This window comes from Streptomyces sp. NPDC088254 (assembly GCF_044740925.1).
Lineage (GTDB): Bacteria > Actinomycetota > Actinomycetes > Streptomycetales > Streptomycetaceae > Streptomyces.
In genome coordinates, this window is the sequence record NZ_JBIURQ010000006.1 from 280,382 (window position 1) to 336,978 (window position 56,597).

The 56,597-nt window shown below is 71.6% G+C and carries 45 protein-coding genes and 4 pseudogenes (2 of these 49 running past the window's edge); 23 read left to right on the plus strand and 26 right to left on the minus strand.

The window, feature by feature from the left end; all coding sequences use genetic code 11:
- Nucleotides 1–540 carry the 5' portion of a recombinase family protein gene (locus ACIOC0_RS19665; RefSeq protein WP_402156581.1) on the minus strand. The gene continues 873 nt to the left of window position 1, outside the view, so only the first 540 of its 1,413 coding nucleotides appear in the window; it begins with the start codon at nucleotides 538–540; the stop codon falls past the left edge of the window.
- A gap of 3 nt (nucleotides 541–543) precedes the next feature.
- On the opposite strand from ACIOC0_RS19665, the gene ACIOC0_RS19670 reads away from it, so the two are divergent.
- The 4 genes from ACIOC0_RS19670 to ACIOC0_RS19685 all read left to right on the plus strand — a co-directional run bounded on the left by ACIOC0_RS19670 (nucleotide 544) and on the right by ACIOC0_RS19685 (nucleotide 4,114).
- Nucleotides 544–1,377 carry a radical SAM protein gene (locus ACIOC0_RS19670; protein ID WP_402156340.1) on the plus strand — a complete coding sequence of 278 codons (834 nt, stop codon included), beginning with the start codon at nucleotides 544–546 and terminating at the stop codon, nucleotides 1,375–1,377.
- A gap of 185 nt (nucleotides 1,378–1,562) precedes the next feature.
- Nucleotides 1,563–3,140, plus strand: a complete 1,578-nt coding sequence (locus ACIOC0_RS19675; protein WP_402156342.1) for an alpha/beta hydrolase — start codon at nucleotides 1,563–1,565, stop codon at nucleotides 3,138–3,140.
- Between the two features lie 54 nt (nucleotides 3,141–3,194).
- A complete protein-coding gene (locus tag ACIOC0_RS19680; RefSeq protein WP_402156343.1) occupies nucleotides 3,195–3,593 on the plus strand; it encodes a RidA family protein in 399 nt (132 codons plus the stop codon).
- 20 nt (nucleotides 3,594–3,613) lie between these two features.
- Nucleotides 3,614–4,114, plus strand: a complete 501-nt coding sequence (locus ACIOC0_RS19685) for a GNAT family N-acetyltransferase (protein ID WP_402156345.1) — start codon at nucleotides 3,614–3,616, stop codon at nucleotides 4,112–4,114.
- Between the two features lie 7 nt (nucleotides 4,115–4,121).
- Here ACIOC0_RS19685 and ACIOC0_RS19690 read toward each other — a convergent pair whose 3' ends face one another.
- Nucleotides 4,122–4,697, minus strand: a complete 576-nt coding sequence (locus ACIOC0_RS19690; protein WP_402156346.1) for an adenylosuccinate lyase — start codon at nucleotides 4,695–4,697, stop codon at nucleotides 4,122–4,124.
- A 424-nt stretch (nucleotides 4,698–5,121) separates the two neighbouring features.
- Between ACIOC0_RS19690 and ACIOC0_RS19695 the strand changes: the two genes are divergently transcribed.
- From ACIOC0_RS19695 to pssA, 9 genes are all read left to right on the plus strand, one after another.
- Complete coding sequence (locus ACIOC0_RS19695; RefSeq protein WP_402156347.1) at nucleotides 5,122–6,927, plus strand: 3-hydroxyacyl-CoA dehydrogenase family protein; 1,806 nt, start codon at nucleotides 5,122–5,124, stop codon at nucleotides 6,925–6,927.
- A 151-nt stretch (nucleotides 6,928–7,078) separates the two neighbouring features.
- Nucleotides 7,079–7,900 carry a TetR family transcriptional regulator gene (locus ACIOC0_RS19700; protein WP_402156348.1) on the plus strand — a complete coding sequence of 274 codons (822 nt, stop codon included), beginning with the start codon at nucleotides 7,079–7,081 and terminating at the stop codon, nucleotides 7,898–7,900.
- A 423-nt stretch (nucleotides 7,901–8,323) separates the two neighbouring features.
- Nucleotides 8,324–9,667, plus strand: coding sequence for a crotonyl-CoA carboxylase/reductase (ccrA, locus tag ACIOC0_RS19705; protein ID WP_130437795.1), 1,344 nt, complete (start codon nucleotides 8,324–8,326; stop codon nucleotides 9,665–9,667).
- An 8-nt stretch (nucleotides 9,668–9,675) separates the two neighbouring features.
- Complete coding sequence (locus tag ACIOC0_RS19710; protein ID WP_352249841.1) at nucleotides 9,676–11,703, plus strand: protein meaA; 2,028 nt, start codon at nucleotides 9,676–9,678, stop codon at nucleotides 11,701–11,703.
- Complete coding sequence (locus tag ACIOC0_RS19715) at nucleotides 11,700–12,662, plus strand: HpcH/HpaI aldolase/citrate lyase family protein (RefSeq protein WP_402156350.1); 963 nt, start codon at nucleotides 11,700–11,702, stop codon at nucleotides 12,660–12,662. Before ACIOC0_RS19710 ends, ACIOC0_RS19715 begins: the two co-directional genes overlap by 4 nt.
- A gap of 5 nt (nucleotides 12,663–12,667) precedes the next feature.
- The gene (locus ACIOC0_RS19720) at nucleotides 12,668–13,174 is read left to right on the plus strand and encodes a MaoC family dehydratase (RefSeq protein ID WP_130437798.1); all 507 of its coding nucleotides are present in this window, start codon (nucleotides 12,668–12,670) and stop codon (nucleotides 13,172–13,174) included.
- 3 nt (nucleotides 13,175–13,177) lie between these two features.
- On the plus strand, nucleotides 13,178–14,383 hold the full coding sequence (locus ACIOC0_RS19725; RefSeq protein WP_130437799.1) for an acyl-CoA dehydrogenase family protein: 1,206 nt from the start codon (nucleotides 13,178–13,180) through the stop codon (nucleotides 14,381–14,383).
- Between the two features lie 170 nt (nucleotides 14,384–14,553).
- Nucleotides 14,554–15,210 carry a phosphatidylserine decarboxylase gene (locus tag ACIOC0_RS19730; protein ID WP_130437800.1) on the plus strand — a complete coding sequence of 219 codons (657 nt, stop codon included), beginning with the start codon at nucleotides 14,554–14,556 and terminating at the stop codon, nucleotides 15,208–15,210.
- Nucleotides 15,211–15,232: 22 nt separating this feature from the next.
- Complete coding sequence (gene pssA, locus ACIOC0_RS19735; protein WP_130438297.1) at nucleotides 15,233–16,051, plus strand: CDP-diacylglycerol--serine O-phosphatidyltransferase; 819 nt, start codon at nucleotides 15,233–15,235, stop codon at nucleotides 16,049–16,051.
- 359 nt (nucleotides 16,052–16,410) lie between these two features.
- Here the strand turns inward: pssA and ACIOC0_RS19740 are convergent, their stop codons facing one another.
- Nucleotides 16,411–17,529 (minus strand): glycerate kinase, encoded by a 1,119-nt coding sequence (locus ACIOC0_RS19740; RefSeq protein ID WP_402156583.1) that lies wholly within the window; start codon nucleotides 17,527–17,529, stop codon nucleotides 16,411–16,413.
- Between the two features lie 212 nt (nucleotides 17,530–17,741).
- Here ACIOC0_RS19740 and ACIOC0_RS19745 point away from each other — a divergent pair, with 212 nt between their 5' ends.
- Nucleotides 17,742–18,818 (plus strand): ADP-ribosylglycohydrolase family protein, encoded by a 1,077-nt coding sequence (locus tag ACIOC0_RS19745; RefSeq protein ID WP_351092834.1) that lies wholly within the window; start codon nucleotides 17,742–17,744, stop codon nucleotides 18,816–18,818.
- Between the two features lie 50 nt (nucleotides 18,819–18,868).
- Complete coding sequence (locus tag ACIOC0_RS19750) at nucleotides 18,869–19,360, plus strand: NUDIX domain-containing protein (RefSeq protein WP_402156351.1); 492 nt, start codon at nucleotides 18,869–18,871, stop codon at nucleotides 19,358–19,360.
- 57 nt (nucleotides 19,361–19,417) lie between these two features.
- Here ACIOC0_RS19750 and ACIOC0_RS19755 read toward each other — a convergent pair.
- A pseudogene (locus tag ACIOC0_RS19755) lies at nucleotides 19,418–19,617 on the minus strand (DUF2191 domain-containing protein).
- 73 nt (nucleotides 19,618–19,690) lie between these two features.
- Here ACIOC0_RS19755 and ACIOC0_RS19760 point away from each other — a divergent pair.
- Entirely contained in the window at nucleotides 19,691–20,446 is a 756-nt protein-coding gene (locus ACIOC0_RS19760) for an SIR2 family NAD-dependent protein deacylase (protein ID WP_402156352.1), read from the plus strand.
- Here ACIOC0_RS19760 and ACIOC0_RS19765 read toward each other — a convergent pair.
- From ACIOC0_RS19765 to ACIOC0_RS19850, 18 genes are all read right to left on the minus strand, one after another.
- Nucleotides 20,432–20,914, minus strand: coding sequence for a methylated-DNA--[protein]-cysteine S-methyltransferase (locus tag ACIOC0_RS19765; RefSeq protein ID WP_402156354.1), 483 nt, complete (start codon nucleotides 20,912–20,914; stop codon nucleotides 20,432–20,434). The two genes, ACIOC0_RS19760 and ACIOC0_RS19765, sit on opposite strands and share 15 nt — an antisense overlap.
- 39 nt (nucleotides 20,915–20,953) lie before the next feature.
- Complete coding sequence (locus ACIOC0_RS19770; protein WP_402156356.1) at nucleotides 20,954–22,444, minus strand: AlkA N-terminal domain-containing protein; 1,491 nt, start codon at nucleotides 22,442–22,444, stop codon at nucleotides 20,954–20,956.
- Between the two features lie 99 nt (nucleotides 22,445–22,543).
- Nucleotides 22,544–24,019, minus strand: coding sequence for a hypothetical protein (locus tag ACIOC0_RS19775; RefSeq protein ID WP_402156357.1), 1,476 nt, complete (start codon nucleotides 24,017–24,019; stop codon nucleotides 22,544–22,546).
- 128 nt (nucleotides 24,020–24,147) lie between these two features.
- Nucleotides 24,148–25,560 (minus strand): dihydrolipoyl dehydrogenase, encoded by a 1,413-nt coding sequence (gene lpdA, locus ACIOC0_RS19780; RefSeq protein WP_402156358.1) that lies wholly within the window; start codon nucleotides 25,558–25,560, stop codon nucleotides 24,148–24,150.
- A gap of 75 nt (nucleotides 25,561–25,635) precedes the next feature.
- The gene (locus ACIOC0_RS19785; protein WP_402156360.1) at nucleotides 25,636–29,565 is read right to left on the minus strand and encodes a glycoside hydrolase family 2 TIM barrel-domain containing protein; all 3,930 of its coding nucleotides are present in this window, start codon (nucleotides 29,563–29,565) and stop codon (nucleotides 25,636–25,638) included.
- Between the two features lie 192 nt (nucleotides 29,566–29,757).
- The gene (locus tag ACIOC0_RS19790; protein ID WP_402156585.1) at nucleotides 29,758–33,882 is read right to left on the minus strand and encodes a molybdopterin-dependent oxidoreductase; all 4,125 of its coding nucleotides are present in this window, start codon (nucleotides 33,880–33,882) and stop codon (nucleotides 29,758–29,760) included.
- A 272-nt stretch (nucleotides 33,883–34,154) separates the two neighbouring features.
- Nucleotides 34,155–34,664, minus strand: a complete 510-nt coding sequence (locus tag ACIOC0_RS19795) for an O-acetyl-ADP-ribose deacetylase (protein WP_402156361.1) — start codon at nucleotides 34,662–34,664, stop codon at nucleotides 34,155–34,157.
- A 33-nt stretch (nucleotides 34,665–34,697) separates the two neighbouring features.
- Complete coding sequence (locus ACIOC0_RS19800; RefSeq protein ID WP_402156587.1) at nucleotides 34,698–36,110, minus strand: phytoene desaturase family protein; 1,413 nt, start codon at nucleotides 36,108–36,110, stop codon at nucleotides 34,698–34,700.
- Nucleotides 36,111–36,230: 120 nt separating this feature from the next.
- Nucleotides 36,231–37,103, minus strand: coding sequence for an inositol monophosphatase family protein (locus ACIOC0_RS19805; RefSeq protein ID WP_130437810.1), 873 nt, complete (start codon nucleotides 37,101–37,103; stop codon nucleotides 36,231–36,233).
- Nucleotides 37,104–37,222: 119 nt separating this feature from the next.
- The gene (locus ACIOC0_RS19810) at nucleotides 37,223–39,049 is read right to left on the minus strand and encodes a gamma-glutamyltransferase family protein (protein WP_402156362.1); all 1,827 of its coding nucleotides are present in this window, start codon (nucleotides 39,047–39,049) and stop codon (nucleotides 37,223–37,225) included.
- 563 nt (nucleotides 39,050–39,612) lie between these two features.
- Nucleotides 39,613–40,395 (minus strand): TSUP family transporter, encoded by a 783-nt coding sequence (locus tag ACIOC0_RS19815; protein WP_402156364.1) that lies wholly within the window; start codon nucleotides 40,393–40,395, stop codon nucleotides 39,613–39,615.
- A 284-nt stretch (nucleotides 40,396–40,679) separates the two neighbouring features.
- A complete protein-coding gene (locus tag ACIOC0_RS19820; RefSeq protein WP_402156365.1) occupies nucleotides 40,680–41,807 on the minus strand; it encodes an MsnO8 family LLM class oxidoreductase in 1,128 nt (375 codons plus the stop codon).
- Between the two features lie 16 nt (nucleotides 41,808–41,823).
- Nucleotides 41,824–42,951, minus strand: coding sequence for an LLM class flavin-dependent oxidoreductase (locus tag ACIOC0_RS19825; RefSeq protein WP_402156367.1), 1,128 nt, complete (start codon nucleotides 42,949–42,951; stop codon nucleotides 41,824–41,826).
- Nucleotides 42,948–44,375, minus strand: coding sequence for an NtaA/DmoA family FMN-dependent monooxygenase (locus ACIOC0_RS19830; protein ID WP_402156369.1), 1,428 nt, complete (start codon nucleotides 44,373–44,375; stop codon nucleotides 42,948–42,950). Before ACIOC0_RS19830 ends, ACIOC0_RS19825 begins: the two co-directional genes overlap by 4 nt.
- A gap of 21 nt (nucleotides 44,376–44,396) precedes the next feature.
- Nucleotides 44,397–45,599, minus strand: coding sequence for an LLM class flavin-dependent oxidoreductase (locus ACIOC0_RS19835; RefSeq protein WP_402156371.1), 1,203 nt, complete (start codon nucleotides 45,597–45,599; stop codon nucleotides 44,397–44,399).
- 74 nt (nucleotides 45,600–45,673) lie between these two features.
- The gene (locus ACIOC0_RS19840; protein ID WP_402156373.1) at nucleotides 45,674–45,808 is read right to left on the minus strand and encodes a putative leader peptide; all 135 of its coding nucleotides are present in this window, start codon (nucleotides 45,806–45,808) and stop codon (nucleotides 45,674–45,676) included.
- A 79-nt stretch (nucleotides 45,809–45,887) separates the two neighbouring features.
- Nucleotides 45,888–46,838: a glutathione S-transferase C-terminal domain-containing protein gene (locus ACIOC0_RS19845; RefSeq protein WP_402156374.1), complete on the minus strand. Its 951-nt coding sequence runs from the start codon at nucleotides 46,836–46,838 to the stop codon at nucleotides 45,888–45,890.
- A gap of 376 nt (nucleotides 46,839–47,214) precedes the next feature.
- Nucleotides 47,215–48,093, minus strand: coding sequence for a LysR family transcriptional regulator (locus tag ACIOC0_RS19850; RefSeq protein WP_402156376.1), 879 nt, complete (start codon nucleotides 48,091–48,093; stop codon nucleotides 47,215–47,217).
- Between the two features lie 96 nt (nucleotides 48,094–48,189).
- Between ACIOC0_RS19850 and ACIOC0_RS19855 the strand changes: the two genes are divergently transcribed.
- The 7 genes and pseudogenes from ACIOC0_RS19855 to ssuE (ACIOC0_RS19885) all read left to right on the plus strand — a co-directional run bounded on the left by ACIOC0_RS19855 (nucleotide 48,190) and on the right by ssuE (ACIOC0_RS19885) (nucleotide 53,190).
- Nucleotides 48,190–48,351: a hypothetical protein gene (locus ACIOC0_RS19855; protein WP_402156377.1), complete on the plus strand. Its 162-nt coding sequence runs from the start codon at nucleotides 48,190–48,192 to the stop codon at nucleotides 48,349–48,351.
- Nucleotides 48,352–48,540: 189 nt separating this feature from the next.
- Nucleotides 48,541–49,329 (plus strand): alpha/beta hydrolase, encoded by a 789-nt coding sequence (locus ACIOC0_RS19860; RefSeq protein WP_402156378.1) that lies wholly within the window; start codon nucleotides 48,541–48,543, stop codon nucleotides 49,327–49,329.
- Entirely contained in the window at nucleotides 49,326–50,027 is a 702-nt protein-coding gene (locus tag ACIOC0_RS19865; protein ID WP_402156380.1) for a sulfurtransferase, read from the plus strand. The genes ACIOC0_RS19860 and ACIOC0_RS19865 overlap by 4 nt, the downstream gene beginning before the upstream one ends.
- Nucleotides 49,955–50,134: pseudogene (locus tag ACIOC0_RS19870) on the plus strand (sulfurtransferase); the annotation flags it as partial. The gene ACIOC0_RS19865 and the pseudogene ACIOC0_RS19870, both read left to right, overlap by 73 nt.
- 50 nt (nucleotides 50,135–50,184) lie before the next feature.
- Nucleotides 50,185–51,030, plus strand: a complete 846-nt coding sequence (locus ACIOC0_RS19875) for a hypothetical protein (protein WP_402156381.1) — start codon at nucleotides 50,185–50,187, stop codon at nucleotides 51,028–51,030.
- A 152-nt stretch (nucleotides 51,031–51,182) separates the two neighbouring features.
- A pseudogene (locus ACIOC0_RS19880) lies at nucleotides 51,183–52,602 on the plus strand (FAD-binding oxidoreductase).
- 34 nt (nucleotides 52,603–52,636) lie between these two features.
- Nucleotides 52,637–53,190: pseudogene (ssuE, locus tag ACIOC0_RS19885) on the plus strand (NADPH-dependent FMN reductase).
- A gap of 2 nt (nucleotides 53,191–53,192) precedes the next feature.
- Here ssuE (ACIOC0_RS19885) and ACIOC0_RS19890 read toward each other — a convergent pair.
- The 4 genes from ACIOC0_RS19890 to ACIOC0_RS19905 form a co-directional block, all read right to left on the minus strand.
- Nucleotides 53,193–54,395 carry an LLM class flavin-dependent oxidoreductase gene (locus ACIOC0_RS19890; protein ID WP_402156383.1) on the minus strand — a complete coding sequence of 401 codons (1,203 nt, stop codon included), beginning with the start codon at nucleotides 54,393–54,395 and terminating at the stop codon, nucleotides 53,193–53,195.
- Between the two features lie 38 nt (nucleotides 54,396–54,433).
- Nucleotides 54,434–55,000 carry an NADPH-dependent FMN reductase gene (ssuE, locus tag ACIOC0_RS19895; RefSeq protein WP_402156385.1) on the minus strand — a complete coding sequence of 189 codons (567 nt, stop codon included), beginning with the start codon at nucleotides 54,998–55,000 and terminating at the stop codon, nucleotides 54,434–54,436.
- An 86-nt stretch (nucleotides 55,001–55,086) separates the two neighbouring features.
- A complete protein-coding gene (locus tag ACIOC0_RS19900) occupies nucleotides 55,087–56,070 on the minus strand; it encodes an ABC transporter substrate-binding protein (RefSeq protein ID WP_402156387.1) in 984 nt (327 codons plus the stop codon).
- A gap of 39 nt (nucleotides 56,071–56,109) precedes the next feature.
- A protein-coding gene (locus ACIOC0_RS19905; RefSeq protein WP_402156388.1) for an amino acid ABC transporter ATP-binding protein crosses the window boundary here: on the minus strand, nucleotides 56,110–56,597 show its 3' portion. The gene runs 319 nt beyond the window's last position; only the last 488 of its 807 coding nucleotides appear in the window; the start codon falls outside the window, past its right edge; it ends in the stop codon at nucleotides 56,110–56,112.

Genomic DNA, 56,597 nt, shown 5'->3' on the forward strand with positions numbered 1-56,597 from the left:
CTCGGCGGCCTCGTCTTCGACGAGCTCCGCGCCGTCTGCGGTGTAACCGAAGCAGCGCGGCCCGGTCGGAGGCAGGCCGCGCTCGACGCGCTGGCGCATCTCCCGCTGCTCTCGCTCCGACATCTGCTCGACCTCGAACGTGTCGACCTCGCCGAGGAGGCCGGCGAGGAGACGGCCAGCGGCCGTCGTGAGGTCCAACTCGGGTCCCTTGACGCACAGCACGGACACCTCGTGCTTGCGGAGAATCTCGATTCCCTCGGCCCGTTCGCGCCGGTTCCGCCAGAGTCGGCCGAGCATGTAGACGATGATGACGTCGACTTCGCCGCGCTGTACGGCAGCCATGAGCAGCTCGTACTGGGGGCGGTGCTTGCCGTGGGTGGCCGACTTGTCGTTGTCCCGGAAGCGGCGCCCCTGGAGGGGGATTCCGCGCCGTTCGGCCAACTCTGCGGTGTCCTCGCCTTGACGGATGACACCGTCTTCGTCGCCTTCATCCGCCTTGCTGATGCGCTCGTATGACGCACCCTTACTAAACGGGGTCATAAATTGAAGTATAGGTGCGTCTACTGCTTCGCCCGCAAGACGCACAGCTATCTGGACCTGGACACCGGCATCGGCTTCGACACCCAGATCGTCGTCAAGGTGAACGCGCCCGAACTGCTGCGCCGGCAGCTGGCCTCGCCCCGCTGGCAGGGCGAGCACGTGGCGATGGGCACCAACGTCGACTGCTACCAGCGCGCCGAGGGCCGCTACCGGCTGATGCCGGGCATCCTCTCCGCGCTGCGCGAGCGGGCCAACCCCTTCTCGATCCTGACCAAGGGCACGCTGATCCTGCGCGACCTCGACCTGCTGCGGCAGGCGGCCGAGGTGACCGACGTCGGCGTCTCCGTGTCGGTCGGCTTCGTCGACACCGAGCTGTGGCGCACCGTCGAGCCGGGCACGCCCGCGCCGGAACGGCGGCTGGACGTCGTACGCACCCTCAGCGAGCACGGCATCGGCTGCGGGGTGCTGATGGCGCCGGTCATCCCCTTCCTCGGCGACGAGCCGGCCCAACTGCGGTCCACGGTAAGGGCGATCGCGGAGGCCGGCGCGACCTCCGTCACCCCGCTGGCCCTGCATCTGCGCCCCGGCGCCCGCGAGTGGTTCATGGCCTGGCTCGGGCAGCACCACCCGCACCTGGTGCGCCGCTACGAGCGGCTGTACGCGGAAGGGGCCTACGCGCCGAAGTGGTACCAGCGCCGGATCACCCGTCAGGTCCACGACCTGGCCGAGGAGTACGGGATCGGGCCCACGCGCGCGGGGATGCCGCGCCGGATCCGGCCGCCCGAGCCGGTCGAGGAGCCGGAGCCGTCCGGCCCCACCCAACTCACCCTGATCTGAGCCTCTTCGGACCGATCCCGAACGAATCCGGAACCGATCACTTCGAACTGAGTGCGTTCGAGGGCATCCGGCGACCCGATCGGGTCAAGAATCGCCGGAACGGGCTCCAGTGATCCCTCTTTCCGGGACGATGCGCCGAGGGCCGTGACCCACGCGGTCCCTCGACCTCCGTCCTGGGAGGACCCATGAGAAAACGCGCAGCCGTGCTGTGCGGAGCCGCCGCCGTCGTGGCCGGGACGATCACCGCCGCGCCCGCCGACGCGAGCCCCACGCACCCCGTGCGCACCGCCCCGGCGACCCGGATCGCCTGGAAGGCCTGCGGCACCGCCGACTCCCCGACACTGCAGTGCGCTTCCCTGAAAGTGCCGCTCGACCACGCGAGGCCCCACGGCGAGAAGATCACGATCGCCCTGTCCCGCGTCCCGCACACCGCGAAGAAGTACCAGGGACCGCTGCTGGTCAACCCCGGCGGCCCCGGCGGCAGCGGGCTGGCCCTCGCCGGGTTCGTCGCGTCGTCGCTGCCGAAGGCGGTGGCCGCCCAGTACGACGTCATCGGCTTCGACCCGCGCGGGGTGGGCAAGAGCACGCCCGCGCTGAACTGCGCGCCGGGCCACTTCAAGCCGGTCCGCCCGGACTCGCTGCCGGCGACCGCAGCGGTGGAGCGGGCGAATCTGCGGCGCGCCGAGGGCTTCGCCGCGGCCTGCGGGAAGAAGTACGCCCGCCTGCTGCCGTACATCGACACCCTCAGCGCCGTACGGGACATGGACGCCGTCCGCGACGCCCTCGGCGCGCCGAAGCTGAACTACTTCGGCTACTCGTACGGCACTTACCTGGGCGCGGTCTACGCCAAGCTCTACCCCCAGCGGGTGCGGCGGCTGGTCCTCGACTCGATCGTCGACCCCACCGGCGTGTGGTACGAGGACAACCTGGCGCAGGACCACGCCTTCAACGACCGCCACCGCGCCCTGATGGCCTGGATCGCGAAGCACGACGCCACGTACAAGCTGGGCACGGACCCCGCGAGGATCGAGGCGAAGTGGTACGCGATGCGGGCGGCGCTGGCGAAGCGGGCGGCCGGCGGCAAGGTGGGCGCCGCGGAGCTGGAGGACACCTTCCTGCCCGGCGGCTACTACAACGGCTACTGGCCCAACCTCGCCGCGGCGTTCGCCGCATACGTCAACGGCAAGGAGACCGGCCCGCTGGTCAAGGCGTACGAGACCTTCGCCGCGGTGGACGCCTCGGGCGACAACGGCTACAGCGTCTACACCGCGGTGCAGTGCCGTGACGCGAACTGGCCGCGCCACTGGAGCCGGTGGAGCGCGGACAACTGGGCGGCGTACCGGAAGTCGCCGTTCATGACCTGGAACAACGCCTGGTACAACGCGCCGTGCGCGTTCTGGCCGACCCGCTCGCTGGGGCCGGTGAACATCATGAACGGCGAGCTGCCGCCGGTCCTGCTGTTCCAGGCGACGGACGACGCGGCCACGCCGTACGAGGGCGGCGCGACGGTCCACGCGCTGCTGCGCGGGTCCAGCCTCGTCGTCGAGCGGGGCGGCGGCAACCACGGCATCACGCTGAGCGGGAACGCCTGCCTGGACAAGCACCTCGCGGCCTATCTCACCGACGGCACCGTGCCGCGCGGCGTCGGCGGGGTGGACGCGGTGTGCGCGGCGCAGCCCGACCCGACGCCCGTGACCGCGAAGGCCGCTTCGGGCACGGCCCGCGGTTCCACCCTGCACGTGCTGCTCGGCTTCCGCGGCTGACCACCCGCCCACCCCGTCGGGGGCGCTGTCAGGCCCATGGTCCAGGATGACGCCATGAGCGATCTGACACGGATTCACGCCCCCGACGGGGTGGCTGCGGCCGCGCAGTACTCGCACGTGGTGCTGGGCACGGGCCGGTTCGTGGCGGTCTCCGGCCAGCTCCCCCTCGACGAGGACGGCCGCCTGGTCGGCGAGGGCGACCCGGCAGCCCAGGCCCGCCAGGTCTTCGAGAACCTGCGGCGCTGCCTGGCCGCCGTCGGCGCGGACTTCGACGACGTCGTCAAACTCACCTACTTCGTCACGGACATGGCGCACCTGCCGGCGATCCGCGCGGCCCGCGCCGCGCACATACCCGACGACCGGCTCCCGGCCTCGTCGGCCGTGCAGGTCGCCGCGCTGGTGCGCCCCGGGTTCCTGATGGAGATCGAGGCCTACGCGGTGGTGTCCGAGTGACCTCCGCGGTGGTTCGCCCGATGGCGCTCGACGACTGTGAGCGGGTCTCCGAGATCCGGATCCGGGGCTGGCAGAGCGCCTACCGGGGGTTGATGCCGCAGTCCCACCTCGACGCGCTCGACGTGGGCGAGGATGCCGAGCGGCGGCGCACCTGGTTCGCGCAGGCGGACGGCAGTGTGCGCAACCTGGTCGCCGAGCGGGACGGACGCGTCGTCGGCTGGGCCGCCTACGGGCCGTACCGGGACGGCGAAGTACGCACGGACGACGGCGAGTTGTACGCGATCTACGTCGACCCCGAGCACCACGGCGAGGGTCTGGGCCGGGCGCTGCTGGAGGCGTCCCTGCGGGGGTGCGCCGCCGACGGGCGCCGGCTGGTGCGGCTGTGGGTCCTCAAGGGGAACTTCCTCGCCCGCCGCTTCTACGAACGGGCGGGCTTCCACGCTGACGGCGCCGAGGAGCCCTTCGAGGTGGACGGCGTCGAGGTCCCGGAAGTCCGGTACACCAAGCCGTTGACACGGTGACCGCGCCTCAGCGTTGCCGGGGGATGCGGGCCAGGGCGCCGGCCGCCGCCGCCGCGAGGGCCGGGTGGGCCAGGGCGTCGTTGAGGACGGGGCGGGCTCGCGTGTCGCCGAGGGCGCCCAGTCCCTCCACGCACGCGAGGGCGACCCGGCGGTAGGGGTCGTGCGGGCGGAGCCGGCGTTCCAGGGTGGTGATCAGCGCGGGCACGGACTCGGGGGCGCGCAACTCCACCAACAGCCTGACCGGTTGCAGTGCGTAGGCGATCCGTAACTCGTTGGTGGCGAGGGTGGCCGCCGCGCGGGCGGTGCGGGGGTCGCCGAGGCGGGCCAGCGCGTGCGCGGCGCCCGCGCAGCGCGGCGGATCGCGGTGGTTGAGCAGCAGGACGAGCGCCTCGAAAGCCCGCCGGTCGCCCGCGATCCCCAGCCGGAACGCGGCCAGTTCCCTAGCCCACAGCGGCTGCCCGGCGGCCGTGAGCACCGCGGCGAGCTCGTCGTGGTCACCGGTGCGCACGAGCCGTTCGAAGGCGGCATCGCCTCCCGACTCCTGCCGTAAGCGTTCCGTGAGCGATCGCAACTCCCCGTCCATGAAGGCGAGCTTAGGACCATCGGGCGGCCGCGTCGGGACGTATGTCACAAAGTCGAGGTCTGGCGCGCTCGTTACCCGGCGGTTAAGCTCAGACGAGCGAGTTACCCACTCGCACAACCTGCTCGCGGTGGCCTGGTGACGCAGCCGCCAAGAGAGCAGTCGGTTCGGTACACAGGTACCTCAGGCGTGACCCGGCTCCGGGACAGGGCCGGTCGGTCATCACCGTTCCCTCGGGCGTGTGCGCGCCCCGAGCGACGGCCCCGGGCGTGTGCGCAGTGCCCTGACAGGCGCTGACAGCCCGGCAACACCCGCATCCAGCACCTCTGTTCACGCACCGGTGCGCCACGGCCCGGCTCTCGGCAGGGCTTCCCCGGCGCACCCGGTCGCGCTTCTCAGTCGTCACCCTCTTCTCTGGAGTCCCGCGATGGCCACTCCCCTGTCCCACACCTCTCAGCCCTCCCTCCGCACGATCGCCGTGGTCGGTCTCGGCACCATGGGCGCCGGCATCACCGAAGTCCTCGCCAAGGCGGGCCGCGAGGTGATCGGCATCGACGTCGACGAGACCCAGACGGCACGCTGTGTCGCCGCCCTGGAGTCCGCCACCGCCCGCGCCGTCGAACGCGGCCGGCTGACCGAGCAGGAGCGCGCCGACGCCCTGGCCCGCCTCCGCACCTCCACCGACCTGCGCGACGCGGCCGACGCCGACCTGGTCATCGAGGTGGCGCCGGAGTCGTACGAGGTCAAGCAGCAGATCTTCCGCGAGCTGGACGGGATCGTGCGGCCCGAGACGATCCTCGCCACCGGCACCAACGCGCTGTCCGTCACCCGCCTCGCCGCCGACTCCGCCCGCCCCGAGCGCGTCCTCGGCCTGCACTTCTTCAACCCCGCCCCGGCGATGAAGCTCGTCGAGGTCGTCTCCTCCGTGCTGACCGCGCCGGCCGCCGTCACCGCCGTCACCGACCTCGCCCTGGACCTGGGCAAGGAGCCCGTCGCGGTCGGCGACCGCCCCGGCTTCGTCGCCGACGGGCTGCTGTTCGGCTACCTCAACCAGGCCGCCGCGATGTACGAGGCGCGGTACGCCTCCCGTGAGGACATCGACGCCGCGATGCGGCTGGGCTGCGGTCTGCCGATGGGCCCGCTCGCCCTGCTGGACCTGATCGGCGTCGACACCGCGCGCACGGTCCTGGATGCCATGTACGCCGCCTCCCACGACCGGCTGCACGCCCCCGCGCCCATCCTCAAGCAGCTCAGCGAGGCCGGTCTGACCGGCCGCAAGGCGGGCCGCGGCTTCTACACCTACGAGGCCCCGGGCAGTGCGACCGTCGTCGCCGACGCCCTCACGCCGGTGACCGGCGGCACCGGGACCCCCGGCCGTGCGGTGCGCTCCGTCGGCGTCGCCGGGTCCGGCACGATGGCCTCCGGCATCGCCGAGGTGTTCGCCAAGGCGGGCTTCGACGTCGTCCTCGCCGCCCGCAGCGAGGAGAAGGCGCAGGTCGCCAAGGCGCGGATCGGCAAGTCGCTGTCCCGTTCCGTCGACAAGGGCAGGATGACGGCCGAGGCCGCCGCGCAGACCCTGGAGCGCGTCACCCCGGCCGGTTCCTACGACGCCTTCGCCGACGTCGACCTGGCGGTCGAGGCGATCGCCGAGGACCTGGAGATCAAGCGGCAGCTGTTCGCGACGCTGGACAAGGTGTGCAGGCCGGGCGCCGTCCTCGCCACGACGACGTCGTCGCTGCCGGTGGTCGCCCTGGCCCGAGCCACCTCGCGTCCGCAGGACGTGATCGGCATGCACTTCTTCAACCCCGCGCCGGCGATGAAGCTGGTCGAGGTGGTCCGCACGGTGCTGACCGGCGAGGACGTCCACGCCACGGTGCACGAGGTGTGCGGCCGCATCAGGAAGCACGCCGTGGACTGCGGCGACCGGGCCGGGTTCATCGTGAACGCCCTGCTGTTCCCGTACCTCAACAACGCGATCAAGATGGTCGAGGAGCACTACGCGACCCTGGACGACATCGACGCCGCGATGAAGCTGGGCGGCGGCTACCCGATGGGCCCGTTCGAACTGCTCGACGTGGTCGGTCTGGACGTCTCCCTGGCCATCGAGAAGGTGCTGCACCACGAGTTCCGCGACCCGGGGCTGGCCCCGGCGCCGTTGCTGGAGCACCTGGTGGCCGCGGGCTGCCTCGGCCGCAAGACCGGCCGCGGCTTCCGCGAACATGCCCGCCGCTGACGGCGCCGGGGACCGGCCGCGGGCCGGAGAGGACTGGGGCGGGCTGCTGGATCCGGCGGCCCCCCTCCCGCCCGCCCCGGCCTGGGCGGGGGGAGCCCGCCGGCCTGGCGGACCGGCGCACCGAGCTGCGCGCATGCAGTACGTTCAGGACATGCCCCAGCCCGCCAAGTCCTCACGTCCCTCAGCTCCGACCGAAGTGTCGGACAGCCCCGCGGGCAGCCGCGCGGCGGCCCAGCGGCTCAAGATGCGCCGGGAACTCGCGGCCGCGGCCATGGAGTTGTTCGCGACGAAGGGGTACGAGGCGACCACCGTCGACGAGATCGCGGCCCGGGCCGGCGTCGCCCGCCGCACGTTCTTCCGCCACTTCCGCTCCAAGGAAGAGGCGATCTTCCCGGACCACGACGACACCCTGATCCGCGCCGAGGCGGTGCTGAACGCGGCGCCCGCGCACGAGCATCCGCTGGACACGGTGTGCCGGGGCATCAAGGAGGTCATGAAGATGTACGCGGCGCGGCCGGAGATCTCGGTCGCCCGCTACAAGCTCACCCGCGAGGTGCCCACCCTGCGCGAGGCGGAGATCGCGTCGGTGGCCCGCTACGAGCGCCTCTTCACCCGCTACCTCCTCGGGCACTTCGACGAGCACGCGCACGACGACGACGCCAACGACGACCCGCTGCTGGCGGAGGTTGCCGCGTCGGCCGTGGTCACCGCGCACAACCACGTGCTGCGGCGCTGGCTGAGAGCCGGCGGCCAGGGGGAGGTGGAGGCGCAGCTCGACCACGCCTTCGCGATCGTCCGCAAGACGTTCGGGACGGGCATCGGGGCCGGGCGCGTGGGCGCCGGGGCCGGCGCCTCGGCCCCGGCGTCGGCGGCGGTGTCCGCGCACGGTGAGGTGCTGGTGACGGTGGCGCGTACGGACGCGCCGCTGGACGAGGTGATGCGGACCATCGAGCAGGCGCTCAAGGAGCGCTGAACAGCCCTCACGAGCCCTGCGGCACTGTGATGACGGCCACCCGACCGGGTGGCCGTTTTGGCATGTCAGAGGCCGTTTTCACGCGGATTCACGAGCCCGTTCGATCGATCATCGCTCATTTGTGACGTAAAGATTTCAGCTGAGTGGAAGTTCTGGCACTCAGTGCCTTGCGAGGTGACACGCGGTGTCATACGTTGAAGGAGTCCGGGCGGCCGGCGTGCAGAGACCTTTCGTACGTCGGCTGTCCCCGCAAGCCCACGGTTTGCGCGCCCGGACGCCTGCGTCACAGGCACCCTCCCGCGCCACAAAGCGCTGCCGAACAGCACCACCGAGCCGAACCGACGGCACCCCCTCATCCCTCAGCAGCACCGACGTAACCATCGGCGCCCCTCCCTCAGGGCGCTCACCGCCGGAGGCAACACCGTGACCGTGAAGGACATCCTGGCCGCGATCCAGTCGCCCGACTCCACGTCGGCGGACTTCGCCGCCCTGCAGCTCCCCGAGTCGTACCGCGCGATCACCGTGCACAAGGACGAGACCGAGATGTTCGCGGGCCTCGAGACCCGCGACAAGGACCCTCGCAAGTCGATCCACCTCGACGAGGTGCCGCTGCCGGAGCTCGGCCCCGGCGAGGCCCTGGTGGCCGTCATGGCCTCCTCGGTCAACTACAACTCCGTGTGGACGTCGATCTTCGAACCGCTGTCGACGTTCGGCTTCCTGGAGCGCTACGGCCGCACCAACGAGCTGGCCAAGCGCCACGACCTGCCGTACCACATCATCGGCTCCGACCTCGCGGGCGTCGTCCTGCGCACCGGCCCCGGCGTCAACGCCTGGAAGCCCGGCGACGAGGTCGTCGCGCACTGCCTCTCCGTGGAGCTGGAGTCCTCGGACGGCCACAACGACACGATGCTCGACCCGGAGCAGCGCATCTGGGGCTTCGAGACCAACTTCGGCGGCCTCGCGGAGATCGCGCTCGTCAAGTCCAACCAGCTGATGCCCAAGCCGGACCACCTCAGCTGGGAGGAGGCCGCCGCCCCGGGCCTGGTCAACTCGACCGCCTACCGCCAGCTGGTCTCCCGCAACGGCGCCGGCATGAAGCAGGGCGACAACGTCCTGATCTGGGGCGCGAGCGGCGGCCTCGGCAGCTACGCCACCCAGTTCGCGCTGGCCGGCGGCGCCAACCCGATCTGCGTCGTCTCCAGCGAGCAGAAGGCCGACATCTGCCGGTCCATGGGCGCCGACGCGATCATCGACCGCAACGCCGAGGGCTACAAGTTCTGGAAGGACGAGCAGACCCAGGACCCCAAGGAGTGGAAGCGCTTCGGCAAGCGCATCCGCGAGCTCACCGGCGGCGAGGACATCGACATCGTCTTCGAGCACCCCGGCCGCGAGACATTCGGCGCGAGCGTCTTCGTCACCCGCAAGGGCGGCACCATCACCACCTGCGCCTCGACCTCGGGCTACATGCACGAGTACGACAACCGCTACCTGTGGATGTCCCTGAAGCGCATCATCGGGTCGCACTTCGCCAACTACCGCGAGGCCTGGGAGGCCAACCGGCTGATCGCCAAGGGCAAGATCCACCCGACGCTGTCGAAGGTGTACTCCCTCGAGGACACCGGCCAGGCGGCCTACGACGTGCACCGCAACCTCCACCAGGGCAAGGTCGGCGTGCTCGCGCTGGCCCCCGAGGAGGGTCTGGGCGTGCGCGACCACGAGAAGCGCGCCAAGCACATCGACGCCATCAACCGCTTCCGGAACATCTGAGGTCGTCCATGAGTGAGCGTCAGAAGGACCGGCCGTGGCTCATGCGCACGTACGCCGGTCACTCCACGGCCGAGGCGTCCAACGAGCTGTACCGACGCAACCTCGCCAAGGGTCAGACGGGTCTGTCGGTCGCCTTCGACCTGCCGACCCAGACCGGCTACGACTCCGACCACATCCTCGCCCGCGGCGAGGTCGGCCGGGTCGGCGTGCCGGTCGCGCACCTCGGTGACATGCGCCGGCTGTTCCAGGACATCCCCCTGGAGCAGATGAACACCTCGATGACGATCAACGCCACGGCCATGTGGCTGCTGGCGCTCTACCAGGTCGTCGCCGAGGAGCAGGGTGCGGACATCACCCGGCTCCAGGGCACGACCCAGAACGACATCGTCAAGGAGTACCTGTCCCGGGGGACCCATGTGTTCCCCCCGGGGCCGAGCCTCCGGCTGACGACGGACATGATCGCGTACACGGTCTCCCACATGCCGAAGTGGAACCCGATCAACATCTGCAGCTACCACCTGCAGGAGGCCGGGGCCACGCCGGTCCAGGAGATCGCGTACGCGATGTCCACCGCCGTCGCCGTCCTGGACGCCGTGCGCGACAGCGGTCAGGTGCCGCAGGAGCGCATGGGCGACGTCGTCGGGCGGATCTCGTTCTTCGTCAACGCGGGCGTCCGCTTCGTCGAGGAGATGTGCAAGATGCGCGCCTTCGGCCGCATCTGGGACAAGATCACGCTGGAGCGGTACGGCATCCAGGATCCCAAGCACCGCCGCTTCCGCTACGGCGTCCAGGTCAACTCCCTCGGTCTGACCGAGGCGCAGCCGGAGAACAACGTCCAGCGGATCGTGCTGGAGATGCTGGCGGTGACGCTGTCCAAGGACGCCCGCGCGCGTGCCGTGCAGCTGCCCGCCTGGAACGAGGCGCTGGGGCTGCCCCGGCCCTGGGACCAGCAGTGGTCGCTGCGCATCCAGCAGGTGCTGGCGCACGAGAGCGACCTGCTGGAGTACGAGGACATCTTCGAGGGCTCGCACGTCGTCGAGGCGAAGGTGGCGAAGCTGGTCGAGGAGTCCCTCGCGGAGATCGAGCGGATCCAGGAGATGGGCGGCGCGATGGCCGCCGTCGAGTCGGGCTACCTCAAGTCGCAGCTCGTCTCCTCGCACGCCGAGCGCCGGGCCCGGATCGAGTCGGGCCAGGAGAAGATCGTCGGCGTCAACATCTTCGAGACGACCGAGCCGAACCCGCTGACCGCCGACCTGGACACCGCGATCCAGACGGTCGACCCCGCGGTCGAGGCCCGGGTCATCGCCTCACTGCGGAACTGGCGCGACACCCGTTACCAGCCCCCCTTCAACCACCCGCGCCCGTGCAAGGCGCTGGAGAAGCTGAAGGAGGCCGCCAAGGGCACCGCCAACCTCATGGAGGCCACCCTGGAGTGCGCCCGCGCCGGCGTCACCACCGGCGAGTGGGCCGGGGCCCTGCGCGAGGTGTTCGGGGAGTTCCGGGCGCCGACCGGGGTCTCCTCGGCGCCGGTCGCCGTCCCCGCCGAGGAGGGCTCGGCCCTGTCCGAGGTGCGCCGCAAGGTCGACGTCACGGCCAAGGACCTGGGCGTGGGCAAGCTGCGCTTCCTGGTCGGCAAGCCGGGCCTGGACGGCCACTCCAACGGCGCCGAGCAGATCGCCGTGCGCGCCCGCGACGCCGGCTTCGAGGTCGTCTACCAGGGCATCCGGCTCACCCCGGAGCAGATCGTGGACGCGGCCCTCGCCGAGGACGTGCACGCGGTCGGCCTGTCCATCCTGTCCGGCTCGCACGCGCAGCTGGTCCCGGACGTACTCGAACGGCTGCGTGTGGCCGGTGCCACAGACATCCCCGTGATCGCCGGTGGCATCATCCCGAACGGGGACGCCGAGCAGCTCCGGGCAGCCGGAGTGGCCGCGGTGTTCACCCCGAAGGACTTCGACATCACCGGAATCATCGGCCGCATCGTCGACGAGATCCGGAAAGCGAACAAGCTCGACCCACTGGAGGTCCCCGCATGACGACCGTCAACCGCCTTCGCCCCCGGCGTTCGTGTCTGGCCGTACCGGGCTCGAACCCCCGCTTCCTGGAGAAGGCGCAGGGCCTCCCGGCGGACCAGGTCTTCCTCGACCTGGAGGACGCATGCGCGCCGCTCGCCAAGCCCGAGGCGCGGCACACCATCGTCAAGTTCCTCAACGAGGGCGACTGGACGGGCAAGACGAGGGTCGTGCGGGTCAACGACTGGACGACCGAGTGGACGTACCGTGACGTCGTCACCGTGGTCGAGGGCGCCGGCCAGAACCTCGACTGCATCATGCTGCCGAAGGTGCAGTCGGCCCAGCAGGTCGTCGCGCTGGACCTGCTGCTGACGCAGATCGAGAAGACGATGGGCTTCGAGGTCGGCAAGATCGGCATCGAGGCGCAGATCGAGAACGCGCAGGGCCTGAACAACGTCAACGAGATCGCGACGGCGTCCCAGCGCGTCGAGACGATCATCTTCGGCCCGGCCGACTTCATGGCCTCCATCAACATGAAGTCGCTGGTCGTGGGCGAGCAGCCGCCCGGCTACCCGGCGGACGCCTACCACTACATCCTGATGAAGATCCTGATGGCCGCCCGCGCCAACAACCTGCAGGCGATCGACGGCCCCTACCTGCAGATCCGCAACATCGACGGCTACCGCGAGGTCGCCCGGCGCGCCGCCGCGCTCGGCTTCGACGGCAAGTGGGTGCTGCACCCGGGCCAGGTCGAGGCGTCCAACGAGATCTTCTCGCCGTCGCAGGAGGACTACGACCACGCCGAGCTGATCCTGGACGCGTACGACTACTACACGTCCGAGGCGGGCGGCAAGAAGGGCTCGGCGATGCTCGGCGACGAGATGATCGACGAGGCCAGCCGCAAGATGGCGCTCGTCATCTCCGGCAAGGGCCGCGCGGCCGGCATGCAGCGCACCAGCAAGTTCGAGATCCCGGAGGGCTGAGCGCGATGCAGTTCGGACGCACCTACGAGGAGTTCGAGGTCGGGGCGACGTACAAGCACTGGCCGGGCAAGACGGTCACGGAGTACGACGACCACCTGTTCTGTCTCCTCACCATGAACCACCACCCGCTCCACATGGACGTCAACTACGCCGAGAACACGACGGACTTCGGCAAGAACGTGGTGGTCGGCAACTACATCTACTCGCTGCTGCTCGGCATGTCCGTCCCGGACATCTCCGGCAAGGCGATCGCCAACCTGGAGATCGAGTCGCTCAAGCACGTGGCGCCGACCTTCCACGGCGACACGATCTACGGTCAGACGACCGTGCTCGACAAGTGGCCCTCCAAGTCGAAGAACGACCGCGGGATCGTGCACGTCGAGACCAAGGGCTACAAGCAGGACGGCACGCTCGTGTGCGTGTTCCGCCGCAAGGTGATGGTGCCGACCGAGACGTACATCAAGGAGCGCGGCGGCGAGCAGCCGGGCCGCCCGGAACTTCAGGAAGGCTGACCGATGGCCCGCCTCGCCCAGACCGCCGGTCTGACCGACGTCCAGCAGGAGATCCTCTCCACCGTCCGCGACTTCGTGGACAAGGAGATCATCCCCGTCGCCACCGGGCTGGAGCACCGTGACGAGTACCCGCAGCAGATCGTCGACGGCCTGAAGGATCTGGGCCTGTTCGGCCTGATGATCCCCGAGGAGTACGGCGGTCTGGGCGAGTCGCTCCTGACGTACGCGCTGTGCGTCGAGGAGATCGCCCGCGGGTGGATGTCGGTCTCCGGCATCATCAACACCCACTTCATCGTGGCGTACATGCTCAAGCAGCACGGCACGCAGGAGCAGAAGGAGCACTTCCTGCCGAGGATGGCGGCCGGCGACATCCGGGGCGCCTTCTCCATGTCGGAGCCGGGTCTCGGCTCGGACGTGTCGGCGATCACGTCGAAGGCGGTGAAGGACGGCGACGAGTACGTCCTGAACGGCCAGAAGATGTGGCTGACGAACGGCGGGACCTCCTCACTCGTGGCCGTTCTGGTCCGAAGTGACGAAGGACACCCCGAGGGCACCGCGCCCCACAAGTCCATGACCACCTTCCTCGTCGAGAAGGAGCCCGGCTTCGGGGAGGTCCGCCCCGGCCTCACCATCCCGGGCAAGATCGACAAGATGGGCTACAAGGGCGTCGACACCACCGAGCTCATCATGGACGGCCTGCGGATTCCCGCCGACCGGGTGCTCGGCGGCGTCACCGGACGAGGCTTCTACCACATGATGGACGGCGTGGAGGTCGGGCGGGTCAACGTCGCCGCCCGTGGCTGCGGCGTCGCACAGCGTGCGTTCGAACTCGGCGTCGGGTACGCCCAGCAGCGGCACACCTTCGGCAAGCCGATCGCCCAGCACCAGGCCATTCAGTTCAAGCTGGCCGAGATGGCTACCAAGGTCGAGGCCGCGCATGCCATGATGGTGAACGCGGCACGCAAAAAGGATTCCGGAGAACGAAACGACCTCGAGGCCGGGATGGCGAAGTATCTCGCCTCCGAGTACTGCAAGGAGGTCGTGGAGGACGCCTTCCGGATCCACGGCGGCTACGGCTTCTCCAAGGAGTACGAGATCGAGCGCCTCTACCGTGAGGCTCCGATGCTGCTGATCGGTGAAGGTACCGCCGAGATCCAGAAAATGATCATCGGCCGCAGGCTGCTCGAGGAGTACCGGTTCCAGGGCTAGATGTCAGGGTTGGGGGTGTTTTCTTCGAGAAGAAGATCACACCCCGTCAACCCGCTCCGGCCGCCGACTCGGCTTCTTGACTTACCCAGTTGCGGCCTCGAACCGCTACCATCGCGGTAAGCCGCCGTCCCCCTGTCGAAGCGCGGCGTCATCCGCTACGAAGGTCATCCATGCCCCACAGCCAAACCTCTGCACCTCGCGACAGCCTGGTCGGCGTACGCCTTGCGCGTGGAGCATCGCCGTGGCTTCTCCCGACCGTCGCCACCGCAGCCGTCAGCCTGCTCCGCGCCCGCCGCTCCGGCGCCGCGAAGGCCGTCGCCGTTCCCGCCACCGCTCTGGCGGCGGGCATGCTGTGGTTCTTCCGCGACCCCGAGCGCGAGATCGCTCAGGGCCGGGTCATCTCCCCCGCCGACGGTGTGGTGCAGAGCATCATGCCGTGGAAGGACGGGCGCACCCGGGTCGCGATCTTCATGAGCCCGCTCAACGTCCACGTCAACCGCGCCCCGCTGTCGGGCACGGTGACGTCGGTCGAGCACATCCCGGGCGGGTTCGTGCCGGCGTTCAACAAGGAGAGCGAGAACAACGAGCGCGTTGTCTGGCACTTCGACACCGAGCTCGGTGACATCGAGATGATCCAGATCGCCGGCGCCGTCGCCCGCCGCATCGTCCCCTACATCCCTGAGGGCACGAAGGTCGAGCAGGGCGAGCGCATCGGTCTGATCCGCTTCGGCTCGCGCGTCGACATCTACCTGCCCGAGGGCGTGGAGGTCGCGGTCGAGGTCGGGCAGAAGACCGTGGCGGGGGTGACTCGCATTGACCGTGATTGACCCACAGACCCAGGCGGGCTGGGTGCCCGAGGCCGACGAGGCGGACGACGAGGAGGAGATGCCCCTCTCTCTGCGGCTGTCGATAGCGGACACCCTCACCCTCGGCAACGCCACGTGCGGCTTCATGGCGGTGTACTTCACCACCACCGGCATCCTGATCCCGCACCTCACCGGCAGCCAGGAGACCGGCATGGCCCGCCACAGCGCGGCCACCGCGGTCATCCTGATGCTCTGCGCGGCGGTGTTCGACCTCTTCGACGGACTGGTCGCCCGCAAGCTGCGTTCCTCGCCCATGGGCGCGGAGCTGGACAACCTCTCCGACCTGATCAGCTTCGGCCTCGCGCCGGCGTACTTCGTCCTCGTCTACGGCATGGTCGCCAACGACGCTCACCAGCGGGTGGCGGCGGTCGGCGCGATCATGGTGCTGCTGGCGGTGGTGCTCAGGCTCGCCAGGTTCTCCTGCGTGACGGTGAAGGACGGCACCTTCCAGGGCATGCCCTCGCCGTTCGGCGCGCTGACGGTCGTCTCCATCGTGCTGCTGGAGCTGCCCTTCGAGGCCACGCTCCTCGCCATCCTGGGCACCGCCTGGCTGATGGTGAGCCGGGTGGAGTACCCGAAGCCGCGGGGTCGCCTCGCCGGTGCGATGCTCTCCTGGATCGTGCTGTCGATGGGCCTCCTCGCCGCCTGGGCCTTCGACGCCCCCGGCGGCCAGCTGCTCCTCCAGGCCGGCTGCGCGCTGCAGCTGGTGATGGGCGCGGTGATCCCCCTGTTCGCCACGGCACGCCGGGTGAACAACTTCCGCGGCAACCGCCGCGAGGCTCGCGCGGCGCAGCTGCCGTAACGCTCCGCTGAGGGCCCCGGACCCGGGTCGGGTCCGGGGCCCTTCGCGTTCCCCGCACCCGGCACCGGTGTGACCGCCCCCTGGGGGCTCCGCCCCAGACCCCCGGCCCATGCCCGCCCGCCACCCGACTCGCTCGGGAGAAAGGCGAGCGCATCCAGCCCGTCCGGCGTTCGGGGCTGCGCCGACTCGCTCGGGAGAAAGGGGAGCGCATCCAGCCCCTCCGACGTGTGAGGCTGCGCCGACACGGTTGGGACAAGGGTGCGCGCATTCAGCCCGTCCGGCGTTTGAGGACGAGGGCCGTTCAGGGCCGAAGCGGGGGGCTGGGGGCGGCAGCCCCCAGGACGGGAGGAAGGCCCCGCTCAGGACAGGAAGTCGTGTCCGATCCGCTCCGCGGTCCGCTCCAGGATCGGACCGGCCTCGGCGATGCAGCGGGCCACATCCGGCTCCACCTCGGTCAGCGCGTACACCCGCCGGATCCCCGCCCGCCCCAACGCCTCGGGCGGCAACGTCACCCGCCCGCACACCGCGACCACGTCCTTCCCCGCCGCCCGCGCCGCAGCCGCGACCCCCGCCGGCGCCTTCCCGTGCAGGGTCTGCTCGTCCAGCGACCCCTCCCCCGTGACGACCAGCTGCGCCCACTCCAGCGCCGGCGCGAAGCCCAGCACCTCCAGCATCACCTCGATCCCGGCCCGGAAGCGCGCACCGAGCAGCAGCGCCCCGTACCCGATCCCGCCCGCGGCCCCGGCGCCCGGCGCGACCGCGTACTGCGCGGCCTTCGGCCCGGCCGCCGCCTCCAGCACCTTCGCGTACCGCGCGAGCGCCGCGTCCAGCGCGGCCACATCGTCCGGGGAGGCGCCCTTCTGCGGCCCGTACACGGCCGGCGCGCCCTTCGGCCCGGTCAGCGGGTTGTCGACGTCGCTGGCGAGGATCAGCTCGACCGAGTCCAGCCGGGGGTCGAGGCCCGAGAGGTCGGCGCGCGCGATGTCCGCGAGGCCGCCGCCGCCCGGGGCGACCGGCTCGCCGTGCGCGTCGAGGAGACGCGCGCCGAGCGCGGACAGCATGCCCGCGCCGCCGTCCGTGGTGGCGCTGCCGCCGACCCCGAACACGATCGTCCGCACACCCGCGTCCAGCGCGGCGCGCAGCAGCTCCCCGGAGCCGTACGTGGAGGCGGTGAGCGGGGCGAACACACCGGCCGGGAGGCGCTGCAGTCCGCTCGCCTCGGCCATCTCCACCACCGCGGTCTCCCCGCGCACCGCGAAGGCGGCGGTGACCTCGTCGCCGAGCGGGCCGGCGACCCGTACCTCCCGGCGCTCGAACCCGGCCGCGACCGCCGCGGCGACGGTGCCGTCGCCGCCGTCGGCGACCGGCAGGGCCTCGACCTCGACGCCGGGCACGGCCCGGCGCAGCCCGGCCGTGACCCGCTCGGCGACCTGCACGGCCGTCAGCGAGCCCTTGAACTTGTCCGCGGCCACGAGCACCCGCCGGATGCCCTGCCGTGCAGCGTCCGCCACCTTCCCAACCCCTCGCTCCCCGGGCCCCGAACCCGTCGGGGCCAGTCACGCCGCAGCGACCCTATCCGCCCCGCGCCCCCGCCGTCATGCCTCGCCCGCCCCCTGGACCGGCGCCGTCCCACAAGCGCCGATGACGGCCCGCCGGACCGGAACACCGCGCGAACGGGTACACCACAACCATGACGACCCTCGTGGGCACCGAGACAGAGCTGGCCGGGCGTGTGCTCGGAGGCTGGCTGGGCCGGGTCGCGGGCAACATGCTCGGGAAACCGGTCGAACAGGGCGAGCTGTGGACGCGTGAGCGCATCGACCGCTACCTGCGCCGGGCCGACGCCCTCCCGCTCACCGACTACCTGCCCGAACCGGCCGCCGGGGACGACGGCCCGCCGCTGCGCCCCGAGTGGCGCGACTGCGTGCGCGGCCGGATCCACGGCAGCTGCCGCGACGACGACGTCGACTACGCCATCCTGGGTCTGCACCTGCTGGAGACCCACGGCTTCGGCTTCAGCACGGAGCAGGTCGGCGACCTGTGGCTGCTGCGGCTGCCGTACCGGCAGACGTTCACGGCGGAGCGGGCGGCCTACCGCAACCTCGCCAACGGGTTGAAGCCGCCGCTGACGGCGACGTACGACAACCCGTACCAGGAGTGGATCGGCGCGCTGATCCGCGCCGACGTGTTCGGCTGGACCCGCCCGGGCGATCCGCGCCGCGCCGCCGCGCTGGCCCGGCGGGACGCGGTGCTGTCCCACACCGGCAACGGGGTGTACGGCGCGATGTGGGCGGCGGCGCTGGTCTCCGCGGCGTTCACCGCGCCGACGGTGCGGCACGCGGTGGAGGAGGCGCTGGCCGTGATCCCGGCGAGCAGCCGCCTGTCCCGCGCGGTGCGCCGGGTCGCCTCCCTGCACGAGGCCGGGCTCGGCTGGGAGGACACGCTCACCACGATGGCCGAGGAGACGGCGGGCCTGGGCTGGATCCACACGGTGCCGAACGCGGCCGTCCTCACCGCCGGGCTGCTGTACGGCGACGGCGACTTCACCCGGACCATCGCGCTCACCGTGCGCGGCGGTCTGGACACCGACTCCAACGGGGCGACGGCCGGTTCCGTGGCCGGCGTCCTCACCGGGGCCGACGCCATCCCCGCCCAGTGGACGGACCCGCTGGAGGACACCGTGCGCAGCGCCGTGTTCGGCTTCGACGGAGTGCGGATCAGCGAGCTGGCGGAGCGCACGTTGCGGCTGGTCGGAGCGGACGGGTGACGGGGCGTGACGGGGTCCCGCGTCCCGCCGGCGCTGGCTACGCTGCCTCCATGACCGCTGCTGACTACGCCACGTACATCGCCTCCCTGCCCCGTGTCCTGGCCGGTGCGGCCGCCGTCTTCCGCGACGCGGAGGGACGGGTGCTGCTGGTCGAGCCGAACTACCGGGAGGGGTGGGCGCTGCCCGGCGGCACGATCGAGTCCGACGACGGCGAGACCCCGCGGCAGGGCGCGAACCGGGAGACGCTGGAGGAGATCGGCCTCGACCGTCCTCTCGGGCGGCTGCTCGCGGTGGACTGGGTGCGCGGCGAGCACCGGCCGCCGCTGGTGGCGTACGTGTACGACGGCGGGGTCCTCGAAGAGGAGGACCTCAAGGCGATCCGCCTCCAGGAGGAGGAGCTGCTGTCCTGGCGCATGGTCCCGCGCGAGGAGCTCCACGAGTACCTGCTCGGCGGCCTGGCCCTGCGCGTAGCGGCCGCCCTCGAAGCCCTGGACGCGGGCACGGGCACGGCGGAGCTGGAGAACGGCGTCCGCGTGGGCTGAGAGGCTGACAGGGCTGAGCCGACGGGGGCTGCGGGAGCCGCCGTCGGCTCAGCCCTGTCAGCCCTCGGTCTGCCGCGGCCGGTCGTCGATCTCGCGGAGCGCCTCGTCGCGGGCGGCCGCCCGCGCCTCCGTGCGGTGTCCGCGCTCGATGTAGTCGCGCACGACGAGTTCCACGGCGTCCTGCGGGTGCCGACCCCCGGGAGGACCATGGCCTCGACGACGAGTTCGGCGTCCAGAGAGACAGTCACCTTCGCCATGGCGGGAAGGTGACACCTGCCCGCCCCGGAAACCGTTCGCGGGTCGCCGACGCCTCGTCCTACTCTCGGTGACATGACCAAGCCGCTCGTCGCCGTGCTCAGTGGAGCGGGCATCTCCACGGATTCCGGGATCCCCGACTACCGCGGGCCGCAGGGGCTGTGGCGGAGGGATCCCGAGGCCGAGAAGCTCGTCACCTACGAGTACTACATGGGCGATCCGGAGATCCGGCGGCGGTCCTGGCAGATGCGGCGCAGGAACCGCACCCTGTCGGCCGAGCCGAACGCGGCGCACCGCGCGATCGTCGACCTGGAACGGTCCGGCGTACCCGTACGGGTCATCACCCAGAACGTCGACGGACTCCACCAGATGGCCGGCCTGCCCGCCCGCAAGGTCCTCGAACTGCATGGCTCCGCACGGAGTTTCGTGTGCACCGGGTGCCATGCCCGCGGCCCCATGGAAGAGGCCCTCGCCCGCCTCGACGCCGGCGAGGACGATCCGCCCTGCCGGGAATGCGGCGCCATCCTGAAGTCGGCCACCGTCATGTTCGGCCAGCGCCTCGACCCGGTCGTCCTCGGCGAGGCCCTTGCCATCGCCAAGGCCTGCCAGGTGTTCATCGCCGTGGGCACCAGCCTCCAGGTCCAGCCCGCCGCCGGCCTGGCAGGCGTCGCCGCCGATCACGGGGCCCGCCTCGTCATCGTCAACGCCGAGCCGACGCCGTACGACGAGCTCGCCGACGAGGTCGTACGGGAACCGATCGGGACGGCGTTGCCGCGGCTGCTGCGGGAGTTGGCCGCGGCGGAGCGCCGGCCTCGGTCAGAAGAGGACTGAGCCGCTTTCGAAGGACAGCAGGCGCCGCTTGCGGTCCAGGCCGCCGCCGTAGCCGGTGAGGCTGCCGTCGGCGCCGACGACGCGGTGGCACGGGACGATGATGCCGACCGGGTTCCTGCCGTTGGCGAGGCCCACCGCGCGGGAGGCCGTCGGCGCGCCGAGGGCGTGGGCGAGGTCGCCGTAGGTGCGGGTCTCGCCGTAGGGGATCTTCCGGAGTTCGGCCCAGACGCCGCGCTGGAACGGCGTGCCGTCCAGGCGCAGCGGCAGGGTGAACTCCTTCAACTCGCCCGCGAAGTAAGCCTGCAGTTGGTCTTCGGCCTCGGCGAAGAGGCGGTCGTCGCGGGCGCCGAAGGAGTCCTGCGCGGGCCGGTGGCGCTGTTCGGTCATGTAGAGGCCGCACAGGACGCCGTCGTCGGCGACGAGCGTGAGGGGGCCGTAGGGGCTGTCGATGACGGTGTGGTGCTTCATGGCGCGTCCGTTCGTCGGGCTGCGTCGGTCCGAACGTGCTCAGACCGGAAGGAAGTTGATCGGGTGGCTGTCCGTCGCCCACAGGTACTGGACCGCGTAGGCCCGCCAGGGCCGCCAGGCCGCCGCCCGCGCGGTGAGCGCCGCCGGGGTGGAGGGCAGACCCAACTCCCGCGCCGCGCGTCGCACTCCGAGGTCGGTGGGGAGGAACGCGTCGGGGTCGCCGAGGGCGCGCATGCCGATGACGTCCACGGTCCAGGGGCCGAAGCCGGGGAGGGCGAGGAGCCGGGCGCGGGCCTGAGCCCAGTCACTGTCGACACCCAAGTGCAGCGTGCCGTCAGCGAGTTGGCTGACGAGGTGGGTGAAGGTGGCCCGGCGGGTGCGGGGCATCGCCAGGGACTCGGGGTCGAGGGCGGCGAGCGCCTGAGGGGTGGGGAAGAGGTGGGTGAGTCCGCCCTCGGGGTCCTCGACCGGATCGCCGTGGGCGGTGACCAGGCGGGCCGCGTGGGTGCGGGCGGCGGCGGTGGACACTTGCTGGCCGAGCACCGCGCGTACGGCGAACTCGGCCTCGTCGACCGTGCGCGGGACGCGGCGGCCCGGGGCCTTGTCCACCAGCGGCGCGAGCAGCGGATCGGCGCGCAGTTGGCCGTCCACGGCGACGGGGTCGGCGTCCAGGTCGAGCAGGCGCCGGCAGCGGCTGATCGCGACGGTGAGGTCGCGCGGGTCGCTGAGGACGAGACGGCAGCCGATGTGGTCGGGGTGCGGGGTGAGCGCCACGATGCCGTGCCCGTGGGGCAGCCGGAGCGTGCGCCGGTACGCCCCCTCGCGCCACTCCTCGACGCCGGGCACGCCGGTCGCCGCGAGGTGGCCGAAGACGTTGTCCGGGTTGAACGGGGCGCGGAACGGAAGCCGCAGCTGCAGGGCGCCGGGGGTGGCCGGGCGCGTCCCGGTCCTCTCGGGCCGGCGGCGGGTGCGCAGTTCGCTCGGGGAGAGTGCGAAGACCTCGCGCACGGTGTCGTTGAAGGTGCGGACGGAGGCGAAGCCGGCGGCGAACGCGATGTCCACCATGGGCAGTTCGGTGGTCTCGATGAGGAGCCGTGCGGTCTGGGCGCGCTGGGCACGGGCCAACGCGAGCGGTCCGGCGCCGAGTTCGGCGAGGAGTTGGCGTTCGACCTGGCGGGCGCTGTAGCCGAGGCGGGCGGCGAGACCGGGCACTCCGTCGCGGTCGACGACGCCGTCGGCGATCAGGCGCATGGCGCGGGCGACGAGGTCGGCGCGCTGGTTCCACTCGGGGGAGCCCGGGCTGGTGTCGGGGCGGCAGCGCTTGCAGGCGCGGAACCCGGCCTGCTGGCAGGCGGCGGCGCTGGGATGGAAGGTCATGTTCTCCGGCTTGGGCGCCACCACGGGGCAGCTGGGCCGGCAGTAGACGCCGGTGGTCAGGACCGCTGTGAAGAACCAGCCGTCGAACCGCGCGTCCTTGGACCGCACGGCTCGCACACAGCGTTCCCGGTCGGTGTGCATCGCGTTGCGCATGCGTTCAGCATCGGCCACCGGGCTTGCGGGCGCTGGCGACAATCCGACATCGACCTCGCCCGGCCGGGACCGTCACCGATCGCCTCACCGTCGCGGACCTCAGGGCGGCGGGGGCGGAGCCGGTGGCGCGGACGGCGGGGAGGCGGGGGGCTTGCTCAGCGCGCCGGGTGCGTTCGGCGCGCCGGGCGCGTTCGGCGGGCCCGGTGCGTTCGGCGGGCCCGGTGCGTTCGGCGCGTTCGGCGCGTTCGGCGCGCTGGACGCCAGGAAGTCGACGACGCTCAGCGCGAAGAGCAGGGCGAGGGCGAGACCGATGACGACCCAGCCGGTCGGGTACGGCCACAGTACGTAGGCCAGCACGGCCGCGCCGGTGAGGATCCAGGTGATCCAGGTGCGGTAGCGGGCGACGAACGGGCCGACGGGGCCGGTGCGCATGCCCGCGTGTTCGGCCGTCGTACGGACGGCCCCGATGCCGGAGTGCCACAGCCCGCGCACCAGGCCGGCCCGGCGGCCGGGCCCGGTCAGCCAGGCGGCGAGGGCGACCACCACGCCGAGGGCGACCACCACGCGCACCCCGGTGCGCAGGAAACGGGTCAGAGTGTCGTAGACGCTTCCGGCGGCGGCCTGGGACACGTCGGCGGGAAGGGCGTCGAGGTAGACGACGCGGAAGACGGTCAGCGCGATGCCGAGCAGCAGGGTGGCGAAGGCGAAGCCCAGGGCGGCGGTGACCAGCGCGCGGCGGCGGCGCGTGGCGAGCAGGACGCCGGCGGCGACCAGCAGGACGGCGACGACAGGCAGCCACACGCCCGCCAGTTGCAGCAGCCGGAAGTAGGTCTTCGCCTTGCCGATCTCCTCGGACCTGAGGACGGTGAAGCTGGTGTGGACCTGGGGGATCTTCTCGGCGACCGTGAGGCCGTCGTCGACCAGGCGCTGCTTGACCTCCTCGACCACGGGGGCGAGGTCGATCGTCACGGTGTCGTTCTCCAGCTTGACGGCCCCGCCGCCGCTGCCGGTGAGGGCCTTGTCCAAGGCGGCGTGCACGCGGCGGTTGGCGTCGGTCCAGATCCGCTGGAAGGCGTCGGAGGCGACGACGGCCTGGGTCTTGTCCTGGACGAAGCTGCGGACCGCGTCCTCCAGGGAGTCGCCCAGTTTCCCCAGGGCCTTCTGCAGGAGCGGCCCCTGGTCCTTCGGGGCCACGTCCTGCAGCAGGGCGGGCAGGTCGAGGTGGCTCATGACGGCGTCGGTGACCCGGCCGGCGACGGCCTTCTGGATGTCCTCGTCGGCGGCGAGCGGCTGGACGGTCTGCACATAGCGGTCGGTGTCGCCGACGATGTCGGCGCTCCAGGCGGCGACCACGCCCAGCGGGGCCAGGAGGCAGCCGAGGACGATGAGGATCACCGCGAGGACGGACCGCGCCCGGTGCCGGGAGGGCCGGGGGGCGGCCCCCTCCGTCTCGCGGGCGCGGTGCCCGCTCTCCAGGGCCGCGATCCGGGCCCGCAGCTCCCGCAGCTCCTCCTGTGCGGCGTCCCCTCCGCCCGAGGGGACGCCGCCGGCGGGCACGTCCGGTGTGTCCGGCATGGCTGAGGCTCCCTCGTCCGTCGGATCGGTCCGCTGGAGATCCAGCACATCGCGGACGACCCCGACCGGCGACCGAGCCGCACCCGTACGGGTGAACGGCCCCGCCGTGCCTCAGTGAAGCGCCGGCCTCACATGTTGATCATGTGGCCGGCGAGCCCGTGCACCGCTTCCTTGACCGCCTCGCCGAGCGTCGGGTGGGCGTGGACGTTGCGGGCGACCTCGTGGACGGTGAGGTCCCACTGCTGGGCCAGGGTGAGCTCGGGGAGCAGCTCGGTGACGTCGGGGCCGATGAGGTGGCCGCCGAGGAGTTCGCCGTACCTGGCGTCGCTGATCAGTTTCACGAAGCCGGTGGTGTCGCCGAGGCCGTGGGACTTGCCGTTGGCGGTGAAGGGGAACTTCGCGACCTTCACGTCGTGGCCGAGTTCGCGGGCCTGCGCCTCGGTGTAGCCGAAGCTGGCGATCTGCGGCTGGCAGTAGGTGGCGCGCGGGATCATCGCGTAGTCGAGTTCCATGGTCTCCGCGCCGGCGAGGGTCTCGGCGGCGATGACGCCCATCGCCTCGGCGGTGTGCGCCAGCATCAGCTTGGCGGTGACGTCGCCGATGGCGTAGATGTGCGGGACGGAGGTGCGGCAGCGGCCGTCGACGTCGATCGCGCCGCGCTCGGTGACCGTCACGCCGGTGTTCTCCAGGCCGTACCCGGTGACGTTCGGGGCGAAGCCGATGGCCTGGAGGACCTTGTCGGCCTCCAGGACCTGCCGGCCGCCGTCCTTGCCGGTGACGGTGACGCGGACCTGCGGCCCGGACTCGTCGATGGACTCGACGCGGGTCGAGGTGAGGACGCCGATGCCCAATTTGCGGTACTGCTTGGCGAGTTCGGCGGAGACCTCGGCGTCCTCCAGCGGGGCGACCCGGTCCAGGAACTCGACGACGGTGACCTCGACGCCGTAGTTGTGCAGGACGTAGGCGAACTCGACGCCGATGGCGCCGGCGCCCGCGATGACGACCGACCGCGGGAGGTCCTCGGCGAGGATCTGCTCCTCGTACGTCACCACGCGGGCGCTGCGCTTGGTGCCGGGCAGGAGTTTGGGGGTGGCGCCGGTGGCGATGACGCAGTGTTCGAAGCCGAGGGTGCGGGTGGTGCCCTCGTAGTCGGTGACCTGGAGGGTGTGGGGGTCGAGGAAGACGCCGCGGCCGTCGAACTCGGTGATCTTGTTCTTCTTCATCAGGTAGTGGACGCCCTTGACCCGGCCGTCGGCGACCTTGCGGCTGCGGCGGAAGGCCTCCCCGTAGTCGAAGGAGACCTCACCCTCGACCTTGATGCCGAAGGTCTTCGCCTCACGCGTGAAGATGTGCGCGAGTTCGGCGTTGCGCAGCAGCGCCTTGGTGGGGATGCAGCCCACGTTCAGGCAGACGCCGCCCCAGTACTTCTCCTCGACGACGGCGACCCGTTTGCCCAGCTGGGCGGCCCGCACCGCCGCGACGTAGCCGCCGGGACCGGCGCCGAGGACCACGACGTCGAAGCGTTCGTCCAGCTCGACCATGGGAGCTTTCCCTTTCGTGAGGTGGGCACGGTCGGCGGGTGCCGGCCGTGCCCGTGACGTGGGGCCGGTGGGATGCTACTCGGTGGTCGCCGTGGGCCTGCGGGAGGTACGCGTCGCCTCGGTGGTGTGGTTCAGGGGGCGCAGCCGGTAGGTGTACGAGTAGTCGCGGTCGGCGAAGAGCTTGAACTCGTCGTGGGTGTGGGCGCCCCAGCTGTTGTCGCCGCCGACTCCCATCTGGCGGTGGTTCAGGCGCAGGACGACCTCCTTGCGCGGGGTGAGCTGGAAGTCGTGGCGGGCGCCCACCGAGAGGTCCTCGGGGGTGAAGTGGGAGGCGTTGACTTCGAGGAGCGGTTCGCCGGAGACGAGCAGGCCGGCGCCGTCGCGGTCGGTGAGGGCGATCCAGCGGACGTCGGTCTTGTTGCCGTTCTCCTGCGGGCGCAGGTAGGGGGTCCACTGTCCGGTGACGGTGCCCGAGTACAGGCCGACGTCGGTGGCGTCGTTGCGGTCCCAGTGGTTCTCCTCGGGGCCGCGGCCGTAGTAGTGGATCCGCTCCAGGCGGTCCGGGAGGAACAGCAGGGTGCCGACCTCGGGGATGTACGGCAGTGAGGCCGCCCCCGGGTGCAGGGTGTTGTCGACCTTGATCTCGCCGTTGCCGAACACGGTGTAGGTGGTGGTGTACGTCGATCGCGTCGTCGTCGGCAGGGTGCCGGCGACCTTGATCTCGACGGCCCGGTCGCGCAGCGCCCGCACGCTGACGCCGGTCACCTCGCGCCGCGCGCCGGCGTCGCGCCAGGTCTGGTTGCGGGTGTGCTGGCCGTTGCCCCGGTCGTTGTCGGTGGGTGCGCGCCAGAAGTTGGGGACCGGCCCGGAGGTGATGAGCTTCTCGCCGCCGGCCCGGTACCTCGTGATGACGCCGGCCTTCTTGTCGACGGTGACCGAGAAGTCCTCGCCGGTGACGGTGACCGACGTCTCGTCGTCCCGGAAGCGGAGCGCCGGGACGCTGTCCAGCGGCACGGGCGTGACGGCGGGGCTGCCGGCGTCGACGGCGAGCTGCTGCCGGGCCACCTCGAAGCCGGCCTTCGCCCACTTCGTGTCCTCCCGGGTCGTGAACGACAGGTTCAGGAAGTACTCGGCGCCCGGCGCGGGGTCGGCCGGCAGGGTGAAGGGCACGGTGACGTGCTTGCTCGACAGCGGCGGGACGTCCAGCTGGTCGCGGCTCAGCTTCCCGTGCTGGACCGCCTTGCCGTCGCAGACGAGTTCCCAACTCCCGTCGAACTCGCGGAGGTCGGTGAAGAGGTACTCGTTGGTGAGGGTGACCGGCGCTCCCTGGGCGAGCCGCCCGCCGGCCGCCGGCGCCACGCCGACGGCCTGGTAGATCCGCTTGACCTCGGCGGACTTGCCGGTGAGTCCGCGGTCGGCGGTGACGATGCCGTCGCCGCAGAAGGCCCCGTCGTTGGGGTTGTCGCCCCAGTCGCCGCCGTAGGCGTAGAACGTCTTGTCGCGGGACCGCTTCTCGGTGAGCCCGACGGTGGCGGCGTCGAACCAGAAGCGCACTCCGTCGTCGCCGGGGCCGCGGTTCTCGGAGGCCAGTTCGGCGGCGCCGAGCGGGCGGGCGTAGACGCGGGCCCGCCGGACGGTGCCGCTGAACTCGCGGGTGGGGTTGTCGACGTCGGTGGCCAGGGAGAGCGAGGCGGTGTTGTTGTCGGGCCTGCGGGTGGTGCTCCGGGTGGCCCGGGCCACGCCGTCGACGTGGAGGGTGACGGTGCCCGCGGTCGCGTCGAAGACGCCCGCGACGTGGTGTTCGCGGCCGGTCCAGTCGTCGGGGAGCGCCCAGCTCGCGGTGACCCACTGGCCGCCGCCGTGGATGAAGAACTCCAGGGTCCGGTTGGTCTGCTTCAGCGCGTACTGGGTGTCGCCCTTGGCGATGATCGGCTGGTGGTAGCCGGTCACGTGAGGGGTGATCCAGGCTTCCAGGGTGAGGGACCCGGTGAGGTCGAGGCCGGCGTCGCGGGCGAAGACGGTGCCGCCGGAAACGCCCTTGTCCCGGCTGAAGGAGCCGCTGGGCGCGATGACCTCGCCGCGCAGCGCGGCGGGGCCGGACTCGGTGAGCAGCTTGCGGTGCGGGGCGGGCCAGCTGAGGGCCTGGTCGACGAAGTCCCAGATCCAGCCGCCCTGGAGCACGGGGTAGCGGCGGACGAGGTCCCAGTACTTCTTGAAGTTGCCGCTGGAGTTACCCATGGCGTGGGAGTACTCGATCATGACGTAGGGCCGGGTGTCCGAGGTGTCCTTGGCCCGTGCCTCGACGCGGGAGGGACTGTCGTACATCTCGGAGCGGATGTCGCTGATCCCGGGGCGGTCGTCGCCCTCGTACTGGATGACGCGGGTGGTGTCGTAGGAGCTGATCCAGTCGTGCATGGCGTTGAAGGTGGTGCCGCCGCCCGCCTCGTTGCCGAGCGACCAGATGACGACCGAGGCGTGGTTCTTGTCGCGGTGGACCATGTTCTGGGCGCGGGCCACACAGGCGGCGGTCCACTCGGGGTGGTTGCCGGGGTACTCGCCGCGGATGCCGTGGGTCTCGAGGTTGGTCTCGTCCACGAGGTACAGGCCGTACTCGTCGGCGAGTTCGAGCCAGACGGGGTTGTTGGGGTAGTGCGAGGTGCGCACGGAGTTGATGTTCAGCCGCTTGATGATCTCGATGTCCTGGACCATGTCGGCGCGGGTGAGGGCCGAGCCGCGGACCGGGTGCATCTCGTGCCGGTTGGTGCCCCGGAGGGAGACGGGTCTGCCGTTGATGCGCATCAGCCCGTCCCGGAGCGCGAACTCCCGCAGGCCGACCCGGTGGGACAGGGTCTCGATCACCTGGCCCGCCGGGTCGCGCAGTTGGAGTACCGCGGTGTACAGCTCGGGGTGTTCGGCGGACCACAGGCGCGGCGCGGGCACGGCCTTCGCGGCCTGTACGGTGCTCTCCCCGCCGGCGCCGAGCGTGACGCTCTGCTGCAACGGCCGGGGCCACACCGGGTGTCCGCCCGCGTCGTACAGCTGGGTCTCCACCGAGTAGCGGCCGGCGCCCCGGCCTCCGTAGTCCCGCACGCTCGCGGTGACCGACAGTTCGGCGGCGCGGTAGTCGTCGCTGAGCGGGGTGTCCAGCCGGAAGTCCCGCAGGTGCACGGCGGGTGTGGAGTAGAGGTAGACCGAGCGGAAGATGCCACTCAGCCGGATCATGTCCTGGTCCTCCAGCCAGTCGCCGTCGGAGTAGCGGTAGACCTCGACCGCGATCTGGTTGGGCCCCGGCTTGAGGTGCTCGGTGACGTCGTACTCGGCGGGGTCGTAGGAGTCCTCGTGGTAGCCGACCAACTCCCCGTTGATCCAGACGTAGTGGGCGGACTTGACGCCTTCGAAGTGGAGGAAGGTGCGTCGTCCCGTCGTCCAGTCGCGGGGGACGTTGAACGTGCGGCGGTACTGGCCGACGGGGTTGTAGAGGGTGGGCGCGGCCGGCGGCTGCGCCTCCTCGCCCAGGCCGTTGGGGCCCCACCACGGATAGGTGATGTTGATGTAGATCGGGCGGTCGTAGCCGTGCAGTTGCCAGGCGGAGGGGACGGGGATGGAGTCCCAGTCCCGGTCGTCGAGGTCGGTGCGGAAGAAGTCGGCGTCCCGGTCGTCGGGGCTGTCGGAGTAGGCGAACCGCCACTTGCCGTCGAGGCTGATCCGGTGGGGGGAGTCGGTGCGGTCGGCGGCCAGCGCCTGGGGGACGGTGGCGTACGGCATGAGCGTGGTGTGCGGGGGCTCGGTGCCGAGGCGGAAGACGTCGATGTGCCCGTTCCACTCGGGGGTCGCGGCGGCGCCGGGGGCCGCTTCCGCGGCTGCGGCCGGGTGGCCGAGGCCCGGCCCGGACAGGGCGAACGCGCCGAGAACGGCGGCGGACCCTTCGAGAAGACGACGGCGGCTGACGACGGCCCGCTGGGGGCGGTTCTGCCGGTCCATGGACGACACGTGCGGCTGCGACATGACCATGACCTTCCACGGGACGAACCGTGCGGCTGCACGGGACGAGGGTGCGTCAGATCTTGTCCGTTAGTGTTGAAAAAACGAACAGGGCCACGCCGTGTTGGCTGATTATCAACTTAGTTCGGCGCAACATCTCTTGACACCCGCCACGGCGGGTCCGTCTTGCCCCTCCCGCCCCCGGTGCGCGCTTCCTCAGTACACGTCCCGCACGTACCGTTTGTCGGACGCGAGCCGCTTGACGTACGCCGCCGCCTCGTCCTCGCCCAGGCCGCCGTGCACCGCGGCGATGTCGTGCAGGGCACGGTCGACGTCCTTGGCCATGCGGGAGGCGTCGCCGCAGACGTAGAAGTGGGCGCCGTCCCGCAGCCAGGACCACAGCTGCGAGCCGTGCTCGCGCATCCGGTCCTGCACATAGACCTTGGCGCGCTGGTCACGGGAGAAGGCGGTGTCCAGACGGCTGAGGACGCCGTCGGCGCGCAGGGCGGTCAGCTCCTCCTCGTAGTAGAAGTCCGTCGCCCGGTGCTGCTCGCCGAAGAACAGCCAGTTGGGGGCGTGGTGGCCACGGGCTCGGCGCTCTTGCAGGAAGCCCACGAAGGGCGCGACACCGGTGCCGGGCCCCACCATCACCATGGGCGTGGCCGGGTCGGCGGGCGGACGGAAGGACGGGGTGCGCTGCACGTGCACCGGCACCTGCGCGCCGGGCTCGGCGTCGGCGAGGAACGGCGAGCAGACGCCCTGGCGGGGGCGGCCGGCCAGGTTCTCGTAGCGCACCACGGAGACCGTGAGGGAGACCAGGTGCGGGTCGGCCGCCGGGCTGGAGGAGATGGAGTACAGGCGCGGCTGGAGGCGTCCCAGCGTCTCCACCCACTCCTGCGGCCCGGCCCGGACGCCGAACTCCGCGGCCACGTCGACGGCCTGCCGACCCCAGGACCACTTCGCCAACTCCCCCTTGTTGTCCGGGCGCAGCAGCTTGCGCAGCTCGCGCGGGTCCCGGGTGCGCTCGGCGGTGAAGCGCAGCAGGGCGGGGGTGATGCGGGTGATGTCGAGATGGCGCAGCAGCGCTTCACCGAGGGGGACCTCGCCGGCCCCGCTCACCTCGACGGCGGCGTCGGCGTCCAGACCGGTCACGGCCAGCCACTCCGCCACCAGGTCCGGGGAGTTGAGGGGATGCACGCCGAGGGCGTCGCCCGCCTCGTAACCGAGCGGGGTGTCGTTGTCGCGGGTGTCGAAGGTGAAGCGGCGCACCTCCTTGCCGGAGCCCGGCAGGCTCAGCAGCCGGTTCCCTACGAGTCGGGCGGTGACGGGGGCAGGGCGCTTGGAGCGGGCCGGGGCGGCCGCGGCGGGCGGGGTCACGGTGGGGGCGGCCGCGGCGGCGGCACGGATGCCCGAGGGGTGGCGCGCAGGCTTCGGCGGGGCCGGCGAGGGCGCCGGTTCCGCGTTCTCCTTCAGCGCGGTGAGCACATGGTCGAGCCAGGCCTCCGCCTCGGTCTCGTAGTCGGGTTCGCAGTCGGTGCGGGGGGCCAGCCGGACGGCGCCCAGTTCGCCCAGCCGCTCGTCGAGGCGGCGGCCGTGCCCGCAGAAGTCGTCGTAGGAGGAGTCGCCGAAGGCGAGGACGGCGTAGCGCCGCCCCTCCAGGCGTCCCGCGTCGGGCGCGGCCAGGCCGTCCCAGAACCCGGCCCCGTTGTCGGGGGCGTCGCCGTCGCCGAACGTGCTGGTGATCAGCAGCAGGTCGGCGTCTCCGGGGAGCGCGGCGGGGTCGGCCTCGTCCATGGCGACGAGGGAGGCCGCGTGGCCGCCGTCGGTGAGCCTCCGGGCGGTGGCGGCGGCGAAGTCCTCGGCGTTGCCGGTCTGGGAGGCCCACAGGATCACGACGCTGCGGCCGGGAGCCGGCCGGGGCTCCGCGGTGCTGCGGGAGTACAGCCCGGCGAGGGTGCCGTTGACCCACAGGGCGTGTTCGGGGCTGAAGGGGGCGTCCGGGGGCAGGACGGGGACGCCGGGGGCGCCGGCCGGGATGCCGGCGAGGAAGCCCACGAGGTACTGCCGTTCGCGCGCTGTGAGGACCGGGGGCGGGCTCGGCTCCAGGCCGAAGACCGCGGCGGCCGAGGGCTGCACGGCGGCCGGGACGGCGAGCGCGCCGCCCGCGTCGGGCGGCTGGGGTCCCGCCGGCGTCTTTCCGTTCGCCGAGGGCCCCACGCCGCTGGATGCGAGCGCACCCCCCGGTGTCTGCACGCTCACCGGCGTCGACACCTTCGTCAGCGCCACCGCGCACACCTTCAGCTCGGGCTGGAAGGACAGCGGGTCGACGGCGTCGCTGGTCACGGCGTTGACGCTGAGGTACTCGCCGAACAGGTCGTTCCAGTGGAACGGCGCGAAGCAGGAGCCGGGCAGCACCCGGTCGGTGACCACGGCGGGCAGCACGGCGCGCCCACGCCGTGAGGCGACCTCGACGGAGTCGCCGTCGGCGACGCCGAGCCCGGCCGCGTCCTGCGGGTGCACCTCGACGAACGGGCCGGGGTCGAGCTTGTTGAGCTTGGCCACCTTGGCGGTCTTGGTCAGGGTGTGCCACTGGTGCTGGAGGCGGCCGGTGTTCAGCACGAACGGGTAGTCCTCGTCCGGCATCTCGGCCGGCGGGACGTGCGGACGGGCGTGGAAGACGGCACGGCCGCTCGGGGTGGCGAAGGTGAGGGAGCCGTCGGCGGCGACGTAGCGGATCGGGTTGCGGTCGGGGCCGTCGGGGTCGGCGGCGGGCCACTGCACCGGGGCGGCGCGCAGCCGGTCGTAGGAGACTCCGCGCAGGTCGTAACCGGTCTGCGGGTTGTGGAACCGCTTGATCTCCTCGAAGACCTCCTCCGCGCTGTCATGGCGGAAGCCGTCCTCGTACCCCATCGCCCGCGCGACGGCGGCGATGAGACGCCAGTCGGCGCGGGCCTCGCCGGGCGGATCGGCGGCGGGGCGGGCGAGGGTGAGGTTGCGCTCGCTGTTGATGAGGACGCCCTCGGTCTCGGTCCACAGCGTGCCCGGCAGGACCACGTCGGCGTAGGCGTTGGTCTCGGTGTCGGCGAAGACGTCCTGGGTGACGACGAGCTCGGCGGCCTCCAGGCCCTCGATGACCGTCTTGCGGTGGGCGACGGAGGCGACCGGGTTGGTGCAGATGATCCAGCAGGCCTTGATCTCGCCGTCGGCCATCTTGCGGAACATCTCCACCGTGCCCTTGCCGACGCCGTCGGCGCGGATCGTGCCCGGCGGCAGCCCCCACCGGTCCTCGACGAAGGCGCGGTCGGCGTCGACGAGCACGGACCGCTGGCCGGGCAGTCCGGGGCCCATGTAGCCCATCTCCCGCCCGCCCATCGCGTTCGGCTGGCCGGTGAGGGAGAAGGGGCCGCTGCCCGGGCGGCAGATCTTGCCGGTGGCGAGATGCAGGTTGACCAGGGCGTTGGTGTTCCAGGTGCCGTGGGTGGACTGGTTGAGGCCCATCGTCCAGCAGCTGGTCCACTCCCCCGCCTCGCCGATCAGCCGGGCCGCCTCGCGCAGGGCTTCCTCCGGGACACCGGTGACGCGGGCGACGGCGGCGGGCGGGTAGTCGGCGAGGAACTCCGGCATCGCCTCCCAGCCCTCGGTGTGGGCGGCGACGAACTCGGGGTCGGTGTGGCCGTTCTCGTGCAGCAGGTGCAGCAGGCCGTTGAGCAGGGCGAGGTCCGTACCCGGGTTGACCTGGAGGAACAGGTCCGCCTTCTCGGCGGTCGCGGTGCGGCGCGGGTCGACGACGATCAGCTTGGCGCCCGCCTTCACCCGGTCCATCAGCCGCAGGAAGAGGATCGGGTGGCAGTCGGCCATGTTGGAGCCGATGACGAGGAAGACGTCCGCCTTGTCCAGGTCCTCGTACGAGCCGGGCGGCCCGTCGGCGCCGAGCGAGAGCTTGTAGCCGGTGCCGGCGCTCGCCATGCACAGCCGGGAGTTCGACTCGATCTGGTTGCTGCCCAAATAGCCTTTGACCAGCTTGTTCGCCAGATACTGCGCTTCGAGGCTCATCTGCCCGGAGACGTAGAGGGCGACCGCGTCGGGACCGTGCTCGTCGACGATCGCGCGCAGCCGGCGGGCCGTCTCGGCGACGGCCGCGTCCACGGGCGCGGGCTCCGGTTCCTCCCCGCGGTCGGCTCGGACGAGGGCGGTGGTGAGCCGGCCCGGCGCGGCGAGCATGTCGGCGGTGGTCGCGCCCTTGGTGCAGAGCCGGCCGCGGTTGGCGGGGTGGTCCTTGTCGCCCGTCGCCTTGAGGACCGTGCGGCGTCCGTCCGGTCCGCGGCCGACGTCGAGGACCATGCCGCAGCCGACGCCGCAGTACGAGCAGACCGTGCGCACCTTCGTCGCGCTGTCGGTCCGCGGGTCCGACACGGCCACGGGCGCCCCCTTCTGTCTGACGGTCGGCCTGGTGAGAGCCTCTGCGAGCCTTCGGCGACCGTACGAACCGCGCATTACGCAGGTGTCTCCCGGACCGGCGACCAGGGGTTAAGCCCGACGCACAGCGGGGGGCGGGCGGGTGTGAGCAGGGAGCCGCCCCCCCCGGGGGGGGGAGGAGGCGGCACCGGCCTCGCTCAATCGAGACGCGCGGTGAACGCGGCGTACGCCCGCTCGTCGAAGAGGACGAACCTGGCTTCCTCGACCGCCGTGTCCGTGGCTCGCACCGTGTCCACGGCGATCCGCGCGGCGTCGTCCATCGGCCAGCCGTAGACGCCGGCGGAGACGGCGGGGAACGCGACCGTGCGGGCGCCGAGTTCGTCGGCGACCCGCAGCGACTCCCGGTAGCAGGAGGCCAGCAGCTCCGAGCGGTCCTCGGTGGGGCTGTACACCGGGCCGACGGTGTGGATCACCCAGCGTGCATCGAGCGCGCCCGCGGTGGTGGCGACCGCCTGGCCGGTGGGCAGGCCACGACCGTAGTGCGAGGCGCGGAGCTTGCGGCAGTCTTCGAGGATGGCGGGGCCGCCGCGCCGGTGGATGGCGCCGTCGACGCCCCCGCCGCCGAGCAGCGAGGAGTTGGCCGCGTTGACGACGGCGTCCACGGACTGCTGTGTGATGTCGCCCCGCACGAACGTGATGGTGGTCATGGCTCCCACTCTTCCCCTCTTCCCCGTCCGCGGTCACGGTTCCTGTCGCAGCCTCCGCCAGACCGCCTTCGCCGCGTTGTGCCCGGACATGCCGTGGACGCCCGGCCCGGGCGGGGTGGCCGAGGAGCAGATGAAGACGGCCGGGTGCGGGGTGGAGTACGGGGACAGGGACAGTCGGGGGCGCAGCAGGAGCTGCAGTCCCGAGGCCGCGCCCGAACCGATGTCGCCGCCGACGTAGTTGGCGTTTCGGGCGGCGATCTCGGCGGGGCCCGCCACGGCCCGGGCCAGGACGCGGTCGCGGAAGTCCGGCGCGAAGCGCTCCAGTTGGCGTTCCATCACCTCGGTGAGGTCGCCGGTCCAGCCGTTGGGCACATGGGCGTACGCCCAGAAGACCTGCTTGCCGGCCGGGGCGCGGGTGGGGTCGACGACGCCGGGCTGCACGGTGATCATGAAGGGGCGCGTGGGCGGGCGGCCCTCCCGGGAGGCCGCCCGCAGGGCGGCGCCGATCTCCGCGCTGTCCGCGCCGATCTGGACCGTGGTGGCGGCCCGAGCCTCCGGGGCGGTCCAGGGGACCGGACCGTCCAGCGCGTAGTCGATCTTGAAGACGCCGGGGCCGTACTTGTAGCGCTCGTAGAAGCGGCCGAGGCCGGCGATGCGGGCGAGGGCGGTGGGCGAGGTGTCGAAGACGTAGGCGCGGGCCGGGGGCAGGTCGTCGAGGCGCTTGACCTCGTAGTCGGTGTGGATGGCGCCGCCCAGGTCGGTGAGATAGCCGGCGAGGGCGTCGGAGAGGGCCTGGGAGCCGCCGCGGGCCACCGGCCAGCCGCGGGCGTGCGCGGCGAGGGCGAAGACCAGGCCGACCGCGCTGGTGGCGAAGCCGCCGAGCGGGGCCATGACGTGGGCGACCAGACCGGCGAAGAGGGTCTTGGCGGGCTCGTCCCGGAAGCGCCGGGTGAGCCACGTGGAGGGGGGCAGCCCGGCCAGTCCGAAGCGGGCCAGGGTGACCGGGTCGCGGGGCAGGGCGGTCAGCGGCAGGGACATGAAGTCCCGGACGAGGGTGTCCCATCGGGGCAGGAACGGTTCGACCAGCCTGCGGTACGCGCCCGCGTCGCGCGGCCCGAAGGAGGCCGCGGTCTCGGAGACCGAGCGCGAGAGCACGGCGGCGCTGCCGTCGGGGAACGGGTGCGCCATGGCGAGGTCGGAGTGCAGCCAGCGCAGGCCGTAGCGCTCCAGGGGCAGGGCGCGGAAGGCGGGCGAGTTCACGGCGAGGGGGTGCGCGGCGGAGCAGGGGTCGTGACGGAATCCGGGGAGGGTGAGCTCCTCGGTGCGGGCGCCGCCGCCCACCGTGTCCTTGGCTTCGAAGAGGGCCACGGAGAAGCCGCGCCTCGCCAGCTCCACGGCGGCGGTCAGACCGTTCGGTCCCGCCCCCACCACGACCACGTCAAGCATCGGCACTTCGGACCCCTTCGTCAGCCGGTGGCCTCCGGGTTCAGGATATGCCGGGGGTCTGACACGGCCGACGCGGCGGTATCCTCCGGCGCCCCGGCACCGGCGGCTTCCGGCCTCTTGTTACGCGGGAAGGCCGCCCGGCGACTCAGCGCCGCCTCCGGTGAGCAGTTCCCGCACGCGTCGCGCGGTCGCCGCGTCGCGGGCCGCCGTGAACGGCAGGCTGTTGCCGCCGGTGATGCGGAACGGCTCGCCGCCGAGCGTGAGATGGGCGCCGCCGGCCTCCTCGACCAGCAGCAGTCCCGCCGCGTGGTCCCAGGCCGCCTCCCAGGAGAAGGCGGTGGCGTCCAGCTCGCCCCGGGCGATGGCGAGGTACTCCAGGCCGGCCGAGCCGCAGGGGCGCGGGGCGACGCCGTCCGTCCACAGCCCGAGCAGGGAGCGCTTCTGCTCGTCGGTGGTGTAGTCGGGGTGGGAGGTGGCCACCTCCAGGTCACGGCCGGGCGTGGGCGGGCCGGCGAAGAGCCGCTGCCCGTCGAGGAAGGCCCCGCCGCCGCGTACGGCGGTGGCGAGCCGGTCGAGGGCGGGGGCGTACGTCCAGGAGGCGAGCACGACGCCGTGGCGGGCGAGGGCGACCAGGGTGCAGAAGCCGTCGTCGCCGTGGACGAACTGCCGTGTGCCGTCGACCGGGTCGACGATCCAGACGAAGGCGTCGCCGCGTATCGCCTCGTACGTCGCCGGGTTGGCGTGGACCGCCTCTTCGCCGACGACGACCGAGCCGGGCAGCAGGCCGCCGAGGGCGTCGGTGAGGTACAGCTCGGCGTTGCGGTCGGCGTCGGTGACGAGGTCGTGCGGGCCGTTCTTCTGGTCGATCTCGTGCGCGGCGAGCTGCCGGAAGCGGGGCATGATCTCGGCCGCGGCGGCCTTGCGGACGGCTTCCTCCACGTCGGCCGAACGGCGGGCGAGAAACTCGTCGATGGTTTCCATGTCTTCGATCATGCCTCCATGAGAGCACGCCCCACTGACAATCCCCGCCGGGGCGGTGCACACCGGGTGGAATCCGGATGAAGAAGGGGTTCGCACCGGTCCCCCTTCGGCACCCCCTTCAACGGTCCACTTCAACGGCCCACGGCGTAGCCCTGCGTGCCGCGCGGGTTCGCCGCCGCCGACAGGATCCCGGTCCGCGGGTCGCGGGCGACCGCGCAGAGGCGGCCCTCCGACCATGCGGCGCCGACGGTCACGTCGTGGCCGCGCCGGCGCAGCTCCTCGACGACCTCCGCGGGCATGCGGGACTCGACGGTGAGGCTGCCGGGGCGCATGCCGCGCGGGTAGAACGAGCCCGGGAAGGAGTCGTTGTGCCAGTTCGGGGCGTCGATCGCGCCCTGGAGGTCGAGGCCGCCGCGCACGCGCGCGCGGAGGGCGACGGCGAGGAGGAAGTGCAGCTGCCACTGGTCCTGCTGGTCGCCGCCGGGCGTGCCGAGGGCCAGCGCCGGGACGCCGTCACGCAGGGCGATGGTCGGGGTGAGGGTGGTACGGGGACGGCGGCCCGGTGTGAGGGTGTTCGGCAGGCCCTCGGTCAGCCATGTCATCTGCAGCCGGGTGCCCAGCGGGAAGCCCAGTTCGGGCACGACCGGGTTGGACTGGAGCCAGCCCCCGCTGGGGGTGGCGGCGACCATGTTGCCCCAGCGGTCGACGACGTCGAGGTGGCAGGTGTCGCCGCGGGTCAGCCCTTGCGCGTCGACCTCGGGTTCGCCCGGCACGGGCGAGGTCGGCGCCTTGGCGACGGTCGGCTCGCCGACGCCCATCGGGCTGAAGCCGGGCTCGTCGGACAGGACCACGCGCGCGTGCTCGCTCAGTCGGGGGACGCGCCCGCCGGGTGCGCCGGGCCGCAGCTCGTACGACGCCTTGTCGGCGACGAGGGCGCGCCGCCCGGCGTTGTAGGAGTCCGAGAGCAGTTCGGCGAGCGGGACGTCGGCCGCGTCGCCGTACCAGGCCTCGCGGTCGGCCATGGCGAGCTTGCAGCCCTCGACGAGCAGGTGGACGTAGTCGGCGGAGCCGTAGGGGGGCAGTTCGGACGGGAGCAGGGCGAGTTGCTGGAGGAGGGCGGGTCCCTGGCTCCACGGGCCGGCCTTGCACACGGTCCAGCCGTTCCACTCGTACGTCGCCGGCGCCTCGTACGTCGCGGACCAGGCGGCGAGGTCGTCGGCGGTGAGGGTGCCGGTGTGGTGGACGCCGCTGGTGTCCAGGGTGGGGCGGCGCGCCTGGCGGACCAGCGCGTCTGCGACGAACCCGGTGCGCCACACCTGCCGCGCGGCCTCGATGCGGGCCTCTCGGTCGCCGGCGCCCTCGGTCTGGGCGAGCAGCCGCCGCCAGGTGGCCGCCAGGGCGGGGTTGCGGAACAGCCGGCCGGGTCGGGGCGCTTGTCCGCCGGGGAGGTACACCTCGGCGGAGGAGGTCCATTCCGTCTCGAACAGCTCGCGTACGGTCTCGACGGTCGCGCCGAGGTTCTCCACGGGCGGGTGGCCGTCCTCGGCGTAGCCGACGGCGTACTTCAGCACGTCGGCGAGGGACTTGGTGCCGTGGTCGCGCAGCAGGAGCATCCAGGCGTCGAACGCGCCGGGGACGGCGGCGGCGAGCGGTCCGGTGCCGGGGACGAGGTCCAGGCCGAGCGCCTTGTAGTGCGCGGCCGTCGCCCCGGCGGGCGCGACGCCCTGCCCGCACAGCACCCGCACCTCGCCACCGGCCGGCGCCAGCAGGATCGGCACTTCGCCGGCGGGCCCGTTGAGGTGCGGCTCGACGACATGCAGCACGAACGCCCCGGCCACGGCGGCGTCGTAGGCGTTGCCCCCGTCCTCCAGCACGGCCATGGCCGACTGCGAGGCCAGCCAGTGCGTGGACGAGACCATGCCGAAGGTGCCCTGGAGGGTGGGGCGGGTGGTGAACATACGGCCTCTCACCTGGCTGTTTACGCGTACCGGCCCGGACGACGGGCACTCAGGATGGGTCCTGGGGAAAATCTGGGGAGTTTGCGCGAGGGACCTCTTCCTCCCGCTCCCCCAGAAGGCTATCGATCGCCCTGCGCCCCTTCTTCCCCGCCTCCGGCATGAAGTGGGCGTAGTGGTCGAGGGTGATGGTCGGCGACGAGTGACCGAGCCACTTGGCGAGGGTCACGACCGACTCGCCTGCCTCGAGAACCAGGGACGCATACGTGTGCCTCTACACGTGGAATCCGTCCTTCGGAGTGGCCTGCCACTGCCATGGCTTCGCCCGCTCCGCCTGCGGCATTATGACGCTGCTCTGGCCAAAGCGGGCTTCCAGCCTCGATTCGTCAGCGGCTTTCGGTCACTGATCGGTGCAGGCTTTCGCCCGTAATGTCCTCTTCCGGCCCAGCGGCTTGAACAGGCCCTTGCGCTCAGGGTCCTGGTAGAACGCCTTGTACAGGGCGAACGCGTCCTTGTGTGGGAAAATGGCGGATCCCTTTCGGATCCCGGGGGCGGGATCCGTGGCGTCATCGCAGTGACTGAACCGCGTAGAGGGCCCCGAAGGCTGCGGCGAGGGTGCCGAGCAGCAGGCGCAGGGCGGTCTCCGGCAGACGGGGCTGCAGGTGCGCCCCAAGGTATCCGCCGATCAGCCCGCCCAGGCCGCAGGCCAGCCCGAGGTACCAGTCGGGGGCGACGTCCCCGGAGCCGGTGAGGGACAGCACTGCGAAGGACGCGGCGCCGACCACGGACGTGGCGAATGTGGAGGCGAGGGCTGCCGGGGCGACCTGGCTCACGGGCATGCCCCGGCCGACCAGGAGGGGGCCGAGGATGGAGCCGCCGCCGATTCCGTAGATCCCGCCGACGATGCCGACGGCCAGGGCCAGGCCGGTGATGGCGCGGGGGGAGGGCTCCGCCGCCGGGGCGGGCAGGGCGGGCCGGAGCGTGCGGGAGATCAGCCACAGGCCGAGTGGCATCAGCAGTCCGGCGACGAGTAGGCGGAAGGCAGTGGGGCCGGGGACGACGAAGACCCGGACCACGGCTCCGATGACCACTCCGGGCAGGGTGCCGATCACCAAGCGGCGGGTCAGCGGGCTGTTCAGCAGGCCCGCTCGGCGGTAGCGCAGCAAGGCGCCAGGCCCGGCCACCACGTTGTACAACAGGTTGGTGGGGGTGACTGCCGGACTGGGCACGCCGAACACGCTCAGCTGCACGGGCAGCAGGAACACCGCACCCGACACCCCCACGGGCGCGGTCACGACGGCGATCATCAGGCCGACGGCCAGCCCGTACAGTTCCGCCGACCCTGCCACTTCAGCTCCCGAACATTCGAACGTCCGCCCAGTATTGCCACCTCGCACCGGCGCCTCGTCGAAGGGTCTCCTGCCACCGAGCGGGAGCAGGGTGCCGCGGTGGTGATGGATGAGGAGGCGCAGTCGATCTGCTTCCTGTGCGTCATCCCCGCTCGACGGTGTCGACGGCTGCGCGGAAAGTGCCGTAGACCGGGGCCGGCGAGGCCGGGCGTGCCCGCCGGGACGGTCGGGCAGGCACGCGGACATGGCTGCCGCACGACACCAGGAGCCGGGCCACGACCGGCTCATCGGCGGTGCCACTCCTCTGCGAGGAGTTGGTAGGAGCGCACCCGGTCGGCGTGGTCGTGGGTGATGGTGGTGATGATCAGCTCGTCGGCGCCGGTGGCCTCCTGCAGTTGTTCGAGCTGATCGGCGACGCGCCCCGGGGAGCCGACGAACTGGGTGTCGACGCGGTCGGCGACCAGAGCCTGGTCCGCTTCGGTCCAGGCGTGGGCGCGGGCCTGCTCCGGGGTCGGGAAGGGGATGGCGCCCTCGGCGGTGCGGATGCTGCGGACCCACGGGCCGTAGCCGGTGGCCAGTTCGCGGGCGGTTTCGTCGTCCTCGGCGACGACGACGTCGGCGGAGACGCTGACGTAGGGCTTGTCGAGGTGGTCGGACGGCTGGAACGCGGCGCGGTAGCCCTCGGCCGCCTCCAGTACGGTGGCCGGGCTGACGTGGTAATTGGCCGCGAAGCGCAGGCCGTTGCGACCCGCGACGTCGGCACTCTGTCCGCCGCTGCTGCCGAGGATCCATACCTGCACCTCGGCGCCCTCGCCGGGGACGGCGTGCGCCTCGATCCCGTCCGCCGAGCGGTAGTCGCCGCGCAGGAGCGCGAGGATTTCGTCGACCTGCTCGCCGTAGTCCTGGGGGCCGGCTCCGGGCTGGTGCAGGAGCTGCTGCTGGAGCCGGAAACGGGGCGAGCCGATCAGGTGCTCGGGCGAAAACCGTGGCGGGATCTTCAGACCGTTGGGGGCGCGCCCGTCGACGACCGGGGTCGTGGTCGGCCGGGGTCCTGCCGTCTGTCCGGGGGGACGGCCGCCCGAGCGGCCGAGGCCCAGGTCGAGTCGCCCGGGGTGCAGGGCGTCGATCAGCCCGAACTCCTCGACAGTGGACAGGGCGGTGCGGTGACCGAGCTGTACGGCCCCGGATCCGATCCTGATCGTGGAGGTCGCGGAGGCGGTCAGGGCCAGCACGACGGCGGGAGAGGTCCCGGCCACGCCCGGGTTGAGGTGGTGCTCGGCGAACCAGTAGCGCGTGTAGCCGAGACGCTCGGTCTGCTGGGCGAGGTCGATGGTGTTGCGCAGCGCCTCTGCGGCGGTGGAGCCGGACGGGATCGGGACGAGGTCGAGGACTCCGAGAGGGATGCCGGACATGGTCGGGTGTTGCTCCTCAGCGGTCGGTGGGCGCGGGTGCCGATGCGGACTCTGATGCGGATGCGGATGCGGACACGGGCTCGGGCTCGGCGATGACCGGAGCCCAGGGGAACGGCGGGTCGGGGATGTCGCGCCGCAGAACAGGGGCGATGTCGGACTGGAAGAGTTCGAGCGAGGCACGGTGCTGGGCGTGGGTGAGACCGCCTGCGTCGGCGTGCAGGTGGAGCACGCTGTGTCCGAACTGCTCGTGGTAGCGGTGCACTTTGTCGATCACCTGTTGAGGGCTGCCGATCAGCGCCGAGCTGCGTTCGACGAAGTCCTCCAGGGTGGCGAACACCGGCTCGACGCCCAGGCGTTTCTGGAAGGCGAGATAGCCCTCGAACACCGGCCGGTATGCGGCGATCGCTTGCTGTGAGGTGCGGGCCGCGTGGTAGCCGGCCGTCCCCGCGCCGACGACGGCCTGACCCGGGTCGTGGCCGTAGTGCTTCCATCGCTCCCGGTAGTAGCGGATGAGTTCGGCGTACGGCTCGATCGGGTGGGTGACGTTGGCCGAGAAGAGCGGATCTCCGTAGCGGGCGGCGAGTTCGACCGACTCCCGGCTGGTCGCGCTGCCGTGCCAGACCCGGAGGGGTTGCTGGAGCGGTCTCGGCCACACCTCGGCGTCTGTCAGCTCGGGGCGGAAGCGCGGGGAGGCGCTCACCTTGTCCTGCCGCCAGATCCGGCGGAACAGCTCGTAGCTCTCGGCATTGCGGTCCCACTGGTCCTCGGGAGTGACATGGAACAGCTCTCGCTGGGCCGTGCCGTTGCCCTTGCCGATGATCAGGTCGAGACGGCCTGCGGACAGGTGATCCAGGGTCGCGTAGTCCTCGTACGCGCGTACCGGGTCGAGCAGGCTGAGGGTGGTGACGGCGGTGAACAGCCGGATCCGGGAGGTGAGCGCAGCGATGTGGCTGAGGACGACCGGTGGTGAGGAGGAGATGAACGGCCGCTCGTGGCGTTCGCCGACGCCGAAGCCGTCGAATCCGAGTTCCTCGGCCAGCAGTGCGTTGTCGATCACCTCGCGGAAGCGTTCGTTGGTGGACTTCTGGACTCCGGTCACCGGATCCGGGGCGTGCACGATGAGAGTGATGGCCAGGAACTTCACGACGCCGCCCGCCGGGTATCCGGCTCCGCGCGCGTGTCGGGGTGTGCCAGGCCGAGGTGGTCGCGGAGCGTGGTGCCTGTGTAGTCGTGGCGGAACACACCGCGTTCCTGGAGCAGCGGGACGACGGTGTCGGCGAACTCGTCCAGGCCGCCGGGGGTGATGTGCGGGACCAGGATGAAGCCGTCTGCTGCGTCCGCCTGGACGAAGGCGTTGATGGTCTCGGCCACGGTGGCCGGGGAGCCGATGAACGACTGCCGGCCGGTGGTCTCGATGACCAGTTCGCGGATCGACAGGTTCTCCGCTGCGGCGCGCTCGCGCCATTGCCTGGCGACGGCGAGCGGGTCGCGGAACATCCGGACGCTGGCCCGGCCGCGGGCGATGGTGTTCTCGCCGGGGTCCGGGTCGATGTCGGGGAGCGGGCCGTCCGGGTCGTAGGCGGAGAGGTCTCGGTTCCAGACGTGCTCGAGGTACTTGATCGCCGTCTGGCCGCTGACCTGTTGACGGCGTATCTGATGCGCCAGCTCCTGCGCCTCGGCGTCGGTGTCGCCGAGTACGAAGGTGGCCGCGGGGAGGATCAGCAGCTGGTCGTGGGTTCGGCCGTGGCGGGTCAGGCGTCCCTTGACGTCGGCGTAGAAGTCCCGGCCGGCCTCCAGGGTGCTGTGCCGGCTGAAGATGGCGTCGGCGCTGGAGGCGGCGAATTCGCGGCCCTCGTCTGAGTCACCGGCCTGGAAGATCACCGGGCGGCCCTGCGGGCTGCGCGGGACGTTGAACTGGCCGGCGATGTCGAAGTGCTGTCCTTGGTGGACAAAGGCTCCGGCCTGCGCGTCCTTCAGGAAGATGCCGGACTCTTGGTCAGTGACGATTTCGTCGCCGTACCAGGAGTCGAACAGCTCGGTGGCGGTGGACAGGAACTCCTTGGCCCTGGAGTAGCGCTGATCCTGCGGGAGGAAGCCGCCGCGTCGGAAGTTCTCGCCGGTGAAGGCGTCCCAGGAGGTGACGACGTTCCAGGCGGCGCGTCCGCCGGAGAGGTGGTCCAGGCTGGCGAACTGGCGGGCCACCTCGTAGGGCTCGTTGAAGGTGGAGTTGATGGTGCCGGTCAGGCCGAGGTGTTCGGTGACGGCGGCGAGCGCGGCGAGGACGGTGAAGGTGTCGGGGCGGCCGACGACGTCCAAGTCATAGATGTGACCGCCCTGTTCGCGCAGCCTCAGCCCCTCTGCGAGGAACAGGAAGTCGAACTTGGCTCGTTCGGCGGTCCGTGCGAAGTGCGCGAACGAGCTGAACTCGATGTGGCTGCCCGCCTGCGGGTCGCTCCACACGGTGGTGTTGTTGACGCCGGGGAAATGGGCCGCGAGACGGATCTGCTTCAGGGGTTTGCCCGTGGTCGCCTTGCTCGTGGCCGGCGTGCCGGTGGTCGGCTTGCTCATGGTCGTACGGCTCCTCCGGCCTCAGGCAGCGGCGTAGCGGTTTGTGGGGCGGGCGAGGCCGAGCAGCCCGCGCAGGGTGTCCGCCTCGTAGGCGTTCCGGAAGGCACCTCGGCGCTGGAGTTCGGGCACCAGGCCCCGCGTGACCTGCTCCAGGTCGTGACCGATCGCTCCGGGACGCAGCCGGAAGCCGCTCAGGCCGGCCCGGCGCCACTCCAGCAGGAGGTCCGCCAGTTGCCCGGGTGTCCCCGTGAACACCTCAGCGTCGCTCGTGTACGTATTGCCGGCCAGGCCGTCCAGACGGGCCTTGCGGTCCTCGGCCGCGGCGGGATCGTCGTCCAGGAACACGACCAGGTCACCGAAGATGTGCAGTGGCTCCTCCGCCCGCCCTGCCTCAGCCTGGGCGGCACGGATCTCGGCGATGACGGCGCGAGCCTGGTCGGTGTCGTGCGGGGTGACGTAACCGATGTCGGCCGAACGGCCCACCAGTTGATACGGCACGCTCTGGTGCGCGAGCGCGCTGACGATGGGCTGTCCCTGCGGTGGCCGAGGGGTGATCGAGGGGCCCTTGACGCTGAAGTGCCTGCCCTCGAAGTCGATGTAGTGCAGCTTGTCGCGGTCGATGAACCGCCCTGTGGCGATATCGCGGATCTCCGCGTCGTCCTCCCAGCTGTCCCACAGGCGGCGCACCACCTCGATGTGGTCGGCAGCCTCCTCGAAGAGCTCAGCGATCAGTTCGTGGCCGTCCGGGGTGTCCCGGTCGTCGAAGCGGAGACGTGGGAAGGCACGGCGGCCAAAGTGCGCGGCCTCGTTCTGCCGTGCCGACACCTGGACGCGCAGGCCCGCACGACCGGCGCTGACGTAGTCCAGGGTGGCGATCGCCTTGGATATGTGGAACGGCTCGGTGTGGGTGGCGACCACGGTCGGCACGAGCCCGATGTGCCGCGTCAGCGGTGCGACCCGGGCGGCGACGAGCACCGCGTCCAGCCGGCCCCGCACCTGGTCGGTGCGTCCGTCCGGCTCCGTGAGGTGCGAGGACTGCAGCCCGAGCGAGTCCTCGAACGTCACGAAGTCGAGCAGGCCGCGTTCGGCCTCGGCCACGAGGTCGGCCCAGTAGCCGGCGGTGAACAGGTCGTGGGGCCGGGCGCCCGGCTCGCGCCATGCAGCCGGGTGCCAGCCGGTGCCGTCCAGCGCCGCGGCAAGGTGGAGAGGGGGATGTGCGGACACGAAGAGGGTGCCTTCCTGGTCGACCGTATGTGATCACCGGCCCTGATGCGGAGGGCCCAGCGGCGAGGAACAGGTCAGGAACAACAGAGGGCGCCGGCCACCCGTTGCAGGTCGATGTGGGGCCGGGAGTACAGGTGGACGCAGCCAGGCTCGGCGCGAAGCCCGACAGCGGGGACGAGCACGCGGGAAACGGGGGACAACACCGTCACCTCCGCTCTTCCAGCCGCTTGTCCTGCTCCGAACGGGCCCTGCCGTGCTCCGGCATTGCAGGGCCCATGTCGTCGCAGGCTAGACGGATCCGGACGGACGCAGGTGGAGGGCGTATTGCGGTTCCATGAAGCCGCCCGGACAGTGCTGGGCGGCGGCCCCGTCCACGATGTGTACGGACCAGTCCAGGATCTGCACCGCCGCCCCTGCGGCCTCCAGCCCTTGGCAGTGGGCATGGTGTCGGCGGGCGATGCCGTCCAGGTCGAGGTGGGTGCCGAAGACGGGGTGAGCGGCCAGCCGCCGTGCGTAGGCCCACAGGTGCGGATGGTCGGCGATGTGGTGGACCGCGGCGGCGTCCAGGTGCAGACGGTGCACGGTGTCGAGTTGCACCAGAGTCACCCACAACTGCACGTCGGCGGCGGTCATTTCGTCACCCAGGATGAAGTCCTGGTGGGCGAGCCGCCACTCCAGTGAGCTCAGGACGCGGAGCAGGGAACTGAGGTGAGTCTGCCGCGTCGCGGCGTCGGCACCGGCCTGCCCGGCATGCTGTGCGGCTTCATTGATGCGGTACTCGCAAAGGCGTCCGACGGCCTCGATCTCCTCCTCCGCGCCGTGTGGGTAGAGGGCGGGCCGGCCGGAGCCGTCACCACCGAAGCGCCGGGCCAGGTCCCGGAGGATGCCCGGCGTGTCCGTGCTGACGATCCGCCCCGTCCAGTCGTCGCTCAGCACCGGTGCGGCGGCCGGTCCGGGATGCCGGTGCGAACTGGCCTCGTACAACGGGCGCAGAGCGCAGTGACCGCCGTCGGGGCTGTCGGGCACGGCCGGCAACAGCTCCACCGGGAGGGTCTCTCCCAGGCCGAGCAGGCTGTGGGTGATGGCGATCCGCAGACAGTGGGGGCAGGACAGCGAGAGGTGGAGGCGGTAACGGCGCGACACGGCGTAGTAGCCACTGCTCGCGTCACAGCCGATCCTTCCCCGGAACGACGGCGAAGAGGGGAGGGACGGCACGGTGGGCAGGGGTGCGACGGGCATGTGTCTCCCAGGGTCCGGGTTCCGGCTTCTGGTTCTCTTCAGGTGCGGTGGTCGGCGCACGTGGGGTGATGGGCGCGCGGCGGCGTCGGCGCGTACCCGTACCCGGCGGGGATGCGGTGCCGATGGGCACCGCCGGTGTCAGCGCAGAGGGTTCGCCGCGCTGCAGACACGCAGGAGATCGATGTGACGGCGGGAGGTCAGCAGGAGAGGCGACCGTCCGGCGCGCACGGCGCGGTCGGCGGGCGGCTCCAGACGCTCCATTATTTCCTACCAGTTCACTAGGAATCTCTGCTTCGGAGTGTCAGGCGGTCTTCGTGCCACGTCAAGAGGGCCTCCCCGTGTATCGCCCGGCGTCTCACATGATGGGAGGAGAGCGCTACGCCGCCCGGTCTGTCTCGCAGGAGGCGAGCAGGGCGCGCACGGCCTCGACGGCGGCACCGGTCAGGGAGGGAGTGGAGCCCCGTCGCGTAAGGGCACCGAGCCGGACGGGCGGAACCGCGGGGAGGTCCCGGCGCGGGGTGAGCCCGTCGGGGCGCTGCCCGCCGGGGACCGCGAGGAGCGCGGCACCGAGCCCGGCTCGGGCCGCGTCCAGGACGCCGGCGAGGTATCCGGCCTCGGCGACCACGGTGGCCGGAGTGCCACGGGCGGCCAGTTCGGTGAGAGCGCGACGGCGGATGACGCACGGCGCGTTGACGGCGACCAGCGGCAGCGGGCCGGCGGCGGGCGGCTTCCAGCCGGGGGCGGCGTACCAGCGCAGGGGGAGGTCACCAACGGCGGTGCCGACGGTGGCGGTCGCTTCGGTGACATAGACGGCGAGGTCCAGCTCACCGCGTTCGACTGCCTCGGTCAGCCGCGCCGAGCGGTCGATGCGCACCCGCACCTCGGCGTCCGGCCGGACCTGGCGGACGGCCTCGGTGAGCACCGGGAGGATCTGGTCGGCGCCGTGTTCGGTGGCACCGATGACGACGGTTGCGGCCGCTGCCCCTTCCTCGCCCAGGAGGCGTCGGACGGCGCCGTCGTGCGCGCCGACGATCAGCCGTGCTTCTTCCAGCAGTTGGGCGCCGTGGGCGGTGAACCGGGTCTTGCGGCCGTCGCGCTCGACGACGGGAAGTCCGAAGGACTTCTCCAGGCGGCGTACGTGCTGACTGACCGCGGACTGGCTGAGCGCGAGTTCCCCGGCAGCGCGGTGGAAGCCGCCGTAGTCGGCGACGGCGATGAGGCTGCGCAGTGCCACGATGTCCAGAACCGGCCGCATGGGCGCAGATTAGCATCCATTGATGACGAATCGTGATCGGTTTTGATGGCGAATCGTCGTTGGACGCCGCTCTCCTGCCTCGTGCATGCTGAGTCCATGCTGCGTACAGCCAACGTGTCGGCCCTCCAGCCGCGCGCCCACCGCACCGGACCCTGGCCGTCGGCCGCCGGGTCGACGGCGCGCTGCGGCGCGGGCGCCCGGTTGACGCAGCGGCGCGTGGTCGACTTCGGCCGCAGCGGCGCCATGCGCTGTCGCTGACCCCTTCGCCCCTCCTTCTTCGCGCACGCCTCGAGCGCGCCCCTTTTTCGCCGTTTCGCCGTGTCGCGCGAAGGGCGCGGATGCCGTGCGGGCTCCGGACCGCGTTGCGCCGCTTCTCCGCTCCTGCCCACCGCACCGGCATGCCCGGCCTAAGTGCGGGCGTCGCCGCTGTCGATGAATCGAGTCGTCATGAGCTCTTCTCAGCCTGTCCACTCCTGGAACGAACCAGAAGGAATCGCCCCGCGCGGCACCCTCGTCCTCCTCCCCGGTCGAGGTGAACACGGCGGTGTGTACGAGCGGTTCGGCCGCCGCATCGCCGCCGACGGGTATCGCGTACGGGCCTTGGGGGACGCCTCCCTCGACCCCACGGGCGTCACCGACGCCGCCGCCAAGCTGCTGCGTGACGAAACGCTGCCCGGTCCGCGGGTGCTGGTCGGATCCGACACCGGCGCGTCGTACGCCGCGGCGCTGGCCGCCCGCAACACGCCGGGCCTGGACGCACTGATCCTCGCCGGTCTGCCGACCGGTACCTACTCCGCCGACACCGGCACGGGCACGGGCACGGGCACCGACACCGGCACGGGCACGGGCACCGATGCCACGGTCCCGCACTGGGAGGGCGAACTGGAGCAGCGGACCGCCTGCCCCACGCACCGGGGGCGGCTGACTTCCGACGCCGCCTTCCGGCGTGGCGCCTTGGAGGACGCTCCGGCACTGGAGCTGCCCGCGCTGGACCGTATCTCCCTCCCGGTACTCGGACTGCACGGCGCCGACGACGGCATCAGCCCCCTCGAAAAGGCCCGCCGCGTCTACAGCGCGCTCCCCGGCGCGGAACTGGTGAGCCTGGCCGGGACCCGGCACGACGCCCTCAACGACGTCACCCACCGCACCGCTGCCGCCACCGTCGTGCTCTTCCTTGAGCGACTGCGGCTCTCCCCCGAACTGCCGCCCATCGCCATCACCGAGGACATCGCATGACCGCCTTCGAGACCGTCCCCGTCCTCACGACCCCCGCCGAGCTGGACTCCCTGCTGTGCGGCGGTGATCCGGCCCCCGTCGTCCTCGACGTCCGGTGGCGGCTCGGCGATCCGGAAGGCCGCGAGCACTACCTCAAGGAGCACATTCCCGGCGCCCTCTACGTCGACCTCGACACCGAGCTCTCCGCTCCCGCGACACCGGAGGGCGGCCGTCATCCGCTGCCGGACCCGGCGTCACTGCAGGCCGCCGCGCGCCGCTGGGGGCTCTCCGCGGGCCGCACCGTGGTGGTCTACGACGACAACGGCAACACCGCCGCCGCCCGCGCCTGGTGGCTGCTGCGCTGGGCCGGGATCGAGCACGTCAGGCTGCTGGACGGGGCACTGGACGCCTGGCGTTCGGCCGGGCTGCCGACGGCGAACGGCGAGCCTAGCGCGAGTGCGACGGCCGCACCGATGAGGAACCCGATGGCCGCGCGCCGACCGGACGCGGCGATGGCCTGCGGCAGTTCACCGGTGCCGGTCAGGTCGACCGCGCGCCGGACGACGTCGACGGGGGAGGCCAGCACGGACTCGGGGAGCATGCCCGTGGTGCTCGCCAGGAACCAGACCAGCAGCATGAGGCGACGCCACCGTACGGCGACATCGTGCTCACCCCGGGGCAGCTGCCCGTGCTGGACGCCGACGCGGCGGCCGATGTAGCCCGTACCGGCGTACTGCTGGACGCACGGGCCGCCGAGCGGTACCGGGGCGAGGACGAGCCGGTCGACCCGCGCGCCGGGCACATCCCCGGTGCGGCGCCGCCTGGACACAGCACTGGCCTGGTCGCAGAAGCACCCGGACGACGGTCGGTTCCCAGGTGGTCGACGCCGTGCAGAAGGTCGGCGACACCATGCACGGCATCGGCGTCCTCACCCCGCAGCGCCTCCTCCACGTCGTGGGTGACCAGCAGTACCGAGCAGCCGTGCCGCTGCCACAGGTCGGCCACCAGCCGTTGTGCCCTGCCCCGGGTGAGGGCGTCCAGTCAACCCGACGGGCCCGGAGGCGCGTCGCACGCCACGCGGCACAGGGAAACGGGATCGGGACCGCTTGCGCGAGGCGCCGGGGCGGGAGTTCTTCCTGGCGGTGGGACGAGGAGGTTCCACACTTCCTCTACGAACTGCTGAGGAGGGCCGGGCTCGGCTGGGACGACATCACCGCCGCCCCGCTGGAACCCGACAAGGCACTCGCCGCGCTGGGCGGCGGCTCCGTCGACGCCTTCGCCGGATACGGCAACGCGATCATCGCCGCCCGTCAACAGGGCGCCCACACCATCGGCTCCGGCAAGGACATCCTCTCCGGCAACTTCCTGTGGACCGCCTCCGCCGACACCCTCGCCGGCGCGGCCGAGCGCGAGGCACTGGCCGATCTGCTCGCCCGGCTCGACAAGGCCTACGCATACGTCCGTGACGGACACGAGAAGGAGTACGCGAAGGTGATCGCCTCCGCGACCCACCAGCCGCTCGACCAGGCACTGGAGGAATACAGCGAGGGCGAGACGCAGCGGAAGACCGAACTGCGGCTGGTGAGCGCCGAGGCCACCGCCTCCCAACAGGGGGTCGCCGACGCCTTCCTGGAACTCGGGGCACTGAAGCAGGGGCTGAAGGTGAGCGGATTCTGGAGCGACCGCCTGAACACTCCGCTGCGGAAAGCGCCCGCCTCATGACGACCACGCCACTTCAGGGATGTCCAGTGCGCCCCGGTGCACGCCCCTCAGGAGGACACGGCGCTGCTCGCCATCGGCGGGCGGGCACTGGGGGCGGGCCGGCCAGGCCGCCCCCAGCCAGTCCTTCACCCCGCACGCAGAAAGGCAGTCCGATGCCCTTCCCGCAGTCCAGCTCCTCCGCCGCCCGGCAGGACGCCGAGTACACCGGCGCCTCCGACCGGCTGGTGGCCGTACTCCGCCGTGAACTGCCCGAGGGCGCGCTCACCACCGGTCCCGAGGCCACCGCGGCGTACGCCGCCGACCGCTCCGGCAGCCGCCCGGGCGGGGAGCCGCTGGCGGTGGTGCACGCCACCCGCGCGGAACACGTACAGACCGCGCTGCGGCACGCGCACGCTCTGCGGGTGCCGGTCGTGCCGCGTGGGGCGGGCACCGGGCTGTCCGGCGGGGCGAACGCCGGAGCGGGCAGTGTCGTCGTCGACCTGTCGCGAATGAACCGCATCCGCCGGCTGAGCCCCGCGGAACAGATCACTGTCGTGGAGCCGGGCGTCGTCACCGCCGAACTGGACCGTGTCGCAGGCGAGTTCGGGCTGCGTTACGCGCCCGACCCGGCGAGCGCGGCGATCTCCACCGTGGGCGGCAACATCGCGACCAACGCGGGCGGGCTGCGCTGCGCCAAGTACGGGGTGACCCGGGACGCGGTGCTCGGACTCGACGCGGTGCTCGCGGACGGGACGCTGATACGGACCGGTCGGCGCACCGTCAAGGGCGTCACCGGATACGACCTGACGGCGCTGCTCACCGGCTCCGAGGGCACCCTGGGTGTGATCACCGCCGCGACGGTGCGGCTGCGCCCGGTGCCGGAGTCGACCGCCACCGTCGCCGCGTACTTCGACTCCTTCGCCGCGGGCGCCGAGGCCGTGTCGGCGCTCATCGCCGCCCGCCTTGAGCCCTCCATGGCCGAACTGCTGGACGGCCCCGTACTGGCAGCCGTGGACGGCGCAGGGCACGGCTCTGCGCTCACGAGGCGGTGCACTGCTGCTCCTGCAGTGCGACGGACGGTCCGCGGCGGCGGAGGCAGAGCTGGCGATACAGCTGTTGCGGAAGCATGCGGCGTCGGTCGAGACCACCGCCGACCCGATGGAGGCGGACGGGCTGCTCGCGGCCCGCAGGCTCGTCCTGCCCTCCCTGGAGCGTCTGGGCCGTGTGCTGATCGAGGACATCGCCGTCCCCAGGACCCAACTGGCCACCGCGGTCCGGGAGATCACGGCCATCGCCGACCGCCATGACGTACAGGTCTTCACCTTCGCCCACGCCGCCGACGGCAATCTCCACCCCATCCTCGTCCTGGACCCCGCCTTCCCTGACGTCCCGGAGGCGGCGTGGCAGGCGGCGGGCGACATCTTCGCCACCGCTCTGCGCCTGGGCGGCACGCTCACCGGCGAGCACGGGGTGGGCACGCTCAAGCGGGGCTGGCTCGCCCAGGAACTCGGCCCCGAGCAGCACGTCCTGCAGCAGCGCATCAAGGCGGCCTTCGACCCACACCACATCCTCAACCCGGGCAAAGCCCTCTGACCACCCTTTCCGCGCTCTTCCCAGGAGATCGTCCATGGCCACCGTCCTCTCCGTCTCCGGAAGCCCCTCCTCCACCTCCCGCACCGCCCGGCTGTTGCGCTGTCTGGACGCCCGGCTCACAGCCCAGGGACACGAGGTGATCCCGCTCGATGTCCACACCCTTCCGGCCGAGGCCCTGCTGCACGCGGACTTCGGACACCCCGAGATCGTCCGCGTCATCGAGCACTTCCGGGGTGCCGACGGTGTCGTTGTCGGCACCCCGGTCTACAAGGCCGCGTACTCCGGACTGCTGAAGTCGTTGCTCGATCTGCTCCCGCAGTACGCCTTGGAGGGCAAGACCGTGCTGCCGTTGGCGACCGGTGGGAGTACGGCACACGTTCTGGCGATCGACTACGGGCTGCGCCCGGTACTCGCCTCCATGGGACCCGCGCACATCACGCCCGGCTGGTTCGTCCTGGACAAGCACATCGACGTGCGGGAGGACGGTGGTGTGTCGTGGAGCCCGCCGCGCGGGAGGCGCTCGAACGGGTCACCGATCAGTTCTCCGCCGCGCTCGGCGGACGTATGGGACTGGAGGCGGTGGCATGAGTTCAGGAGCCCGCGAAGGGGACCTGGGCTGCGGGCCGGGCAGGTGCGGCCGTGGGCACGGAACCAGAAGGGGTGCGCGAAGCGCTCGTTGAAAGGGCGGTGGAGGGCGACGGGCGGGCCCACTGTCCCTGGGCGGCGAGGCGCGGCAGGACGTTCTCGCCGAACCAGTAAGCCTCCTCCAGGTGCGGGTAGCCGGAGAGCACGAACTCGTCGATGCCGAGCCGGTGATACTCGGCGACCCGTTCGGCCACCTCGTGGTGGCTGCCGACCAATGCCGTACCGGCCCCGCCACGCACCAGCCCGATGCCGGCCCACAGGTTGGGGTGGATCTCCAGTCCGTCCCGGCCGCCACCGTGCAGGGCGAGCATGCGCTTTTGCCCCTCGGACTCGCTGCGGGCCAGCCCGGCCTGTACGGCGGCGACGGTCTCGGGGGCGAAGCCCTCGAGGAGTCGCTGTGCCTCGGCCCATGCCTGCTCGGAGGAGTCGCGTGTGATGACGTGGAGGCGGATGCCGAAGCGGATGTTCCGCCCCTCCTTCTCGGCCAGGGTCCGGATCCAGGCGATCTTCTCGGCGACGGCGGCGGGCGGCTCGCCCCAGGTGAGATAGACGTCCGCGTGGCGAGCGGCCACCTCGCCCGCGGCGGGCGAGGAGCCACCGAAGTAGATCTCCGGCAGCGGGTCGGGCACCCGGGCGAGCCGCGCGTCCTCGACCCGGAGGTGCTCGCCCTCCAGATCCACGGTCCCGCCGTCCCACAGTGCGCGAACCACTTGCAGGAACTCGTCCGTGCGGGCGTAGCGGGCGTCCTTGTCGAGGAAGTCACCGTAGGCGCGCTGCTCACGGCTCTCCCCGCCCGTGACCACGTTGAGCAGCAGCCGGCCGCCGGTCTGCCGCTGGAAGGTGGACGCCATGTGCGCGGCGAGTGTGGGAGAGACGAAGCCGGGCCTGAAGGCGACCAGGAACTTCAGCCGCTCGGTGTGCTGGCTGACCATGGCGGTGGTCAGCCAGGCGTCCTCGCACCAGGCTCCGGTGGGGGTCAGCACGCCGGTGAAGCCCAGATGCTCGGCGGCGCGGGCGATCTGGGTGAGGTAGCCGATGCTCGGCGGCCGGTCACCGCCGGCCGCGGTGACCGGGGTGCCGTGGCCGCCACCGACGACATGACGGCTGTCGCCGTTGGTGGGCAGGAACCAGTGGAAGGTGAGGCTCATGGAGGCTCACGCCTTTCGCTTGTCGTCGGCGGTCACGGTCAAGCGACTCGTCCGGCGGCCGCCGGCAGGGCCGTACGGCTGCCGAGGGCTTCGGAGAACTGGTCGACGACCTGTGCGAGGGCCTCGGCGGGGCCCGGCGCAACGGTCAGGGTGCCGTCGACGCCCACCGCGAGGTCCTTGTCGAGCGTGAACCAGCCCTGGACGATGTGCGCGGCGCCCATGGAACTGAGCACCGGGCGCAGCGCGTAGTCGATCGCCAGGACATGCGCCGTACTTCCGCCGGTCGCCAGCGGGAGGACCGTCTTGCCGACCAGGCCGTACTGCGGCAGCAGGTCCAGCAGGGACTTCAGCAGCCCGGAGTAGGCGGCCTTGTAGACGGGCGTGCCGATCACGACCCCGTCGGCGCGGGCGAACAGTTCGGTCGCCTCGACGATCGCCGGGTGCCGGAAGTCGGCGCCGAGCAGGGCCTCGGCGGGGATGGTGCGGACGTCCAGGGGGATCACCTCGTGTCCCTGTGCCGTGAGCCGCGCATCCAGGTGGCGCAGCAGGCGGGCGGTACGAGAGGTGACGGAGGGGCTTCCGGAGACGGACAGGACGGTGGCCATTGCGGGTCCTTCGGGAGCGTCAGGTATGCATGGGACTGGTGCGGGGCCGGGTACCGCGGCGTACTGCGGCCCCGCATCCTCGGCGGCTACTTGTTGGTCTTGGGCAGTCCGGGCGGGTTGATCTCGGACTTGGTCACGGCCTCGTCGGACAGGCCCCAGCGCTTCAGCACCTTCGCGTACGTCCCGTTCTCGATGACGTGGTTGAGGGCGTCGGCGAGCGGCTTGACGAGGCCGCTGTCCTTCTTGGTGGTGGCCGCGATGAGGCCCTGGAGGGTGGAGCCGGCGCCGGAGTAGGTACCGACGACTTCTGTCTTCCCGGTGGTGGCCGCGTGGTAGGCGGCGGTCGGGTTGGGGCCGAGGTAGAGGTCGATACGGCCGGACTGGAGGGCGAGGTAGGTGTCGCTGTCGTTCTGGTAGTACTTGATGTTCACCGGCTTGCGGCCGGCCTTCTCGTTCTCCTTGCTCCACTCGATGAGCAGCTTCTCCTGGTTGGTGCCGCTGCCCACGGCGACGGTCTGGCCCGCCACGTCCTTCGGCCCGGTGATCTTCAGGCCGCTGCCCTTCTTCGCCTCGAAGCCCAGGTTGTCCTCGCGGTAGGGGGCGAAGTCGTACTTCTCCTTGCGCTCCTCGGTGACGGTGATGTTGCTGAATCCGACGTCGTACTTGGCGCTGTCGAGGCCGACGAAGATGTTCTCCCAGGAGACCGTGTTGATGTGCAGCTTGAGGCCGAGCACGTCGGCGACCAGAGAGGCGATGTCGGGCTCGACGCCGATGACGGTCTTGTTGTCCGTGGCGAAGAAGGTCAGCGGCGCGGCGGAGCCGGACGAGTCGACGATCTCCAGGGTCCCTCTCTTGCGGATCTTCTCCGGAACCTCGGCGGCTATGGAGTCGACCTTGTCGGTGGTGACGCGCTTCTGGTCGGCACTGATGTTGATCTTCGTCTTGCTGCCCGACGTGGCCGCGACCTCGGTCGTGCCGCCGTCGTCGGGGTTGCTGCACGCGGCGAGGACGAGGGCGGTGGCGAGTCCGAGCGCGGCTGCGGCGGTGCGGCGGGTGATCGAGGTGGACATGGCCGTGCTCCTTGCTTGCGGAAGGCGGGTGAGGGTCGGTCAGAGGACCTTGGAGAGGAAGGCGCGGGTGCGCTCGTGCTGCGGGTTGTCCAGGACGGCCGCGGGCGGGCCCTGTTCCACGACGACTCCGCCGTCCATGAACACCACGGTGTCGGCGACCTCGCGGGCGAAGCCGATCTCGTGGGTCACGACGATCATGGTGGTTCCGGTGCGGGCCAGGTCCTTGATGACGTCGAGGACTTCGCCGACGAGTTCCGGGTCGAGCGCCGAGGTGGGCTCGTCGAACAGCAGTACCTTGGGTTCGAGGGCGAGTGCGCGGGCGATGGCCACGCGCTGCTGCTGTCCTCCGGACAGTTGCCGTGGATAGGCGTCGGTCTTGTCGGCGAGTCCGACCCGCTCCAGCAGCCGACGGGCGGTTTCCGCCGCCTCCTTGCGCGGGCGGCGCAGCGCGGAGACGGGAGCCTCGACGAGGTTCTCCAGCACGGTCAGGTGCGGGAAGAGGTTGAAGTTCTGGAAGACGAACCCGA

What these genes read in the sequence shown, in the direction of transcription:
- ACIOC0_RS19785 (WP_402156360.1), bottom strand. Translation starts at nt 29,565, where the DNA reads ATGTCGCAGCCGCACGTGTCGTCCATGGACCGGCAGAACCGCCCCCAG.
- ACIOC0_RS19760 (WP_402156352.1), top strand. Translation starts at nt 19,691, where the DNA reads ATGACCAAGCCGCTCGTCGCCGTGCTCAGTGGAGCGGGCATCTCCACG.
- ACIOC0_RS19765 (WP_402156354.1), bottom strand. Translation starts at nt 20,914, where the DNA reads ATGAAGCACCACACCGTCATCGACAGCCCCTACGGCCCCCTCACGCTC.
- ACIOC0_RS19725 (WP_130437799.1), top strand. Translation starts at nt 13,178, where the DNA reads ATGGCCCGCCTCGCCCAGACCGCCGGTCTGACCGACGTCCAGCAGGAG.
- ACIOC0_RS19850 (WP_402156376.1), bottom strand. Translation starts at nt 48,093, where the DNA reads ATGCGGCCGGTTCTGGACATCGTGGCACTGCGCAGCCTCATCGCCGTC.
- ACIOC0_RS19865 (WP_402156380.1), top strand. Translation starts at nt 49,326, where the DNA reads ATGACCGCCTTCGAGACCGTCCCCGTCCTCACGACCCCCGCCGAGCTG.
- ACIOC0_RS19800 (WP_402156587.1), bottom strand. Translation starts at nt 36,110, where the DNA reads ATGCTTGACGTGGTCGTGGTGGGGGCGGGACCGAACGGTCTGACCGCC.
- ssuE (WP_402156385.1), bottom strand. Translation starts at nt 55,000, where the DNA reads ATGGCCACCGTCCTGTCCGTCTCCGGAAGCCCCTCCGTCACCTCTCGT.
- ACIOC0_RS19695 (WP_402156347.1), top strand. Translation starts at nt 5,122, where the DNA reads ATGGCCACTCCCCTGTCCCACACCTCTCAGCCCTCCCTCCGCACGATC.
- ACIOC0_RS19770 (WP_402156356.1), bottom strand. Translation starts at nt 22,444, where the DNA reads ATGCGCAACGCGATGCACACCGACCGGGAACGCTGTGTGCGAGCCGTG.
- ACIOC0_RS19700 (WP_402156348.1), top strand. Translation starts at nt 7,079, where the DNA reads ATGCCCCAGCCCGCCAAGTCCTCACGTCCCTCAGCTCCGACCGAAGTG.
- ACIOC0_RS19680 (WP_402156343.1), top strand. Translation starts at nt 3,195, where the DNA reads ATGAGCGATCTGACACGGATTCACGCCCCCGACGGGGTGGCTGCGGCC.
- ACIOC0_RS19675 (WP_402156342.1), top strand. Translation starts at nt 1,563, where the DNA reads ATGAGAAAACGCGCAGCCGTGCTGTGCGGAGCCGCCGCCGTCGTGGCC.
- ACIOC0_RS19745 (WP_351092834.1), top strand. Translation starts at nt 17,742, where the DNA reads ATGACGACCCTCGTGGGCACCGAGACAGAGCTGGCCGGGCGTGTGCTC.
- ACIOC0_RS19750 (WP_402156351.1), top strand. Translation starts at nt 18,869, where the DNA reads ATGACCGCTGCTGACTACGCCACGTACATCGCCTCCCTGCCCCGTGTC.
- ACIOC0_RS19690 (WP_402156346.1), bottom strand. Translation starts at nt 4,697, where the DNA reads ATGGACGGGGAGTTGCGATCGCTCACGGAACGCTTACGGCAGGAGTCG.
- ACIOC0_RS19775 (WP_402156357.1), bottom strand. Translation starts at nt 24,019, where the DNA reads ATGCCGGACACACCGGACGTGCCCGCCGGCGGCGTCCCCTCGGGCGGA.
- ACIOC0_RS19890 (WP_402156383.1), bottom strand. Translation starts at nt 54,395, where the DNA reads ATGAGCCTCACCTTCCACTGGTTCCTGCCCACCAACGGCGACAGCCGT.
- ACIOC0_RS19900 (WP_402156387.1), bottom strand. Translation starts at nt 56,070, where the DNA reads ATGTCCACCTCGATCACCCGCCGCACCGCCGCAGCCGCGCTCGGACTC.
- ACIOC0_RS19805 (WP_130437810.1), bottom strand. Translation starts at nt 37,103, where the DNA reads ATGATCGAAGACATGGAAACCATCGACGAGTTTCTCGCCCGCCGTTCG.
- ACIOC0_RS19715 (WP_402156350.1), top strand. Translation starts at nt 11,700, where the DNA reads ATGACGACCGTCAACCGCCTTCGCCCCCGGCGTTCGTGTCTGGCCGTA.
- ACIOC0_RS19720 (WP_130437798.1), top strand. Translation starts at nt 12,668, where the DNA reads ATGCAGTTCGGACGCACCTACGAGGAGTTCGAGGTCGGGGCGACGTAC.
- lpdA (WP_402156358.1), bottom strand. Translation starts at nt 25,560, where the DNA reads ATGGTCGAGCTGGACGAACGCTTCGACGTCGTGGTCCTCGGCGCCGGT.
- ACIOC0_RS19830 (WP_402156369.1), bottom strand. Translation starts at nt 44,375, where the DNA reads ATGAGCAAGCCGACCACCGGCACGCCGGCCACGAGCAAGGCGACCACG.
- ACIOC0_RS19855 (WP_402156377.1), top strand. Translation starts at nt 48,190, where the DNA reads ATGCTGCGTACAGCCAACGTGTCGGCCCTCCAGCCGCGCGCCCACCGC.
- ACIOC0_RS19795 (WP_402156361.1), bottom strand. Translation starts at nt 34,664, where the DNA reads ATGACCACCATCACGTTCGTGCGGGGCGACATCACACAGCAGTCCGTG.
- ACIOC0_RS19710 (WP_352249841.1), top strand. Translation starts at nt 9,676, where the DNA reads ATGAGTGAGCGTCAGAAGGACCGGCCGTGGCTCATGCGCACGTACGCC.
- ACIOC0_RS19810 (WP_402156362.1), bottom strand. Translation starts at nt 39,049, where the DNA reads ATGTTCACCACCCGCCCCACCCTCCAGGGCACCTTCGGCATGGTCTCG.
- ACIOC0_RS19860 (WP_402156378.1), top strand. Translation starts at nt 48,541, where the DNA reads ATGAGCTCTTCTCAGCCTGTCCACTCCTGGAACGAACCAGAAGGAATC.
- ACIOC0_RS19730 (WP_130437800.1), top strand. Translation starts at nt 14,554, where the DNA reads ATGCCCCACAGCCAAACCTCTGCACCTCGCGACAGCCTGGTCGGCGTA.
- ACIOC0_RS19685 (WP_402156345.1), top strand. Translation starts at nt 3,614, where the DNA reads ATGGCGCTCGACGACTGTGAGCGGGTCTCCGAGATCCGGATCCGGGGC.
- ACIOC0_RS19845 (WP_402156374.1), bottom strand. Translation starts at nt 46,838, where the DNA reads ATGCCCGTCGCACCCCTGCCCACCGTGCCGTCCCTCCCCTCTTCGCCG.
- ACIOC0_RS19820 (WP_402156365.1), bottom strand. Translation starts at nt 41,807, where the DNA reads ATGTCCGGCATCCCTCTCGGAGTCCTCGACCTCGTCCCGATCCCGTCC.
- ACIOC0_RS19790 (WP_402156585.1), bottom strand. Translation starts at nt 33,882, where the DNA reads ATGGTCCTCGACGTCGGCCGCGGACCGGACGGACGCCGCACGGTCCTC.